The sequence below is a fragment of the Paenibacillus sp. YYML68 genome (assembly GCF_027923405.1).
In the GTDB taxonomy this organism is placed as follows: Bacteria; Bacillota; Bacilli; order Paenibacillales; family NBRC-103111; genus Paenibacillus_G.
In genome coordinates, this window is the sequence record NZ_BQYI01000001.1 from 3,360,149 (window position 1) to 3,417,819 (window position 57,671).

The 57,671-nt window shown below is 55.0% G+C and carries 47 protein-coding genes and 2 pseudogenes (2 of these 49 running past the window's edge); 7 read left to right on the forward strand and 42 right to left on the reverse strand.

What is annotated here, in order from left to right; all coding sequences use genetic code 11:
* From PAE68_RS15295 to PAE68_RS15315, 6 genes and pseudogenes are all read right to left on the reverse strand, one after another.
* Positions 1 to 492, reverse strand: the beginning of a protein-coding gene (locus PAE68_RS15295) for a glycoside hydrolase family 78 protein (protein WP_281888325.1). It extends 1,911 nt beyond the left edge of the window; 492 of the gene's 2,403 nt are visible here — the first part of the coding sequence; the start codon lies at positions 490 to 492; its stop codon lies off the left edge, out of view.
* Positions 493 to 3,429: 2,937 nt separating this feature from the next.
* Positions 3,430 to 4,728 (reverse strand): annotated as a pseudogene (locus PAE68_RS22840) (CARDB domain-containing protein); the annotation flags it as partial.
* Positions 4,729 to 4,749: 21 nt separating this feature from the next.
* Entirely contained in the window at positions 4,750 to 5,853 is a 1,104-nt protein-coding gene (locus PAE68_RS15300; RefSeq protein WP_281888327.1) for an S-layer homology domain-containing protein, read from the reverse strand.
* A 117-nt stretch (positions 5,854 to 5,970) separates the two neighbouring features.
* Positions 5,971 to 8,673, reverse strand: a complete 2,703-nt coding sequence (locus PAE68_RS15305) for a DNA internalization-related competence protein ComEC/Rec2 (RefSeq protein WP_281888329.1) — start codon at positions 8,671 to 8,673, stop codon at positions 5,971 to 5,973.
* A gap of 132 nt (positions 8,674 to 8,805) precedes the next feature.
* On the reverse strand, positions 8,806 to 9,318 hold the full coding sequence (locus tag PAE68_RS15310) for a deoxycytidylate deaminase (RefSeq protein WP_281888331.1): 513 nt from the start codon (positions 9,316 to 9,318) through the stop codon (positions 8,806 to 8,808).
* Between the two features lie 106 nt (positions 9,319 to 9,424).
* The gene (locus PAE68_RS15315; RefSeq protein ID WP_281888332.1) at positions 9,425 to 10,183 is read right to left on the reverse strand and encodes a ComEA family DNA-binding protein; all 759 of its coding nucleotides are present in this window, start codon (positions 10,181 to 10,183) and stop codon (positions 9,425 to 9,427) included.
* 102 nt (positions 10,184 to 10,285) lie between these two features.
* Between PAE68_RS15315 and comER the strand changes: the two genes are divergently transcribed.
* A complete protein-coding gene (gene comER, locus PAE68_RS15320) occupies positions 10,286 to 11,119 on the forward strand; it encodes a late competence protein ComER (protein ID WP_281888334.1) in 834 nt (277 codons plus the stop codon).
* A 74-nt stretch (positions 11,120 to 11,193) separates the two neighbouring features.
* Here comER and leuS read toward each other — a convergent pair whose 3' ends face one another.
* The 28 genes and pseudogenes from leuS to PAE68_RS15460 form a co-directional block, all read right to left on the reverse strand.
* Complete coding sequence (gene leuS, locus PAE68_RS15325; RefSeq protein WP_281888336.1) at positions 11,194 to 13,644, reverse strand: leucine--tRNA ligase; 2,451 nt, start codon at positions 13,642 to 13,644, stop codon at positions 11,194 to 11,196.
* A 779-nt stretch (positions 13,645 to 14,423) separates the two neighbouring features.
* Complete coding sequence (locus PAE68_RS15330) at positions 14,424 to 15,218, reverse strand: class I SAM-dependent DNA methyltransferase (protein ID WP_281888337.1); 795 nt, start codon at positions 15,216 to 15,218, stop codon at positions 14,424 to 14,426.
* Positions 15,219 to 15,273: 55 nt separating this feature from the next.
* Complete coding sequence (locus PAE68_RS15335) at positions 15,274 to 16,182, reverse strand: CvfB family protein (RefSeq protein ID WP_281888339.1); 909 nt, start codon at positions 16,180 to 16,182, stop codon at positions 15,274 to 15,276.
* Positions 16,179 to 16,526: a ribosome silencing factor gene (gene rsfS, locus PAE68_RS15340; protein ID WP_281888340.1), complete on the reverse strand. Its 348-nt coding sequence runs from the start codon at positions 16,524 to 16,526 to the stop codon at positions 16,179 to 16,181. Before rsfS ends, PAE68_RS15335 begins: the two co-directional genes overlap by 4 nt.
* An 84-nt stretch (positions 16,527 to 16,610) precedes the next feature.
* Positions 16,611 to 17,204, reverse strand: coding sequence for a bis(5'-nucleosyl)-tetraphosphatase (symmetrical) YqeK (gene yqeK, locus PAE68_RS15345; RefSeq protein ID WP_281888342.1), 594 nt, complete (start codon positions 17,202 to 17,204; stop codon positions 16,611 to 16,613).
* Positions 17,194 to 17,781 carry a nicotinate-nucleotide adenylyltransferase gene (locus PAE68_RS15350; RefSeq protein ID WP_281888344.1) on the reverse strand — a complete coding sequence of 196 codons (588 nt, stop codon included), beginning with the start codon at positions 17,779 to 17,781 and terminating at the stop codon, positions 17,194 to 17,196. Before PAE68_RS15350 ends, yqeK begins: the two co-directional genes overlap by 11 nt.
* 37 nt (positions 17,782 to 17,818) lie before the next feature.
* A complete protein-coding gene (gene yhbY / locus PAE68_RS15355; protein ID WP_281888346.1) occupies positions 17,819 to 18,109 on the reverse strand; it encodes a ribosome assembly RNA-binding protein YhbY in 291 nt (96 codons plus the stop codon).
* A gap of 632 nt (positions 18,110 to 18,741) precedes the next feature.
* Positions 18,742 to 19,623: a shikimate dehydrogenase gene (gene aroE, locus PAE68_RS15360; protein ID WP_281888348.1), complete on the reverse strand. Its 882-nt coding sequence runs from the start codon at positions 19,621 to 19,623 to the stop codon at positions 18,742 to 18,744.
* 74 nt (positions 19,624 to 19,697) lie between these two features.
* A complete protein-coding gene (gene yqeH / locus PAE68_RS15365; protein ID WP_281888351.1) occupies positions 19,698 to 20,831 on the reverse strand; it encodes a ribosome biogenesis GTPase YqeH in 1,134 nt (377 codons plus the stop codon).
* Between the two features lie 12 nt (positions 20,832 to 20,843).
* A complete protein-coding gene (locus PAE68_RS15370; RefSeq protein WP_281888353.1) occupies positions 20,844 to 21,338 on the reverse strand; it encodes a YqeG family HAD IIIA-type phosphatase in 495 nt (164 codons plus the stop codon).
* Positions 21,339 to 21,964: 626 nt separating this feature from the next.
* Positions 21,965 to 24,190, reverse strand: coding sequence for a transglutaminase TgpA family protein (locus tag PAE68_RS15375; protein ID WP_281888355.1), 2,226 nt, complete (start codon positions 24,188 to 24,190; stop codon positions 21,965 to 21,967).
* On the reverse strand, positions 24,187 to 25,434 hold the full coding sequence (locus tag PAE68_RS15380) for a DUF58 domain-containing protein (protein WP_281888356.1): 1,248 nt from the start codon (positions 25,432 to 25,434) through the stop codon (positions 24,187 to 24,189). Before PAE68_RS15380 ends, PAE68_RS15375 begins: the two co-directional genes overlap by 4 nt.
* Before the next feature lie 4 nt (positions 25,435 to 25,438).
* Positions 25,439 to 26,407 (reverse strand): annotated as a pseudogene (locus PAE68_RS15385) (AAA family ATPase); the annotation flags it as partial.
* 211 nt (positions 26,408 to 26,618) lie between these two features.
* On the reverse strand, positions 26,619 to 26,984 hold the full coding sequence (gene spoVAE / locus PAE68_RS15390) for a stage V sporulation protein AE (protein WP_281891095.1): 366 nt from the start codon (positions 26,982 to 26,984) through the stop codon (positions 26,619 to 26,621).
* A gap of 18 nt (positions 26,985 to 27,002) precedes the next feature.
* Positions 27,003 to 28,019, reverse strand: a complete 1,017-nt coding sequence (gene spoVAD / locus PAE68_RS15395) for a stage V sporulation protein AD (protein WP_281888357.1) — start codon at positions 28,017 to 28,019, stop codon at positions 27,003 to 27,005.
* 1 nt (position 28,020) lies between these two features.
* Positions 28,021 to 28,497, reverse strand: a complete 477-nt coding sequence (spoVAC, locus tag PAE68_RS15400; RefSeq protein WP_281888359.1) for a stage V sporulation protein AC — start codon at positions 28,495 to 28,497, stop codon at positions 28,021 to 28,023.
* 26 nt (positions 28,498 to 28,523) lie between these two features.
* Complete coding sequence (locus PAE68_RS15405; RefSeq protein WP_281888361.1) at positions 28,524 to 29,516, reverse strand: DUF421 domain-containing protein; 993 nt, start codon at positions 29,514 to 29,516, stop codon at positions 28,524 to 28,526.
* 348 nt (positions 29,517 to 29,864) lie between these two features.
* Positions 29,865 to 30,404: a L,D-transpeptidase gene (locus PAE68_RS15410; RefSeq protein WP_281888363.1), complete on the reverse strand. Its 540-nt coding sequence runs from the start codon at positions 30,402 to 30,404 to the stop codon at positions 29,865 to 29,867.
* A gap of 116 nt (positions 30,405 to 30,520) precedes the next feature.
* Positions 30,521 to 32,026: an aspartate ammonia-lyase gene (gene aspA / locus PAE68_RS15415; protein WP_281888365.1), complete on the reverse strand. Its 1,506-nt coding sequence runs from the start codon at positions 32,024 to 32,026 to the stop codon at positions 30,521 to 30,523.
* Between the two features lie 149 nt (positions 32,027 to 32,175).
* Positions 32,176 to 32,385: a hypothetical protein gene (locus PAE68_RS15420; RefSeq protein WP_281888366.1), complete on the reverse strand. Its 210-nt coding sequence runs from the start codon at positions 32,383 to 32,385 to the stop codon at positions 32,176 to 32,178.
* A gap of 35 nt (positions 32,386 to 32,420) precedes the next feature.
* Entirely contained in the window at positions 32,421 to 33,383 is a 963-nt protein-coding gene (locus PAE68_RS15425; protein WP_281891096.1) for an acetylxylan esterase, read from the reverse strand.
* Between the two features lie 123 nt (positions 33,384 to 33,506).
* Positions 33,507 to 34,637, reverse strand: coding sequence for a hybrid sensor histidine kinase/response regulator (locus PAE68_RS15430; protein WP_281888367.1), 1,131 nt, complete (start codon positions 34,635 to 34,637; stop codon positions 33,507 to 33,509).
* A 26-nt stretch (positions 34,638 to 34,663) separates the two neighbouring features.
* Entirely contained in the window at positions 34,664 to 35,242 is a 579-nt protein-coding gene (locus PAE68_RS15435; RefSeq protein ID WP_281888368.1) for a chemotaxis protein CheB, read from the reverse strand.
* 57 nt (positions 35,243 to 35,299) lie between these two features.
* A complete protein-coding gene (locus tag PAE68_RS15440) occupies positions 35,300 to 36,133 on the reverse strand; it encodes a CheR family methyltransferase (RefSeq protein WP_281888369.1) in 834 nt (277 codons plus the stop codon).
* Complete coding sequence (locus PAE68_RS15445; protein WP_281888371.1) at positions 36,130 to 40,392, reverse strand: response regulator; 4,263 nt, start codon at positions 40,390 to 40,392, stop codon at positions 36,130 to 36,132. The genes PAE68_RS15440 and PAE68_RS15445 overlap by 4 nt, the downstream gene beginning before the upstream one ends.
* A 192-nt stretch (positions 40,393 to 40,584) precedes the next feature.
* Positions 40,585 to 40,782: a response regulator gene (locus PAE68_RS15450; protein ID WP_281888372.1), complete on the reverse strand. Its 198-nt coding sequence runs from the start codon at positions 40,780 to 40,782 to the stop codon at positions 40,585 to 40,587.
* Positions 40,783 to 41,157: 375 nt separating this feature from the next.
* A complete protein-coding gene (locus PAE68_RS15455; RefSeq protein ID WP_281888374.1) occupies positions 41,158 to 42,486 on the reverse strand; it encodes a cohesin domain-containing protein in 1,329 nt (442 codons plus the stop codon).
* Between the two features lie 269 nt (positions 42,487 to 42,755).
* Positions 42,756 to 44,138 (reverse strand): MATE family efflux transporter, encoded by a 1,383-nt coding sequence (locus tag PAE68_RS15460; protein WP_281888375.1) that lies wholly within the window; start codon positions 44,136 to 44,138, stop codon positions 42,756 to 42,758.
* Positions 44,139 to 44,314: 176 nt separating this feature from the next.
* On the opposite strand from PAE68_RS15460, the gene PAE68_RS15465 reads away from it, so the two are divergent.
* Positions 44,315 to 45,181, forward strand: coding sequence for a helix-turn-helix domain-containing protein (locus tag PAE68_RS15465; RefSeq protein WP_281888377.1), 867 nt, complete (start codon positions 44,315 to 44,317; stop codon positions 45,179 to 45,181).
* A 228-nt stretch (positions 45,182 to 45,409) separates the two neighbouring features.
* On the opposite strand, the gene PAE68_RS15470 is transcribed toward PAE68_RS15465, so the two are convergent.
* The 8 genes from PAE68_RS15470 to PAE68_RS15505 form a co-directional block, all read right to left on the reverse strand.
* On the reverse strand, positions 45,410 to 46,696 hold the full coding sequence (locus tag PAE68_RS15470; RefSeq protein WP_281888379.1) for a sulfatase family protein: 1,287 nt from the start codon (positions 46,694 to 46,696) through the stop codon (positions 45,410 to 45,412).
* 501 nt (positions 46,697 to 47,197) lie between these two features.
* Positions 47,198 to 48,145 (reverse strand): aldo/keto reductase family protein, encoded by a 948-nt coding sequence (locus PAE68_RS15475; protein ID WP_281888382.1) that lies wholly within the window; start codon positions 48,143 to 48,145, stop codon positions 47,198 to 47,200.
* A 74-nt stretch (positions 48,146 to 48,219) separates the two neighbouring features.
* Entirely contained in the window at positions 48,220 to 48,810 is a 591-nt protein-coding gene (locus tag PAE68_RS15480) for a thioredoxin family protein (protein ID WP_397378869.1), read from the reverse strand.
* A gap of 33 nt (positions 48,811 to 48,843) precedes the next feature.
* Positions 48,844 to 49,266 carry a VOC family protein gene (locus PAE68_RS15485; RefSeq protein ID WP_281888386.1) on the reverse strand — a complete coding sequence of 141 codons (423 nt, stop codon included), beginning with the start codon at positions 49,264 to 49,266 and terminating at the stop codon, positions 48,844 to 48,846.
* 204 nt (positions 49,267 to 49,470) lie between these two features.
* Positions 49,471 to 50,316: an AraC family transcriptional regulator gene (locus PAE68_RS15490; RefSeq protein ID WP_281888388.1), complete on the reverse strand. Its 846-nt coding sequence runs from the start codon at positions 50,314 to 50,316 to the stop codon at positions 49,471 to 49,473.
* A gap of 64 nt (positions 50,317 to 50,380) precedes the next feature.
* Positions 50,381 to 51,229, reverse strand: a complete 849-nt coding sequence (locus PAE68_RS15495) for a sugar phosphate isomerase/epimerase family protein (RefSeq protein WP_281888390.1) — start codon at positions 51,227 to 51,229, stop codon at positions 50,381 to 50,383.
* Positions 51,230 to 51,246: 17 nt separating this feature from the next.
* A complete protein-coding gene (locus tag PAE68_RS15500) occupies positions 51,247 to 52,350 on the reverse strand; it encodes a Gfo/Idh/MocA family protein (protein WP_281888392.1) in 1,104 nt (367 codons plus the stop codon).
* A gap of 35 nt (positions 52,351 to 52,385) precedes the next feature.
* Positions 52,386 to 53,549 carry a Gfo/Idh/MocA family protein gene (locus PAE68_RS15505; RefSeq protein ID WP_281891098.1) on the reverse strand — a complete coding sequence of 388 codons (1,164 nt, stop codon included), beginning with the start codon at positions 53,547 to 53,549 and terminating at the stop codon, positions 52,386 to 52,388.
* Between the two features lie 294 nt (positions 53,550 to 53,843).
* Here PAE68_RS15505 and PAE68_RS15510 point away from each other — a divergent pair, with 294 nt between their 5' ends.
* The 5 genes from PAE68_RS15510 to PAE68_RS15530 form a co-directional block, all read left to right on the forward strand.
* Entirely contained in the window at positions 53,844 to 54,632 is a 789-nt protein-coding gene (locus PAE68_RS15510) for a hypothetical protein (RefSeq protein ID WP_281888394.1), read from the forward strand.
* 166 nt (positions 54,633 to 54,798) lie between these two features.
* Positions 54,799 to 55,296, forward strand: a complete 498-nt coding sequence (locus PAE68_RS15515; RefSeq protein WP_281888395.1) for a glutathione peroxidase — start codon at positions 54,799 to 54,801, stop codon at positions 55,294 to 55,296.
* Positions 55,297 to 55,496: 200 nt separating this feature from the next.
* Positions 55,497 to 56,471: an aldose 1-epimerase gene (locus tag PAE68_RS15520; RefSeq protein ID WP_281891100.1), complete on the forward strand. Its 975-nt coding sequence runs from the start codon at positions 55,497 to 55,499 to the stop codon at positions 56,469 to 56,471.
* 261 nt (positions 56,472 to 56,732) lie between these two features.
* On the forward strand, positions 56,733 to 57,524 hold the full coding sequence (motA, locus tag PAE68_RS15525) for a flagellar motor stator protein MotA (RefSeq protein ID WP_281888397.1): 792 nt from the start codon (positions 56,733 to 56,735) through the stop codon (positions 57,522 to 57,524).
* Positions 57,517 to 57,671: the 5' end (the start) of a flagellar motor protein MotB gene (locus tag PAE68_RS15530; RefSeq protein WP_281888399.1), read on the forward strand. 670 nt of this gene lie beyond the right edge of the window; the window shows 155 of its 825 coding nt (coding positions 1–155); the start codon lies at positions 57,517 to 57,519; the stop codon falls past the right edge of the window. Before motA ends, PAE68_RS15530 begins: the two co-directional genes overlap by 8 nt.

The following is a 57,671-nucleotide window of genomic DNA, read 5'->3' on the forward strand; positions in this document are numbered from 1 at the left end:
GAACTTATTCGGCTCAGTGTGCGAATACGTCCATTTCGTCAAGCTATCAATCGGCGGATCGTTCTCGAGATCGGTATATTGCTTCAAGTAACGAAGCGCCGTCCCAACGACGCCGATATTTTGCAGCTGGCTGCTCGTGCCTAAGTATGTACTGATCGTGAAACTCTTCAGAACCGAATAAGGAACCTCCGAGTAAATTCCGACTTGTCCGCTTGCAAATGCAGAGTCTGTCACATCAAGGAGCGGAACCCCTCCAACATAGCCGCGCAGTCGAGTACCGTTCATCTTCACCTTCACATCGTAATATACGCGGTACGAAAGGCTATTGGCTACCTCCTGCAACACGGTTCGCTCGCCATTGACAACCTTGACGATCCGAGCAACTTTCGGAGTAACCTCCATTCGATACATGTTACGGTGGTCTTGCCTGCGAAAAGTTAGGCCAGCTGATGCAACATCAGAGAAGTTGTTGTAGTTGAATTTTAATGACATGGATAGTTCACCATTATCAGCGCGCTCTGCATCGCTGTACAGGTCACCATACGTATACCCAATAGATCCCGAATCTGGGTTTGAAGAAACAATCTGCATATACGTACTAGAGCTTGTGTCATCAGAGCTCCCTCGATGGTCCGTTTGCTGGACTAAAAATTTACCATCACCGTGCGCAACTAATGTTGTCCCACTACTCCCATATGGAATAAATAACCTTTCACTAGGGGAAAATATCTTTTTAGCCTCGAAATCAAGCACGGTAAGATACCCCATAGAAATAGTAGTTATTTTCCGATCGGCGTTAAATATGACAGTAGGGCTTACCCTGAAATCACCCAAACTCAGATCAGAATCAGAAGTTAATGCTGTCGAAATAGGCTCCTCGGTTTTGTACCAAACATTCTTATCTATATTATATATTAATAGATAAGTTGAAAAAGATCTCTGATAACCAACATTAGGACCTTGTACAGTTTCAGATAATATAAGTAAGTTATCGAAAGCAGTAACATATACTAAACCAGACACAATTGGTACATCCCGCAAATATTTACCAGTGATATTGTCGATTATTTTACCATTAACTCCGGTAGACACACGATTTGAGTAAAAGTCTGTCGGAAAAAGCACAAGCCTCTTATTGTCGCGAGTCACATGCATTGTCTTAAATGCAAGTTTACCTGAACCATCAAATGCATCTTTGTATTCCCACAATAGACTTGATCTATCTGGGGTTTTCTTCTCTAGAACTTTTCTCCCAGAACGCCGATCCTCAACAAAACTGAACACATTGCCGGCGCTATCTGTTAACATACCACTTGCATTACTATAATGCGTTCTCCAAGAATAATCATCACTGTCCCAGTATGTTATCGTGTATGGAACTGCGCCAGTTTCTAAGCCATACCCTTTCTTCTTTTCAGGAGGATTAAACCAGTAAGGTTCTGGCGGCGGCCCAGGGTACTTATAGTTAGGGCTGTATATTGAGTTGTCTGGGTACTCGAAACGATGTTGTTTTCTGTAAATAGGGATTGCTTTAGCTGTAGCGTCCCAGGCAGACCTTCCCTCCAGCGCATCTCGCTCAAGGTCTGAGATTCGAAAGACTACATCGTCTATAACGATCGGAGTACTGGAACCATTACAAGTACAAAAATTATCCGCCCTAATCCAAATTAAATCATTCTCATTGTCTACACCTTCAATAAAGAATTGATTTTCATTGCCTCCACCACCACTAGCTCGATTCCAAATAGGACTTATACTTTCCCTCAAAATATTACTGAATGTTGAACGACTATGATTAAAAAGAACCGGATTAATCATTCTACGTATATCGGAGCAAGAGTCATAGTACCAGTTGTTACAATACCAATATTTTCCAACCTTCTTAAAATCATCTCCTGTGACTGCCCGATACTGGTTATATATAGGTGTTGGGGTTTCAATAGCATTTTCTGCCTCATTGTACACATATCCTTTTATTTCCGAAGCTTGGTAAAGTGCAGAGCTTTTCCAACTTGATCCCAGTAAATCTACAGCAGAAATTTGCTTCGTTTCAATCTTAGGCGGCTTGTAGTTATCACCTTCAATATAAAATGAAGCTTCAGGAGCGTCATTAACGATCTCAAAGGTGAAGTCTTTCTGTGCCCACTTCGCCATAGGCGTATCTTCCTCCATATAAATCCTGATCCGATACTTACCCACCTGTGTCGCCGTGTACTTGAAGTACCCTTGAGTGTCATGAGTCACACTACGCTGAATTTCATCCTCATAAGACCCATTGTTGTTCGAATCATAGGCCATCACTATAGTGTGTTTTTTGATTGGGTCCCCATCAGGACTCTTGGATGTGTCACGAAAGGAAAGTTCCTTGTTCCGAATACCAAAACTAGGGTATTCTAGTACGATATTTGGAGGTAGATCCTCTAAAACAGTCAAAACTGACTGCGCAGTTACTTTCGATCTCAACCCAGCACTGTCCGTCACATCCAGCTTGATTGTATAGTCCCCCGCTGTTGGGTACACAGATAATTTAGTTCCATGCCAATCACAACTTGTGATTGTACGACTTTTATACGGACTGTAGCTGCCAGAACAGCTAATGTCTGGGGTGAATGGCCGACCCTCAACTACCTTAGGTGGTAGTGTAATTACAGGGACAGGGTTAGCCTCTACTACAGTTAAAGTCACGTTCTTAGGGCCGTCAGTTCCGCCGCGCCCGTCAAAAGCAGTTACGGCAACAGTGTGTGTGCCTAAGGTGTCTGCTTTAATATTATTAAAGCTTTCGTCATAGGGATAAAACCCCCTGCCATCCCGATCATCGCCTAGCCAACGAATCCATTCACTAGAACTGTTATCAAAATCCCAGAAGTAAACTATAGAGTCGCCATCAGGATCATAAGGAGTTCCGTTATCACCCAGCATCTCGATCTTTGGTCGCTTTACTGGGCCTAAGCTAACTGTTTCCCCAACAGGAACAATAAATGCTTTATCACCATACCCCGAGTAATAATCTGCTTCAAACCAAGCAGGCTCGAATTCAGGATCACGGTTCCCAGGGTTTCCGATTACTTGAAAACTACCAGGTCCGATTGTCTTAGATGTTCCGCAAGTTGTAACAATATCGTACTTAACACTTATCGTACCCAAACCCATATTGTTGTACGGAGAGGCCACGAAACTAGTACCGAAAGTTCCTGTTTGATTATTTTCATAAGATCGAATATTAGAGCCCTGAGAAAAAACCATTGTGCCAGTCTTTAAAGTGCACCCATTGCCGCCGGAAATTGTGACGTCTTTAAGCCGAATATAATTGCTATCACCATAATTAACGACAGGTTTTTCGACCTCTAACGTGCCCGTAATTATTTCTGGCTGAGATGTTGGGGCACAACTAGTTTGCGCACTAAAGGCAGCTTGTCCAACATTGTTAATGCGACTTTCATCATCAACAGCGTTGCCTGAGTCAACCACCAAAGTGAAATTTTGAATGGCGGTGCTTGTGAATTTGAAGTCAAAACTTCCCGAGCCGGTTGCATCTTTAGCTAAGCCTCCAGCAACGTTTGTTGTATGAATAACAACGCCGTCAAGCCTCAATTGCACGCTAAAAGGTGTTGAAGTTGAAACGCCTATATTTTTGTAAACATAGTTCAGAGTTACCGTCTGCCCAACTTCGATACATGATTGATTATGGCTTAGTGAAATGTAAGCTAAATCGGCTTTAGCAGGCACAGCGTAAGTTATGTCGATTCGACCATTACTGTACTCGTAGGTTTTTGCTTGCCAAAGGGTGTAGACCTGCATTACATAGTTAGCAAGCAAACCATAAGGTGCGGGACTGGGGTTTGCTCCCTCGATTAAACAGTCATCCCCAGTGTTATTGCAAGTAGTGTTTAACATACGTCGCACAGCCACCTGGTTAGTGCCATTGATCTTACCCCAGGAGAAAGGTTGAATGTCGTCGCGTATTTTGTCCGCCCCTGTTATTTCTACGCTATTAGGAACAATTTGAACGATAGGGTCTGAGGGTTCTGGGTTAGAGTTTGTTGGCACAGAACTATAAAACTCACTGGGTGGTGTTGCGTCATATGATCTTGTAACCGCCGCGCCGATCATGTCATAGTTAGGCGCAATGTCGACCATATCAGTCGGCGCGTAGCCGTAGTTGTAACGTAAATCTAAACCATTGGTAGGTGACTTGGTGTTGTAACTTGTTTTTGTTGGGCTGGCGAGAGCGCTACTAGGCTGTCGAATGTAGCCTTCTTCAGGTATCTTACCTGGACGCTGCGTGATACCGCCAGCGTCGTCAGGCACGAACTGAAATATTGCTGAATTTGATCCTTTATGCTCCCAACGTTTACCATCAGGTAGTCGATAAATCTTATGCCCGGGATTTGTTTTAGCTCGTCCATAAACTGTAGTTTCTGCTCCGGACACGTTTAAGATTACGGAATTCCCGCTAAGTGATTTAGTAACAGACTGTCCGGATCCAACAGTAACTATAACATCCTGAACATTACCTGTAATGTAAGGCGAAAGATCAATTGTTCTGCCCCAGGTGGAATTAGGCGAGTAGAAGTTCTGAGTCACAGGTGAAGAAGAAAGCTGTCCAGTTGAAAAGTTAATATACATCGTTTTTGTTTGAGGAGCAGCCAGTGCAAACTCAGATAAAAAAGGAGCTACTAACTGAAATAGCAGCATCCATAACATCAACAGAGATAACCATTTTTTCATAGTCGAACCCCACTTAGTTATTTACTTTTTAAAAATACCAAAACGGGAGTTTCCTAAGTAGTTACTGATATAATACGCGCTTCTCTTAAGCCCATCATACTGAATAGCATGCTCTTCAGTGTCAACTGCTTTAGGTAATGCAAAAATCATGTAATCTCCAACACGCCCCCTATCCTCCGGACGCACAACTCCTTTAGCAATATTGGAATATGTGCCATGCCAGCCGAGCATATAGAAGTAATCTTCCACCCTCAATGTGTACTTGCGATCGCCGCTAACCTCGTAGTCTACCTTGTAGATGAAAATATAACTGTCTTTAAGAGACTTACCACTATGATTTCTCGCCCCCTCAAGTAGCTTCCACATCGGAGACTCACTATCAGCGCCATCCAAGAAGTAAATTTCGTTAATCTTTAAGATGATGTCGTCAGTCAAGTTGTGGACTGCTGGCAAATTTACTAAAGGCTTTAAGCCGTAAGTGGATTCGAAGTTTGTTCCATTTACAGCAATTTCAGCTTGTTGAATTGCGTAATTGTCGGTTGGTAATTTTTCACCCGCCAGTAACTGCAAAACTCGCTGAGCTATTGTCACGGACTGTGCCCGAGTTGTTACCCCATCCAATGCCAGTTCACCGCCACCAACGCCCTGCAGCAAACCAGTTTTGGTTGCAAGCAACATTGCATCTGCAGTGCTGATATCGACATTTTCATCTTGTAAGGATTTTTCAAGTGAGCGAGAGCCGATTTTAGCCATTTCAGCGCGTGTTATTACTTCAGTAGTGTCGCCCTTGAGATCGCCATCGCGCAAAATTCCGGCCACAGTCGCAGCGGAAATGTAACGATCATACCAATTGAAGCCTTCAGAACTCAGTGGTAATTTCAAAGCAGTCGATAAGAGCTTGACGAATTCAGCCCGAGTTACCGATGCATCCGGCCGGAACGTTCCATCCGGATAACCTTCAACAATCCCCGCAGAAACCGCACCTGAAATTTCGTTAACCGCCCAATGATCGGGAGCGACATCAATGAAGGAGTGATCCTTACCATCGACATGTGAAGATAATAGCCAGCTTGAACCGATTAGTGCTGTTGCAATTGAAGCAATTAGAAATTTTCTTTTCATCATCATACAGCTCCTTTTTCACTATTCTTCATAACGAACAACCATTTTCGTCCTCATTTTAGTAGATCGAACATTCAACTTCAATTGTTTTCTTCAATTTCCTGATAATCCCTCATACTCTTACTCAAGCTTATGTCTACTAAATATACGACCGTCTCTCACCTCGAACTGCACCTCACCTTGCCGATCCGTCCGATGAACGATCATGCCGCGCCGCACCAGCCGTTCGACGACCTGCGGGCTCGGATGACCATATACGTTATTGGCCCCAGCGGAAATAACTGCCTGCCTCGGGCGCCATGCCTCGAGCCACGCCTCCGCTGTAGACGACTTGCTGCCGTGATGCGCCACCTTGAGCACATCGATCGGCTGCTCCAGCAAGCCTCCACCGCTGCCGCCCGACGAACCAGCACCGATGCTTCGCCATCGATTCAGCAGCTCCAGCTCCTGTGCGACCCCCATATCCCCAGTGAACAACCAGCGTGTCCCCGCGAGGTCCATGAGGAAGACGACGGAGATCGGATTTTGATCCGAGACAAGCTCGACCGCTTCCCGGTCGCCCTCAGGCATCGGATACAGCACATGAAGCTCCAGCTCTGGCCCCAGCTTCAGCCTGTCTCCCGCCTGCACGGCCACCAGCTGCGTTCCCTTCTCCAGCGCTGTTCGGAACAGCTTCTCCACGTCCGCATTCGGCTTCAGCGTGCCATTGAACAAGAGTCGTGTGACTGGCACCTCCTCCAGCACCGCCTGCAAGCCGCCGAAGTGATCCGCATCCTGATGGGTCAAAATCAGCTCGTCGATCCGCTGCACGCCGCGCTTTTTCAACAATGGAACGAGCACCTTACGCCCAACCTCATACGGGTCCTTCCGTGCGCGCCACTCCTCTCCGGGCTTGCGGAACGACACGGTCCCGCCGCCATCCACCAGCAGCGTCCGATCGTCACCGCCGTACGCACGTATCAGAATGCTGTCGCCCTGCCCGACATCTAGCACCTGAACGGTGCCTTGCGTGGCCGAAGCCTCGGGCGGACTGTAGCCGTTCCAGAGCAAGCTGACGAACAACAACCATGCCGCTGGCAGCAGCAACGGGCCATTCCAGCGATGCAGCAGCTCCTTGCGCCTTAGCTCCTCCAGCGTCTCCAGCAGCGGACTCGGCGGCTCGTCCGATATTCGCTTCTGCTTCCATTGCAGCTCATGAAGCTGTACGACGCATACGAGCAGCGCGTAGTAGACAAGCATCCATACTGGCGAAGGCGTCGGCCATATGAGCTGGAACTCACCGAGTCGACTGCTCCAGCCGACCACAGCGAACAGTATGTCATTCACCCGCGCTACGATCCACGCCAGTCCTCCCCCAACCGATATAGACCCGAAGCCGACCAGCATCGCAATCGTCCCGATTGGCATGACGATCATGCTAAACACTGGCACAAGTGCCAGATTCGCCACGAAGGACAGCAGCGAGAACTGATTAAAGTAATAGACCGTCATCGGGAACGACACGAACTGCGCTACGAGCGTAATAGACACCGCCTCGCGCAGCTTCACCGAACGAATTGGCAGCAGCTTACTGACTCTGGACACGAGTAAAATAATGCCCATCGTCACCAGAAACGACAGCTGGAAGCTGACATCGACCAAATAGTACGGATTCCATACGAGCATCAGCACGCCCGTAATAAGCACAAGATGCATCCCGTCCTTCAGCCGATTGCGGTAAGCGGCATACAGAGCGATCATCGCCATAATGCCCGCCCTCATAATCGAAGGTGCTGCGCCGGTCATCGCAATATAGAGCGGAATGAGCAGAAATGCGACGCGCAGGTACGTCTCCCGAGACAGCCCCATACGCCGCAGCACCCACACGATGCATCCTACAAAGATAGCAACATTCAAGCCCGATATCGCGATAATGTGCGTCAAGCCAAGCTTCGAGAACGCGTCGAACTGCTGCGGGTCGATCTCGTCCGTCAGACCAATCAGCATCCCCTTCATGAAGCCGCCCTGCTCAGCCGGGAACAACTGATCCACCATGTCGCCAAGCGAATCCCGAAAAGCATCATTCCATCTGGCCGCTCTCCAGAAGCCCCATGCTTCGCTATGTGGTGGTGTCACCTCAACCTTCGCAAGACCTTTGACACTCAGCTGCCAATGCACGTGCTGGCGGTACAAGTAGCGGCGGTAGTCGAAGGCACCGAAGTTACGCGCCTCAGAAGGACGCAGCAGCGTCCCGACCAGCTCGATTCGATCCCCCCGACGCCACTCACGCGCCTGAGCCTGCTCCTCTTCGTGCTGCAGCCGAATAGATACCTGGAGTCTTTCGGCAAGCTCAGTCTGATGCTGCGGCGGAGCCGGAGCTGCTGTTGGAAGATCTCCAACTCCATTCACCTGCCCCTGACCCTGACCCTGCTCCCCCAGATGCTGCCCCTTCGCATGTATTGCAGTCCCCACTCCTCCTGCATCACCTTCCTCTGTGGGCTCCACAGCCTGAGCTACCGCCTGAAACGACACCCGATCGCCATCCACCGTTACAGGTGTGACGATCGAACCGCTCACGACGACAAGCCGCTCCTCGTAGAGCGACGCTTCCAGCTGTGTCACGTTCCGCGCATCATACATCCCGAACCATCCTGCGGCGACGGCGATAATGCCAAGAAAGCTGGCCCATCGCCTCCACGCTGCCTGCAACGTATAAGCCAGCGCCACAGCCGAAGTGCCTCCGAGCAAGAAGTACATCCCTGCGCTGCCCACACCGTATACGAGCGCATATACATAGCCGAGCGCCCAGCATAACGCGAACGTGACGACCGGTCTCTCCGTCACTGTACTCCCCCCTTTCACGACCATCTGCATAAGAAAAACCTCCCTAAGCACCTTAGCCCAATTGCTAAAGTGTTTAGGGAGGTGCTTCCTCCTGCCATATGAACAGCTATCCATATTTACAAGCTGCGTTAGTTAGTTGTGCACGATGCTGATCGTCCCCGCCGGAGGCTCGTAGCCTTCCATTCGGCGGAACCGTAAGCCCTTCTGCTCCATTAAGGCTGCAACCTTCTCGCTATCCTTCGGATATGCACGATGGTATACGATCTCAGCAATACCGCTGTTCGCCAGCATGTTGGCACACGTCCAGCACGGCTGGTCGGTAACGTACACGCTAGATCCTTCACGGTCCTCACGGTCGGTGAACAGCAGCAGGTTCTGCTCAGCGTGAATCGTACGAATGCATCGCTGCTTCTTGACGACCTGCTCGCCTTGCTCCGTCTGCACGAGCTCGTATTCCTCGACCAGCATGCAGCCGGCCTCCGAGCAATCCGCCACTCCGCTTGGTGCGCCGTTATAAGCGGTGCCTAGCAGCTTTTTGCCCTGCACGAGCACAGCACCGACGTGCCTTCGTCCGCACTGCGAGCGGGTAGAGGCCATATAGGCGATGTCCATGAAATAGGTATCCCAGTCTTTGCGGCTTGTCATCGTTGGTCCCTCGCTGTGTAACATTTTTTTCATTGTCGCACAAATCGCCACATCCGGCAACCGATCTCGTCAAAGATCGCGCATGCACGTTCGCCGCTACCCTATCCTATCCGCCCAGCGTGACGAGCGGCTTGATCTTCTTCAGCGTCTGCTCGCCGATTCCTTTCACCTCGCGCAGCTGATCAACCGAGCGGAACGTGCCGCCCAGCTTGCTTCGCAGCTCGATAATGGCTTGGGCCCGGCTCGGCCCAACACCTGGTAACGTATCCAGCTCCTCGGCAGTCGCTGTGTTCAGATTGAGCAGGCCACCGCTTCCCGCAGTCCCGCTCTGAGCTGCATTCGATGGCTGCTTCGTACCAGCTGCCGAGCCTACGCCGACAGGCGCACTCGCTGAGCCTGACGCACCCGTGACGCCATGACCGCCTGACACACTCGCTGCCCCCGAAGCTTCTTGTCCTCCTGGCGCACCTGCTGAGCCTATCGCCCCCGTCGTGCCTTCGCCACCTGACACACTCGCCGAGCCATGTACAGCAGCTTGCCCGCCTAGCTCAACTGCCCCAGTCGTACCCGTCCCTCCGTCACCCTGCCCCTGTCCGGCAGCAGCACCACCAACCGCAGCAGCATTCCCGCTCACCGTCCTCCCACTGTCATCCTTCCCGCCGCCCTCTCGAGCAGCATCCGCCACGCTCCCCTCACGCTGCTTCGCCTGCTCCGCGAGCACGCCGCGCATCGTCTCATCGACAGCGACGAAGCTCGTGTCCGGCGATGCGAACAGCAGGTGACGCAGCACGAGCACCAGCACCGCACCGCCGCCGAGCAGCAGCGCCCACATTCGTTTCCCCTCCACACCTAGCCACTGATTCATCTCAAGCTTCAAGCCTCCCTTCAATTTGAAAAAAAGATGCATATTCATTTCTCCCCCCCGATATAATGGAAAAAGGCTGCACTCAATTCAGGGGGGATGGTCATGCGAGTAGGATTTATTGGCACAGGCAGCATGGGAAGTATTCTCATCGAAGCGTTTATCCGATCGGGTGCGCTAAACCCGGAGCAAATTGTCGCAACGAACCGCACGATTGCCAAGGTCGAGCGGCTGGCTGAGCAATATCCGGGGCTGCAGACAGCCCATTCGAATAAAGAAGCGGCTGCAGGCGCTGACCTGCTGTTCCTGTGCGTCAAGCCGATGGAATTCAAGGCCGTCATCGACGACATCCAAGCTGTCGCCACCGCACAGCAGACGGTCATATCCATTACGAGCCCTGTGCTGATCCAGCATCTGGAGGAGCTGCTTCCTTGTAAAATCGTCAAAATCATTCCAAGCATCACCAACTATGTGCTCAGCGGCGCCACACTGTGCATCTTCGGCAACCGGATCGAGCCCGAGGATGAAGAGCCGCTCGAAAGCCTGCTATCCCACATCGGGACGCCGATCCGAATTTCCGAGCAATTCACTCGGATATCCTCCGACCTCAGCAGCTGCGGCCCGGCCTTCCTCTCCTTTTTCGTACAGAAGTACGTCGAGGCTGCCGTCAACACGACTGGCATCTCCGAGGAGCAAGCAACGATGCTCGCCAGCGAGATGGTGCTCGGCACAGGCAAGCTGCTCACGACCGGAGGCTTCACGCCTGCCGCGCTGCAGAAGCGCGTCGCTGTCCCAGGCGGCATCACAGCCGAAGGTCTCCGTATAATGGAAAAAGAGCTGCACGGGGTCTTCTACGACCTGATCCGCACAACTCATGCTAAATACGATGAAGATGTGGAAAAGGTGGAAGCCCGCTTCTTCGGGACCAAGGTCGACTAGTCGAAACGTGATGCTTTCACGCTTTTCCATATGAACCGTATGCTGCCGATCTAGCGACATACGGTTTTTTCTTATTAACCCACTACAATATTCACAAGCTTGCCCTTCACGACGATCACCTTGCGCACCGTCTTGCCTGCAGTCGCTTCCTTCACCTTATCAAGGCCGAACGCCAGCTCCTGCATCGACGCCTCGTCCGCATCAGCGGCAATCGTCACGCGGTCAGCGATCTTGCCGTTCACCTGCACGACGATCTCCACCTCATTGTCCACCGTCCAAGCCTCGTCATACGTCGGCCACGCTTCGTACGTCACCGTACCGCTGTGACCGAGCTTCTCCCACAGCTCCTCGGCGATGTGCGGCGCGAGCGGCGACAACAGCTGCACGAACTGCTCCATCGCCGCCTTCGGCAGACGATCGGTCTTATACGCCTCGTTGACGAAAATCATCAGCTGGCTGATCGCCGTATTGAAGCGCAGCGCCTCGAAGTCCTCCGTCACCTTCTTGATCGTCCGGTGCCACGTCCGCTTGAACGTCTCGCTGCCGAGCTCCTCGTCAGCTGCGATTCGCTCGCTCAGGGAGCCATCCTCGTTGACGAACAAGCGCCATACCCGGTTCAGGAACCGGTAGATGCCTTCCACGCCGTTCACGTTCCAAGGCTTTGTCGCCTCGAGCGGCCCCATGAACATCTCGTACACACGCAGCGTATCGGCGCCGAATTCCTTCACGATGACGTCCGGGTTGATAACGTTGCCGCGCGACTTGCTCATCTTCTCGTTGTTCTCACCGAGAATCATGCCCTGGTTCACGAGCTTGTGGAACGGCTCCTTCGTGTCGACAACGCCAAGGTCGTACAGCACCTTATGCCAGAAGCGCGCATACAGAAGGTGAAGCACCGCATGCTCCGCACCGCCGATGTACAGGTCAACCGGCAGCCACTTCTTCTGCAGCTCCTTCGAGCACAGCTCATGATCGTTCTTCGGATCGATGAAGCGCAGGTAGTACCAGCAGCTCCCCGCCCATTGCGGCATCGTGTTCGTCTCGCGGATCGCCTTCTGGCCGCTCACCGGATCGACCGTCTCGAGCCAGTCCTTCACGTTCGCGAGCGGCGACTCGCCAGTGCCCGACGGCTTGATCTCATCCACCTGCGGCAGCAGCAGCGGCAGCTGATCCTCCGGCACCGTCGTCATCGTGCCATCCTCCAGATGCAGGATCGGGATCGGCTCACCCCAATAGCGCTGACGGCTGAACAGCCAATCGCGCAGACGGTACGTCACTTTGCCTTGACCTTTGCCGTTCTGCTCGAGGAACTCGATCATGCGGCTGATCGCCTGCTCGTTGCTCAAGCCGTTCAGGAAGTCCGAGTTGACGTGCTCGCCGTCTCCAGCGTATGCTTCCTTCGTCACGTCGCCGCCTTGTACGACCTCCACGATCGGCAGGTCAAATTGCTTCGCAAACTCCCAGTCGCGCTGATCGTGCCCCGGTACCGCCATGATCGCGCCTGTCCCGTAGCCAGCGAGGACGTAATCGGCGATCCAGATCGGCGTGCGCGCCCCGTTCACCGGGTTGATCGCGTACGCACCTGTGAACACGCCCGTCTTATCCTTCGCGAGATCGGTACGCTCGAGGTCGCTCTTGCGTGCCGCCTTCTCCTGGTACTCGCGCACCGCATCTGCCTGCTCGGCCGTCGTAATCGCTGCCACGAGCGCATGCTCCGGCGCAAGCACGCAATACGTTGCTCCGAACAGCGTATCCGGACGCGTCGTGAACACCTTCAGCCCTTCACCGTCATGTCCTTCGATCGCGAACGTCACCTCGGCGCCCTTCGACTTGCCGATCCAGTTGCGCTGCATATCCTTGATGCTCTCGGACCAATCGAGCTCCTCGAGATCCTCCAGCAGACGCTCTGCGTACTCGGTAATCTTCAGAATCCACTGACGCATCGGCTTGCGGATAACCGGATGGTTACCGCGCTCGCTCTTGCCGTCGATGACCTCCTCGTTCGCCAGCACCGTGCCGAGCGCCGGACACCAGTTGACGGGAACCTCGTCGACGTAGGCGAGACCTTTTTTGTACAATTGGATAAAAATCCACTGCGTCCACTTGTAATAATCCGGGTCCGTCGTGCTGATCTCGCGATCCCAATCATACGAGAAGCCGAGCGACTTGATCTGACGGCGGAACGTATCGATGTTCTTGTACGTGAACTCCCGCGGGTCGTTGCCCGTATCGAGCGCATACTGCTCAGCCGGTAGGCCGAACGCGTCCCAGCCCATCGGGTGCAGCACGTTGTAGCCGCGCATCCGCTTGTAGCGGGAGACGATATCGGTCGCCGTATACCCCTCCGGGTGTCCAACGTGCAGACCTGCGCCCGACGGGTACGGGAACATGTCCAGCGCGTAGAACTTCGGCTTCGACTCATCCTCCAGCACCTTGAACGTCTTGTTCGCATCCCAATATTGCTGCCACTTCGGCTCGATCGCCTGCGGCGTGTAGCCCTGCTGTTCCTTCGCTTCGTGTGCCATGAATGTGCATCCTCCTTCTGCTTCTCCACCAACAATCGTTCTGAACACAACAAAAAGCCCCCGCCTCTAGCAAACGCTAGGGACGAGAGCTGCTGCTTCCGTGGTACCACCCTAGTTGACGCCGGCATGCTTTGCCGATCGTCCACTCGATCCTCTTAACGCGAGGCGCTCGATCCAGCTACTTGTCGTGTCGCACACGGCCGCTTACAGCTCCGCTACGACGTTCACCTTCTGGCTCCAAGACGAGTTCGCTTCCTGCCGCTGCCGGTTCGCACCCTCCACCGACTCTCTGCCAAGCGGGCCTGCAAGCTACTGCTTCTTATCGTTGCCTTCAATCTCCAATTACCCACCATTATAGGTGCAACAATTCCCTGATGTCAAGCTGACAGATAGCTCCGGCCTATCTCACCCTGTATGCATTCACCGCTCAGTCCATCTCGAGCCTATTCAAGCCTCGCTAGCTGCTCGGTATCCGGTATTTTCCGGGAAATAGGTCCCCACCACGGTTACTCCAGACCGCAACGGATCATACTGTGAATAAAAGGACGCTTGGAGGGATTCCTTATGCGCGGACTCGTCAATGGATTACTGCTATCGCTACCACTATGGGGCATTATCTTGTGCCTGCTGCAGCTCTTTCTGCATCTGCTCCAGCGCTAGAGCAGCGAGCTGCTTGTGCGGGTAGAATGACATGCTGCTATACTTGCTGTCAGCAACTGCCTTGCGAGCCTACAGGAACGCAGTCCCACTCCTCGCTTACTCACAAGCCCAGCTGATCGCTACGGCTTCACCGCCCAGAAGAACAGCCGCTGCGACTCCTCATCCGGCGCTTCCCACTTGAAATCCGCGTATATCTCTACGCCGACGAAGCCAGCTCGTTCCAATAGCTCCGTCACGAGCTCCTGCGCGTAAGCACGCTGCATATGCCGCTCGTCCACCCGCACGAACCGATCCTTCACCCCATCATCAGCCGACATGACCGCTCGTTCTTCTTTCACGAATATCGTAAGGTCATGCTCGATCTCGCAGCGCCCATAATCGAAGTCGCACGTCCAGATGTACGCAACGTCCTCCTCGTTCAGCATGAACGGCTGTGTCTCGAAGTACGACCGAAGCTGGTACGTCGAGTGCATATCGAACAGGAACAAGCCCCCGCTCTGCAGCGCGTCATACGTGTGCTGGAACGTAGCTGCAAGGTCCTCCGGCTCCAGTAAATAGTTCATGCAGTCGCAGAACGACACCACCGACTCCACCTGCCGACCGATCGACCATTCCCGCATATCCTGCTGCAGCAAGAGAAGACTTCCGCCCGTCTGCGCTCCCGCTCGCTTCTCCGCCTCGTCAGCCTTATTCCGCGCAATCGCCAGCATGTCCTCGGACAAGTCGATGCCGACCACCTCATACCCGAGCTGCGCCAGCTCGATCGCAAGACGTCCCGTACCGCAGCCAAGATCGACGACCGTCCGCGGCTTGCCATGCCGCTCCCACGCGCTGCTAGCGAAGCGCAGCCAGTCCTCATAAGGCATATCCTCCATCAGCCGATCGTACACCTGCGAGAATTGCTCATACGCCATTGTCACCGCCCCCTTCAGCTTATTTGTCATATAAAAAAAACCGGCAGCGAGCCGATTACGATTCGCTAGCCGGTTCGGCCTCCTGCTTCTCTTCCTTCAAATACGTCCAGCTGCCCTGCTGATACACGAGTCCGTCCTTCATCAGCTTGCCGAGCGCCCGCTTGAACGCGGACTTGCTCATCCCGAACCGCTGAGTGATCAGATCAGCCGGTGTCTCATCCGAATACGGCATCGCCCTGTTCGGGCGCTCCATCATGTACGCCAGCAGCTTGGCCGAGTCGTCCTCGCGGCCGACCTCCTTACGCTCGCGCATCGATCCGTTCACATTGCCGTCCTCGCGGACGAACGTAATGCGCATCTCTACCGTCTCGCCGAGCCGCAAGAGCCGTGTCCGTTCAGTAGCATGAATGAGCCCGATGATGCCGAAGCCGAGCACCCCTGCATCACAGACGACGAAGCTGCCCATCTGCAGCGGCTTGTACACACGCGCCTCCACCTTGCGGTTCAGCCAAGACTCAGGAGCGCGCACACATAGACTGCGAAGCTGGTCCTCTTGGGCGAGTCTGGCGAGCAGTCGTCCCTGCTTATCATGAGACAGGACGACAAATACCTTATCCCCGACCTGCGGATGAAGCTCCTTCAGCTCTGGTAGCTCGCGGAACGGCAGCAGCAGCTGACGCCCAAGCCCCATCTCGAGGAAGCAGCCGAACCGCGGATGAATGTCCGCGACCTCCAGCAGCGCCACCTCATCGAGCGTGATGAGCGGCTTACGCATGGTTGCCGAGAGACGGTCCTCCGAGTCGTGGAACAGGAATACGTCGAGCTCCTCACCTACCTTGACCTGACCGACCATTTCGCTGTAATGCATGAGCACCTCCTGACTGCCGTTCGTCAAGAAATACCCATAAGGCGACAGCTCACGCCCCACCTTAACCGTATGATACGTGCCTGTCACAAAGCTCATACGCGCTCAACTACTTTGGCATCCGACCAGAGCCGTTCAATGTTGTAATACTCCCGATCGTCGCGATGGAATACATGCACGACCACATCTCCCAGATCGATCAGCACCCAGCGCGCCGTATCCATCCCTTCCAGACCGCGAACATGTACGCCCTTTTCGTCCGCTCTTTTGCGAATTTCGGTAGCGATGGCCTGCACCTGCGTTTCCGAGTTTCCGTGGCATATGATGAAGTAGTCGGCGATCAAGGAAATTCCTCGCAAATTCAGTGCGATAACATTCATCGCTTTTTTGTCCTCCGCTGCGTCGATGGCAAGCGTCATCAGTTCGTCCGGTTGAATGGCCATTCGTGTTCCTCCCTTTAATGTTAGCATGTTGTATGGTCTATAAAAGTATAATGCAGCGCAGCTTCAGCTCAATGATGCTACATGCTACTGCTCGTTCGTCTCCATCAGCTCGTTCAGCTCAACGACCAGCCCATTACGTGCCAGCACCGTTAACGGGTAGATGCGCTTCCCTCGATCCAGCAGCAGACGAATCGTTCCGTCGAACCCTGCGAGCAGCGCCCTCTCGAGATTATGTTCAGCGATTTCCCGAATCATATGCACGCCCGGATAATCTCGTCCCGGCTCCATATAATCAGCCAGGCAGACGACCTTATCGAGCAGTGTCATTCGCTCGCGTCCTGACGTATGGTACCGGATCGCGTCCAGCACTTCCTCGTCGTCAACGCCATATTCCGTCCTCGCGACCCAAGCTCCGGCATGCGCGTGCCACAGCTCCTTGTCGTAGTCGAGCAGATCCTGCGGCAGGCTGTTCTCACGGATGATGCGCGCCTGCTCATCGACCCGCCAATACTTGCATACGTCGTGCAGGATAGCGGCAAGCTCTGCCTTGACCGGATCGGAGCCGAACCGCTCGGCGAGCTGGATCGACGTCTCCATCACACCGAGCGTGTGGAGCCATCTTTTCTCAGGCATCTGCTCCTTCACGGAGGCTATGAGCTGTTCACGATTAAGCTTCATACAGACGATTCACCTCCATATATTCCAGCACGGGATCAGGCACCATATAGCGCACGGTGCGACCTGCGGCAACCCGCTCGCGGATCGCCGTCGAGGACAACTCGATTTGCGGCATGTGCACGAGCGTGACAGCTTTCTGAATCTCAGGCGGTAAGGTGTTGAGCTCGGTCTGGTAACCCGGCCGCTGAAGACCGATGAATGTCACCATCGACACAAGCTCATCGATCTTGAGCCACTTCGGCAAGTACTGCACCATATCCGCACCGATAATATAGGAAAACATGTAGTCCGGATGCAGCTCTCTCAGCAAGTGGACCGTCTCGATGCTGTACGAGATGCCGCCCTTATCCAGCTCGATTCGGCATTCCCGCAGTTGAGGCTGATCGTGCACGGCCAGACGTACCATCTCAAGCCGCTGCTCGCCCGAAGCGCCCTGCGACTGCGGCTTGTGCGGCGGAATGTTCGTCGGCATGAACCATACCTCGTCCAGCTCGGCCTGCTCGAGCGCATGCTGCGCCGCAAGCAGATGGCCGATATGGATCGGATCAAAGGTTCCCCCCATGATGCCAACCTTCATCGGCTTCTCCTCGACTTCCATCTTTTTCTTTATATCATTACGGCAGCTCGATCGTTTTATGGTCCTTCGATTCCTTGTACAGAACGATTGTGCTTCCGATGACCTGTACGAGCTCCGAGCCGGAGCCTTCGGCCAGCTCGCGTGCGATCTCGTGACGGTCCTCGTCGTTGTTGTTGAGCACGGACAGCTTGATCAGCTCGCGTGTTTCGATCGCTTCCTCGATATGGCGAAAAATATGCTCGTTCACGCCGCCCTTGCCGACCTGGAAGATCGGGGTCAAGTGGTGCGCGAGGGAGCGCAGATGTCTTTTTTGTTTGCCTGTTAGCATAGTGGCGGGTCTCCTTCTCCCATCCCCCTCTTTCCCCCTTCTGTGAAGGGGGAGGACCAGGGCGCTACGCCCCTGGACCCCGTAATGCTGCGAATGAGGGGACGGGGCCTCGTTGATGGTCATGTATGTGGTGGTGATCGCTTGTCGCCCCGACCCGCTTCAGCATGGGCTGAAGTGGGTCGGGGCACGCTTACGTCGGCGCTCTTACGGGACTTGGTGCCTTCGCATGTGCAAGGTGGGTCCTGTGGGAGCATGGTGTGCTATGGGTGGTGCAAGGACTCGCTTATGACTGGCGTCATAAAGCTTACTCCGAATGGTGGGAAAGCGCCACGGTCCGGCCTTACAGGCCTTCGTGGGCTTTCCGCTGTTTTTTCTCGGGTGCTCAGCTTTGGTGCAAGTGCTGGTGCAAAGCGCCACGGTCCGGCCTTGCAGGCCTTCGTGGGCTTTCCGCAGTTTTTCCCGGGGGTTAGCTTTGGTGCAAGTGCTGGTGGAAAGCGCCACGGTTCGGCCCTGCGGGCCTTCGTGGGCTTTCCGCTGTTTTTTCTCGGGTGCTCAGCTTTGGTGCAAGTGCTGTGGGAAAGTGCCACGGTTCGGCCTTACAGGCCTTCGTGGGCTTTCCGCGGCTTCAAGCGCTAAGCCTTGGCTGCGGCGGCCTCGAAGGAGGCGAGCACGGCTTCGCGCATGACGGTGACGGGTGCGGGCTGGCCGGTCCAGTATTCGAAGGCGTAAGCGCCTTGATAGATGAACATGCCGAGGCCGCTGTGTACGGTTGCGCCTCGCTGGTCACGGGCTTCGCGGAGGAAGCGCGTGACCAGCGGGTTGTAGACCAGGTCGCTCGCGACCGTGTCCGGTCGTATACAGGAGACATCCATCGGGATGTCGTCGACGTTCGGGTGCATGCCGACCGAAGTATTGTTGACGATGAGTGCAGCTTCAGCGGCGAGAGCTGGGATGTCGTCGAGGCTGTGGCCGCTGACGCTGGCGAAGGAGCTCATGGAAGCGGCGAGCTCGACGGCTTTTTCCGTTGTACGGTTGGCGATGTAGATGTGCTCGGTGCCTTCCTTGGCCAGTGCGTAGCCGACGCCGCGAGCAGCGCCGCCTGCCCCGATCATGAGCACCTTGCGGCCGCGGAGCTCGATGCCAGTCTCTTCCTTCAAGGAGCGGATGTAGCCGATGCCGTCGGTGTTGAAGCCGGTCAGCTTGCCGTCGTCGTTGACGATCGTGTTGACCGCGCCGATCGTGCGGGCGGCCTCGTCGATATGATCGAGGTAATCCATGACCTCGACCTTGTGCGGCACCGTGACGTTCACGCCGCGGAACTGCAGGGCACGAATGCCTGCGATGGCGTCCTTGAGCGTGCCCGGCTTGATGTGGAACGCTCCGTACGCGGCGTTCATTCCGACTGCTTCGAACGCGCGGTTCAGCATAATCGGCGATTTGGACTGGCGAATCGGGTCTCCAAACACACCGAAGAACAGCGTATGACTGTCAAGCCTAGACATTGTATTCCCCATTACTCTCGCTCTCCTCTTCTACACTATGCCGGTTCCGACCTCCCATAAGCCGTACTAGGCACTTTTCTCAACAGCTAAATTAACGATTCACGAATGGACACCTTCACGCCCTTCGGGACGTGCACGACAAGGTCGGCGCCTGACTGACTGTTCGCCTTCACCCAGCCTAGACCGGAGATGGAGATGTCAATCGACTTCCCCTTCGGGATGCGCACGGCGTGCTTCGTCCAAGGCGGCAGCAGCTCGAGCTCCGCAAGCGTCGGCGGTGCGAGCATGACGCCCTTGTGTTCTTCGTACAGCTCGTCGGCACGCTCCAGCTTCGTCCGGTGCGGGTTCAGCGCGTTGGATACGTAGAACGTGAACGACTGGCGCTCCCCTTGCACGAAGTCGAATCTCGCATACCCGCCGAAGAAGATCGTCTGCTGCTCATTCAGCTGAAAAACGAGCGGCTTCAGCACCTTATCCGGCATCAGCTTGACCAGATCGCTCTTGCTGACAAGCTCGGTGAGACGGTGCTTGTACACAATGCCCGGCGTGTCGATGATCGACGAGCCGTCATCCAGCGGGATGCGCACGAGATCGAGCGTCGTCCCTGGATACTGCGACGTCGTCAGCTCGCTGTCGAGATCGCTATAATCGCGAATAAGCCGGTTGATGAGCGTCGACTTGCCGACGTTCGTCGCTCCGACTACATAAATGTCACGACCCTTGCGGTGATGGTCCAGCGCTTCGATGACGCGCTCGAAGCCCATGTTCTTTTTAGCAGAGCAGAGCACGATCTCAACGACCTTGAGCCCGGCTTCCTTCGCCTGTCGCTGCACCCAGTTCAGGATGCGGTTGTAGTTCGTTACTTTCGGCAGCAGGTCGATCTTGTTGACGACGAGCACGATCGGATTCGTTCCGACGAAGCGGGCAAGACTTGAGATCATGCTTCCTTCGAAGTCGAACAGATCCACGATGTTCACCACGAGCGAATTCGTCGAGCCGACATGGCCGAGCAATCGCAGGAAGTCATCCTGGTTCAGCGTAATGCTGGACGATTCGTTATAGTTCTTAATGCGGAAGCAGCGCTGGCATATGATGGGCGTCCGGGCCAAAGCCGATTCCGGCACATAGCCGAGCTTCTGCGGATCCTCGGTCTGCAGCGCTACGCCGCACCCTGTACAGCCACTGCTGTCTGATGTTAGTAATTTGCGGTCAGCCGTCATACATTCCCTACCTTATCTCTTCATAATCTTAAGCGCTGCCTTCTCCAGCCTCCGGTTCACCTTGGTGAAGAAGCCTTCGTCGGCAAGCTCTATCGGCCTCACAAGAATCGTGTACAGCCCGAGTCTGTTGCCCCCGAGCACGTCCGTCAGCATCTGATCGCCGATCATGATCGTCTGCTCCGGCTTCAGGCTCATCATGCGCATCGCCCGGTTGAATGACACGAGCGTTGGCTTCTTCGCCCGATAAATAAAAGGCAGGGACAAAGGCTCCGCGAATCTGGACACTCTCGCCCGCTGGTTGTTCGACACGACGACAACCTGAAAGCCGATCTGCCCGACTACCTTCAGCCAATCCAGCAGCTCCGGGGTCGCAAGAGGCGCTTTGGCCCCTACAAGCGTATTGTCCAAGTCCGTTATGATGCCTCGATATCCCTGCTTCCATAACGTATCCAGTTCGATTTCGTAAATGCTGTTCACTTGCTCGCGTGGAATCAGCTTCGTCAGCAACACGGTCACCTCGAGAAACATGGCTATATACGCAAACTATACCATACTTGTCCTTTTTGTTGCAAAGAGGGGGCGGAAGGTCGCGTCAGACCCCTTACACACTCAACCCGGTTAGCGCACGTTTCGTGCTTTATCCCGCTCGCACCCGCGTCTCGTTGCTCCTCCTGACGCCCGATAGCGCACGTTTCGTGCTTTATCCCGCTCGCACCCGCGTCTCGCTACTCCTCCTGACGCCCGATAGCACACGTTTCGTGCTTTATCCCGCTCGCACCCGCGTCTCGCTACTCCTCCTGACACCCGATAGCGCACGTTTCGTGACTTATTCCGCTCGCACTCGCGTCTCGTTGCTCCTCCTGACGCCCGATAGCGCACGTTTCGTGCTTTATCCCGCTCGCACCCGCGTCTCGCTACTCCTCCTGACGCCCGATAGCGCACGTTTCGTGCTTTATCCCGCTCGCACTCGCGTCTCGTTGCCCCCGGGTAGCTAACTCGACTCGACTCACTACCACGCCAAGCACCTCCCCCACAACGATAAAAGCCGGACGACCCTCCGATCGTCCGGCTCCATCCGATCTTTCGATGCATGACCGGACGATCTCCGATGCATAGCCCGTGCAGCAGCTCCGCTACTTCAGCTGCTCACGCAGCTTATCTACAATCTGCACCGTCTCATGCCAATCGGCCTCGGTGATATCCGCACGGCCGTACTTCGCCTTCTCGAACAAGGCGAGCAGCGTCTCGAGCTCCGGCTTCATCCAGCGGCTCTGCTTCGTCCATCGGCGTGCCGATTCACGAAGCGTCTCGTGCTCCTCACGCTCGTAGCCGCTGCGGCGCAGAATGCGCAGCAATCGCTCGCACTCGAGGATGAGCCTCTGCTTCATCTGCGAGGCGCGGCGGCGGCGCATACGCTCGCCAATCAGCTCGACGAGCTGCAAGCGCCACATCGCGTACATAACCGCAAGGGCAGCTGTCACCAGTCCTGCCACAATCGCATACACATTGCTTGACGATGCCGCCGTTGTCCCCGCCTCTACAGCAGCCGGGTCCGTCTCAAGCTCGCTCACATCGAGCTCCAGCTCCTCAACAGGCTCAGCAGTCGGCATCACGAAGCCGGAGGTCGGCTCGAAGGGCACCCAGCCGTAGCCGCTGAAGTATACCTCAACCCACGAATGAGCATCAGAATTACGCACCGTGTACTGTCCGCCCTCATTCGCATCAAGGAACTCCTCCGGCACGAAGCCGAACATCTGCTCATCGAGCTGGGAGGCACCGGCCGTATAGCCCTTCACCCAACGCGTCGGCAAGCCGACGGAGCGGGCCATCACAGCCATCGCGCTCGAATAGTAGTCGCAATACCCTTCCTTGATCTCGAAGAGGAAGCGGTCCACGAAGTCACGACTTCGCCCCTTCGTCAAGTCCGGTTTATTCGTATAAGGGAAGGTCTGCGTCAAATATTGCTCGATCAGCTTCGCCTTATCGTATTCGTTTGTTGCATTCTTCGTAATATCAGCTGCTAGCGTGCGCACGCGCTGAGGCAGCTGGTCCGGCAGCTGCAGATATGGCGTCAGCTCTGGCCTCGTCTGCAGCTTCGGCGCCTTCCGCAGCGCCTCCTCGTCGATGATCGGTATTTGCGACACGACCGTATACGTCTTCGGGTACGCCACTCGTTCGTTATACCGAAGCTCGCTGTGCAGCGTCGACCATTGCACCGCCTCGAAGCCGTTCCGTCCGCCGTTCACCGCGGTCAGCTTCTGGATGGAATAAGCACCGAATAACACCGGATAGGTCGTCTCGGTCAGCAGCTCAACCGTCTGCGTCACCTCAAGCGTCTTCGTCTGATCCCCTGGAAAACGAAGATCGAACGGCAGCGCCGTATCTGGCCGTACGGAGCTCCAGCCCGAACGGTCCAGCTCGTTCTCCTGCCAGCCACGCCCTGTATATTGCGCGAGCGCCTCACCGCGCCAGTAGCTGCGATGCGTCGTGTCGACCGTCATGACCGGGGTATAGTCAAATTGAAAGCCAGACCCAAGATTTCGGTCATTACGACTGTAACCGGAGGACGAGTCCAGTGCATCCGGTGAAGCGTTCACTTGCACGCCCTTGCCGGTGGTGAAGCTCGTCGACTCGCCCTTGTACGTCCGCCAAGCCGTATACGGATCGGTCACCATTGGACCAATCTCCGGCATGCTGACCCCGACGAGAATCGTTCCGCCGACCATCGCGGCAACAGGCAGCACAATCGAGAACGGATAGTCGGCGAGCTGGCGCCATGCGTCGGGGTCCTTACGCTTCAAGCGGCGGAAATGAGCAAGAATGAGCAGCACGAGCCCACAGCCCACAACGACCGCGACTTCACGCCACAAGTATACGTTCGAGAACGAATCCCGGATACTTAAGCCGAGCACGGAGAGGACGAGCAGCATGTAGATGCGCCACTTCGACTCGACCCACCAGATCAGCGTCAAGTAGACGACCCAGGCCCCTAGACTGAACCATAAATACGGCGTTAGCTCATACAGGTTCAAGAACAGCTTGGAGGAGACGAAGCTGCGCAGCGGCATCGCCTCGATCAAACCGTAGCTCCTCAGCACGACCACCTGGATGACGACGATCGATACGAGCTCAAGTGCCCCGCGCACGAGCCAGTGCAGCCACGGAATGTGCTCGATGATGCAGATCGCGAGCAGCGTAAGCTGAACGACCATGACCGTCTCGGGCAGCCACCAATGCTCCTCCTTCTCGAACCATAGGACGAATTGAAGCACATACAGGCCGCACAGCAGCACAGTCAATCGATGCGGCCATTCATGAAACAGCAGCTGCTGCCGGAAGGCGGCAAGTCTAGCACTCATAGCTGCCTCCCCCCTAACTGGACGGGCAGCTCCGCGAGGTCGCCCACGCAGTAGCATACAATGCCGCGCGTGCGCAGCTGCATCGCCCACGCCTCTCTGCGATTATCGGCGGGAGGCGAAATCCACAGATGACAAGGATGCATCTGCTGCTTTTTGAGCCACTGCAGCAGCATCAGCATCCCGTCCCCGTAGAGCGGACTGACGATGGTCAAGAAGCTGCCGGGCGCGAGCCGCCCGAGCTTCTCGCGCAGCATATCCCGCAGCACCTGCGGACTGTCCGGCTCTACGTCGATCAGATGCTGCAGCACGAGCTGATGCTGGTTCAAGCTTGGCCGCGGCTCAAACAGGCCGCTCTCCTCGCCGCTGGACACGAGCCCGAGCGCAAGTCCGCGCCTCGAGCCGTATTGGAACAGTGAAGCTGTTACCGATACGGCCAGCTCGAAGGAATCCTCATGTGCATAGGCGTGCGGGCTGCGATCCAGCACGACATACGTTTTGGGCAGCGACTCCCTCTCGAACTCCTTCGATTTCCACGTGCCGCTCTTCGCCGTTGCATTCCAATGAATGCGGGAAATCCGATCGCCATACATATATTCGCGCACACCGTTAATCTGGGTCGTCTCTCTGAAGGCGCGGGTCGTCGAGGACTGATGACTCATCCCCTTGATCATCTGATGATACTGCGGCCAATCTCGAATGTCGATCGTCTGCGGCAGCACGGACAGCGTCTGCGGCAGCTTCACGACACCGCGATGCTCGAACAGCCCGAAGACGTCCTCGGTGACGCATTCCGTATCACCGAAGCTGTAGTGGCCGCGGCGCATAGCCGGAGTCCGATATTCCCAGTCTGTCCTTCTGCGCCAGTCCGGGACGATCGTCGACTCGAACGTTAGCTCACGGCCGCTCTTATGATAGAGACGGTCCTTGACGAAGACGTAAGGAATCGGCCAGATGCCGGGAATGGTCAGCTGCAGACGAACGCCGAGCGAGCCGCCTGCCTCGAACGTCGTGCTGCCGTCCTTGGCGAGCAAGGAGCGGGCTCCTTGCGTCTGCTTAATGCCGCTCCACTTGCCGAGCAGCAAGTAGGTGCTGAGCAGCACCATGATGACGAACAGCATCAGGGCGAGCTTGCCGCCTTGGAACAGCAAGTAGCCGAGGCTTCCGAGCAGCGCAGCGGCCACCGCCCACAATTTACGATTAAGCTTCACGCGCAAGGACCACCTCGGAACGAATGTCGCTCTCATGGCCTCACTTCTCCCAACGTATCGGCACCTTCACCTGCTGAAGCACCGATTGCAGGACGGCTTGCACCGAAGCTCCTTCCATCCGCGCCTCCGCCTGAAGGATAAGCCGATGCCCCAATACATAAGGGGCAAGAAATTTAATATCGTCCGGTATGACATACTCCCGCGACTGGAGCAGCGCATAGGCCTTGGACGCCTGGACGAGCGCCAGCGTTGCGCGGGGGCTAGCTCCCAGATACACCGACGGATGCTCTCGGGTCGCACGTGTAATGGCTACGAGATACGCCGCGACAGCCTCATCCAGATGAACCTGCTTCACCTGCTGCTGCAGCGATAGAATCTGCTCCACATCGGATACCGGCTCCAGCGATTCCAGCGGATGAGCAAGAGACTGCGAGACGATCATGCGGGTCTCGGTCTCCGCATCGGGGTAGCCGAGGCTGAACTTCATCATGAAGCGGTCCAGCTGCGCCTCCGGCAGCGTATAGGTCCCTTCGAAGTCGATCGGATTCTGCGTCGCAAGGAGCAGGAACGGCTTCGGCAGCTCATACGTATGACCGTCAGCCGTGACGTGCCGCTCCTCCATCGCCTCGAGCAGCGCCGACTGCGTCTTCGTCGTGGCGCGGTTAATTTCATCAGCAAGCAATATATTAGCCATAATCGGACCAGCACGGAATATGAACGCCTCTTCCTTCGGATGGTAGATCGATACGCCGGTAATATCGGTAGGAAGAAGATCGGGGTTGCATTGAATGCGGCGGAATTGACCGCGGATCGACTGGGCCAGCGCCTTGATGAGCACCGTCTTGCCTGTGCCCGGTACATCCTCCAGCAGGACATGTCCGCCTGCCAGCATGGCGGTCATGAGCAGAGACAGCTCTTCACTTTTGCCGAGTATACACATTTCCAAATTCGCTTGAATGCGCTTTAGCGCAGCTACATCTTCTTGAATCAACGTTACCATCGACTGTGCCTCCTCATTGTCGCTGCTTCCTCGTACGCGTCTGTTTTTCGTTCAAGCCTATATGAAAGAGAGCTGATAAGTGCGTATACATGATGTAATCCTCATTGTACTTCATTCAAAAAACGGCGTATACGTGCAAATTTGATGAAATTGTTTGTAGAAATGCAAAAAAGCTCCGAAATCGGAGCTCTTTCTTCTGCCTGATCAGTGTTTCACGCCGTTAGCCCTGTGGACGGAATACGAGCGCAGCGAGGAAGGAGAAAATAATCGCCGCAGAGATACCTGCGCTGGTCATATGAAAGATACCGGTCAGTATGCCGATGGCGCCGTTCGTCTTCAGCTCGGCGAGCGCCCCGTGCACGAGCGCGTTGCCGAAGCTCGTAATCGGAACCGTCGCCCCTGCTCCGGCGAATTCGATAAATTGATCATACAGCCCCTTCTCACCGTACGGAATCGCCTCGACGAGCGCACCAGTTACGACAAGGGTGCTCATCGTATGCGCCGGCGTCATTTTGAACACATCCATCATCATTTGACCAACGACACAGATGGCACCGCCTATGAGAAATGCCCACACAAATTGCATCAGCTCCATATTACGCACTCACTCCCCGCTCTCGATTGCTACGGCATGCGCTATGCCGGGTATAGATTCGCCCTGCTGGAACGACAGCGGCGACAGCAACGCTCCAGTCGCAACGACGAGAATTCGCTTCAGCTCGCCCTTCGCGAGCCGCTTCAGCAGATGGCCGTAGGTGACCGTCGCCGAGCAGCCGCAGCCGCTGCCACCGGATTGTACTGCTTGATTCTCCAGATCGTAAATCATGAGGCCGCAATCCTTATATACGGTCTTATCGATCGGTATACCATGCCTATGCAGCAGCTCCTTTGCCATCGCATAGCCAACCTTCGCCAGATCGCCAGTAACAATGAGGTCATAATAGCCTGGCTCGCGGTTAAAGTCCCGGAAGTGGGATTGAAGCGTATCGACCGCCGCTGGAGCCATGGCCGCCCCCATATTGAACGGGTCCTTAATCCCCATGTCGATGACGCGGCCGATTGTAGCGCCTGTGACGACCGGACCGCTGCCGCTCCCTTGCTTGCCGATAACCGCTGCGCCCGCTCCGGTGACCGTATACTGCGCAGAAGGAGGCTTCTGCGAGCCGTATTCGGTCGGATACCGGAACTGCTTCTCCGCCGTACAGTTATGGCTGCACGTCGCCGCCATCGCGTGCTGGGCATAGCCGCCATCGACCATCATCGAGGCGACGGCCAGGCTCTCCATCGACGTCGAGCAGGCGCCGAACACGCCGACGTACGGAATTTGCAAGCTGCGCACCGCAAAGCTGTTGCTGATGATCTGGTTCATCAGATCGCCGCCGACGTAGAAGTTAATGTCCGTCTTCGCCACGCCGGAATGCTGAATCGCCAGCTTAGCCGCCTCCTCAAGCATCCGCTTCTCCGCCTTCTCCCAGCTGTCCTCGCCAAGCTTGGTGTCTTGATGTACGACGTCGAATTGATCGCCGAGAGGACCTTGCCCTTCATCCGGACCGACAACCGTCGCTGTGCCGAGAATGACAGGCTTGTTCTGAAACTCCCAGCTTTGCTCGCCAATCAGCATCTTACTGACCTCCTATTCCGAGCACGAGATGTATGATGCCGACGAAGAAGGCAGCTACTGTACCGAACACAATAACCGAGCCGGCCAGCTTGAACATGTTGCCCCCTACGCCGAGCACAAGACCTTCACTGCGATGCTCGAGCGCAGCCGAGCATACTGAATTCGCAAAGCCAGTGACCGGCACAGCCGTTCCCGCGCCAGCCCACTGGGCAATCTTGTCGTACACCCCGAAGCTCGTCAGAAGCACAGAGGTAAGAATTAATACGGCTACGGTTGGGTTGCCTGCCGTCTTCTCGGTGAAGCCGAACCAATGAATGAACATCTCCATCAGCAGCTGTCCGATAATGCAAATACCACCGCCTACGAAGAAGGCACGCAAGCTGTTACGAAATACGGGTCTTGGCGGCTCGCTTTGCTTGGCGAATTGCTGATACTCCTTTTGCGACCACGTAATTTTTTTCTTCGATTTTGTCGTCATGGTTCCTCGTGCCTTTCGTCTTAGATTCATGAATGATGCAAGTGCTCGTCCGCCCGGCTTCCACCCACTAGCGACTCCAGCTCGCGGGTTAGACCCTCGAGCTGACGACTGCATGTCTCGTACACGAGACGCTGCTCCTGACTGACAGCTGAGTCGCCATGCTCCAGCTGCTGAGCGCATCGCTCGAGCCGTCCGAGCACGAGCTGCAGCGGCTGCAGCTGCAACTGTTGCTGCGATTGAACGTGCTTCGGCTTGGACATCTGCGGTTGACCGACATCAGCAGACTGGTCGCCTTCAGAGGTCGCAGCCGCCTTGCCTGACTGCCTCTGCAACGGAACGGCATCCTCGTACGTGTCGATGTACAGCCCCCCGCCGCTATCGACCTCCGCCAGAAACACATCCTTCATCTGCAAGCCTAGCTTCTCCAGCTCGCCTGACAGCCATTCGGAGCTGCGCGGTGATTCCTTCAAGCCATCCTCCTGCAGCACGCCGTCCATAATGACGGTGTAGCTTTCCCGTTCAGGCTCGGTCTCAAGACCGAGCTGACTTGGCGTCACCGGCTGCACCTCCTTGCGCTGAAGGACGCTCAGCTCGCCGCTCGCCTCCAGCACGGCGAACTCGACATCCGCAACACGGAACACATTTTTGGTACGCAGCTGCTCGAGCAGCTCATCCGCTGTATACCGCTCCTTACGAAGATTACGCTCCAGAATACGGCCATTCCGAATGAATACCGTACCCGTCCCTTCGAAAAAATCTCTCAGCCGCTTGCTCCTAAGCGTAAGCAGCTCCATCACAAATGGTAATGTAAACCAGATGGAAAGCGCCGTAATGCCGTGTAAGAAGTGAGCCTCGATATCAGTCGAAATAAATCCGGCCAGCTCACCGATCGCAATACCTGTAATGTACTCGAAGAACGTTAGCTGGGATATTTGCTTTTTGCCAAGAAACCGGGTGATCGCAAACAAGATGACGACGGCGGCCAAGGACCGCCACGCAATATGTAACCAGTCCTCCATTCGCTAGCAAGCCTCCTGCATCATCATGGTCGTACGTTACCGCAGCTGCCTTATTACCTTCAATAGTTTGACCCTTCATCCGTAATTTATGAAAACAAAAAACCGAGCACTCTCCATAGAGAGATGCACTCGGTATCAGCATCCTACTTACACTTAAAACAGCATCAGCAGCACGATGATCAGCAAAATGAACAGTACCAATACGATAATCGTCGATTCATAATCGTTAAGCATTCTCATCCTTCCTTCCATTTGGCAGCAGCCGAGCCAACAAGTCCCCTATTACCGTATTCAAGCATGAACACGAGAGTCACGGGCAGCAGCCTAATGGTGGAAAAAAGGATGGAATCATTCCTTGATGAATACGACGGTGCCAAGCGGAATGTGACGGTACAGCCACTCCACATCACGATTGAGCATTCGAATGCAGCCCGACGAGGCGCTCGTACCGATCGAATAAGGCCGATTCGTTCCATGAATGCCGTACGTATAGCCGCCAGTGCCCGGGACGCTTAAGCCAAGCCAGCGGCTGCCAAGCGGATTCGCGGGATCGCCGCCTCGTATTTTTTTACGAACGTACCAGGGCTTGACGATCTTCGTCACGATCCGGAACGTACCGGTCGGAGTCAGCTCCACCCTCCTGCCCGTAGCGACCGGGAAGGTGCGGACGACCCGCCCGTTGTGGAAGACGGTGAGTCGGTTCTTCTTCTTCTCCACGGTCATGTAGACGCCCTCCTCCTGCAGTGACAGGAGCAGCTCTGCTTCGGACACGACAGGCTTCATGACAGCTTGTGCAGAGGCACGGCTGACCGGGACAGTGAGGGTGTGTAGCGTGAGCAGCATGAGAGCAACAATGAACACTCGAACAACGCAATATGATCGATTCACAGGCGCAATTCCTTTATGTGCAAAATATGAATAGCAGCTACAGTATGTGCCACAGCACGGCTCGACTATGCGCAATTGTGCGTGAAGCGACTAGCCAAACAGCTCGCGCATATCCATTATGAGCGGTCAGCTTCCCCACCCTCGTCTCCCGGCTCCTCACGCCGTCCACCTCGGGAGTCATCGCCGCGAAGCTCGGGTGCACCTGCATCCTGAAGCAGCGATATGCCTGCGATGCCAGGGTTCGTCATCTCATACGGATCGAGGATGAGATTCAGCTCTTCCTCACGAAGCACATCGTACAGCAGACACAGCTCGCGGACCGACTTGCCGGTCAAGATCGCTTCCCGTGCGATGCGGGCGACGACCTCATAGCCCAGATGCGGATTCAAGGCGGTAATGATGCCGACGCTGCGCTCGACGTACTCCTTGCAGATGTGCACATTAGGCTCAATGCCGTCGAGACAGTGCGTCTTGAACACCTTGAACACCTGTGCCATCATTCCGAGCGACTGGAGCAGGTTGAATACGAGCACCGGCTCCATCACGTTCAGCTCCAGCTGCCCCGCCTCGGATGCCAAGGAGATCGTATGGTCGTTGCCGATCACCTGGAAGGCGACCTGATTGACGACCTCGCACATGACCGGGTTCACCTTACCCGGCATGATCGAGGAGCCGGGCTGCCGCGGCGGCAGATTGATCTCGTTCAAGCCGGCACGCGGGCCGGATGCCATCAGCCGCAGATCGTTCGCCACCTTGGACATGTTGATCATACATACCTTTAACGCAGACGACACCTCGGTATAAGCGTCCGTATTTTGCGTAGCGTCGATGAGGTTCTCCGCATTCACCAGCGGATAGCCCGTCTGCTCGGCGAGCAGCTCGGCCACCCGCTTAATATATCTCGGGTCCGCATTCAACCCCGTGCCGACGGCCGTCGCCCCCATGTTGATCTCGTACAGATGCTGGCGCGTCTGGCTGATCCGCTTCATATCGCGGGCGAACACGCGGCGGTACGCCTCGAACTCCTGCCCGAGCCGGATCGGCACGCCATCCTGCAGATGCGTCCGCCCCATCTTAATAATGCCGTCGAACGCCTCGGCCTTCGCCTTGAAGCTATCGTGCAGCTCCTCCATGACGGCGAGCAGCTGCTCGAGCATGCGCAGCACCGCGATATGAATTGCTGTCGGGAAGGCGTCATTCGTCGACTGCGCCATGTTGACATGCGTGTTCGGGCTGAGTATGAAGTAGTTGCCCTTCTCACCGCCCATGAGCTCAATGGCCCGATTGGCAATCACTTCGTTCGCATTCATATTGATCGACGTGCCGGCTCCGCCTTGAATCGGATCGACGATGAACTGGTCGTGCCAACGGCCTGCGATGATCTCATCGGCAGCCTGTACGATAACGCGGCCCAGATGGGGCTTGAGCTGCCCCGTTTCCATGTTGGCGAGAGCGGCTGCCTTCTTGACGTGAGCCATCGCCACAATCAGCTCCTGATGAATCCGGTAGCCCGTAATCGGGAAGTTCTCCACGGCGCGCAGCGTCTGAACACCGTAGTAGGCATCTGCCGGAACATCCTTGCTGCCGAGAAAATCTTTCTCCACTCGAACTCGATTCGTCATCCTGTTCATCCTCCCGATCCATTGCGCCGTCACGACTGAGCGTTCCCGGCCCCTGGTTCTCTTATGCATACTCGAGCCCAAGCTTAGCGGATAAGATAACAAAGAGGCCGAGCCTTCCTGCAATCAATGGAGGAAAACCCGGCCCATACCTATTTCAACGTATTACGCGCCTTGCGTATGAGCTCATTCGCATGATCAATGCTGAGAAACGCCTTCTCAATCTGCTCCTTGTGCCTCTTGACTTGCTGATCCGTCCGCTCGGCATGAGCGCTCGCCTTATCCGCAACGTCCCGGCTCGTATTGATCAGATCCTCTGTTCGGTTCATGATTCCACCAAGCTCTTCCATATGCTCGGACATCGGCCACCTCCAGACCCAGATTATAACCGGTTACATTACAGCTTGCTCATGAACTGTATGATCTTGTCATGGAGACCCGGCAAGCCCTCGTGGGCAAAGTCGGGATAGAGCTCTAGCTTGTACGGAGCACGAAGCTTATTAATCGCAGCGAACTGGGTCGATGGCGGACATACCGTATCCATCAGCCCGACACCGATCAGCAGCTCAGCTTCGATTCGCGGGGACAGATGCTGAATATCGATATAGCCGAGTCTTGTGAAGAACGCATCCTCCCGCACATGCTGCGGGTCGAAGCGGCGGAAATAGGTGCGAAGCTCCTCATACGCATCCTTGCATAGATCCATCTCCCAGACGCGTCTGTAATCGCTCAAGAACGGATACACCGGAGCGGCCAGCTTAATGCGTGGCTCCAGCGCCGCACACGCCATCGTCAACGCACCGCCCTGCGACCAGCCCGTCGCGCCGACACGCGCAGCATCGACCTCAGAGAAGCTCATCACGATCGAGGCAAGCTGAGCCGTATCGAGGAAGATGTGGCGGAACAGCAGGTCGTGCGGATCGTCGCTGTCGACACCGCGAATAATATGACCATGGTGCGTATTGCCCTTCACTCCGCCCGTGTCCTCGCTGCGGCCGCCTTGTCCGCGAACGTCGAGCGACGAGACGGACATGCCGAGCGCCGCATAGACGAGCTTGTCCTGCCAATCTCCGGCATGCATCGTATAGCCATGGAATTGCAGCAACGCTGGATGCGGACCGACAGCCTGCTTCGGTCGCACATACTTCGCATGAAGTCTGGCTCCCCGCACTCCTGTGAAGTACATGTGATAGCATTCGGCAAATGGCACCTGAAAGTCAGCCGGTACAAGCTCAAGCTGGGGATCTACCGCCCGCAGCTCCTCCAGCGCCTGCGACCAATACGTGTCGAAATCGGCGGGCTTCGGACTGCGTCCGGTATACGTTTTCAATTGCTCAAGCGGCATATCGATACAAGGCATAGTCATCATCCTTTTTCACCTGCACGAACAGGGTCCGATCACACTCGGGTATTACTGCTACGGCAAGTGTTGAATTATATCTTCACTATACGCTCTGTAACGCGCCGTGACAATATGTCCATCTTACATCGATTGCCGTATCGGCAGCGCAAGCTTGAAGACAGTGCCTTCGCCGAGCGAGCTCGTAACTTGAATGAAGCCTTGATGCCGCTTGATGATGTTGTGAACGGTCGCAAGACCAAGTCCGGTGCCTTCATAGCCTCTTGCATTGCTCAGACGCGTGAACGGGGTGAAGATCGATTCGAGCTCGCTCTCTGCCATGCCGATTCCGTTGTCCTCGATCGTGAAGCAGCAAATATCAGGACTCGGCACCTCGATCTGCCTCACGACAATACGCGGCGGACGATCCTGGGCATGATATTTAATACCATTTGCAAGCAGGTTTTGAAACAGCTGATACATCTGGGTCGGGTCCGCCTCGATGCTTGGTAGCTGTCCGACGACCGTCACCTCACCTCGCTCGGCCTCAAGACGAGCGCGTAGGTCGGAGATGACATCACAGATGACCTGACTTAGATCTACCATCTGACAAGCCGACGAATCTGCGTTCACTTGAGCGAACGCTAACAGATCGGTAATAAGCCGATTCATCCGCTCAGCGGAGCTCGCGATGAGCCGAAGCGATTCCTGGCCCCGCTCGTCCAGCTGCCCTGCATTTTTCGTTAGCATCAGCTCGGTTAAGCCGGAGATGGCGTGAAGCGGATTTTTCAGATCGTGGGAGACGACCTGTGCGAACTCGGTCAAGCTCTGGTTGCTTCGCTCAAGCTCACTCTGGATCGCGACAAGCTCCTGCTTCTTCTTGTTCAGCTCCAGGAATACTTTGACCTTGCTGAGCAGAATGTCGACGTCGACGGGCTTGAACAAGTAATCGACCGCTCCCGTCTCGTACCCCTTGAACACGCTCTTGTCCTCTTTATTAATCGCCGTAACGAATATAATCGGTATTTGCTTCGTATCCTCATGACTGCGCAATATTTCGGCAAGCTCGAAGCCATCCATCTCCGGCATGTTCACATCGAGCAAGATCAACGCGAAATCATGCCGAAGCGTATAGGAGAGCGCCTCGTTACCGGAATGCGCCATATGAATGTCGCAGCCGAGCGAGCTCAATATTTTTTCCATTGCGTACAAATTTTCTTTGCGATCGTCAACTACTAATATTTTCGTAGCCGGATAGCTCTGAGCGCCGCTCATGTTGAACCCCTTTCTGCTTCGTGCGTTCATGAGCACGAGGCGGCTATTTCGTTCAGCAGGAGGCCGATCGCCTCCAGCTCGACAACGTAGTCTGCTTCCACGAGACGCAGCGCTGCAGCCGGCATCGTCGAATATTCAGCAGTTGCCGGATTCTGGACGATGGCCAGCCCTCCAGCACGCTTGATCGCCAGCAAGCCGCGGCTTCCATCGGCGTTCGCTCCCGTCAGCACGACGCCTATGCATCGTCCGCCGAGCGCATACACCGCGCTCTCGAACAGCACATCGACAGACGGACGGGAATACTGCACAGGTGGATCGACAGACAGGGCGAGCGTACGGTCATCCTCGACGAGCAGATGGTAGCCGGCCGGTGCGATGTAGGCGACTCCCGCCTTCAGCTTCTCCTTGTCGTCCGCCTCCTTCACTTGAATGGCGGCGACACCGTTCAAGTAATCGGCCAAGTAGCTGTCACTGCCTTCCTTCAAGTGTTGAACGATAACGATCGGAAGCGGGAACGAGGGTGCTATCGCTGTCAGCAGTGTGCGAAGCGCCTGCAGCCCTCCAGCCGATACGCCGATGAAGGCGGCCTCATAGTTGTCAGTCATTGCGCTTGGCGCCTCCTTCCGTGCGATGGGCGCAGCAGTCCCGGCTGCGCGGAGATGCTACAGCTTCAGCTGCTTGCGGAATATGCGCCAGCGCGGGGAGATGTCCTCGTAATCGGCCCGCTGCGGCGCAAGCTCTAGCGACTCCTTGCTCCCGAGGCAGAGGAAGCCGCGATGGACGAGGCTCTGGTCGAAGAGGCCGAACACTTGGTTCTGCAGCTGCCGATCGAAATAGATCAATACGTTGCGGCAGATGATCAAGTTCATCTCGCCGAACGTCTGATCGGTAACCAGATTGTGCGGTGAGAAGACGATGTTCGCCTTCAAATCCTCGTTCATCTTGGCCATCTGATATTTCGCGTAATAATAATCCGAGAAGGATGCCTTCCCGCCGCTGCTGTTGTAATTGGCAGTAAACTTCCGCATCGCTTCGATCGGATAGATGCCCTCGGAGGCCGTCTTCAGCGACTCGTGGTTAATATCCGTCGCATAGATCTGCACCCGGTCGTAGAAGCCTTCCTCCTGCAGCAATATCGCCATGGAGTATACCTCCTCGCCTGTCGCGCAGCCGGCGTGCCATATTTTGACGAACGGATACGTCTTCAGCACCGGGATCACCTTCGTTCGCAGCTCGAGGAAGAACGCCGGGTCCCGGAACATCTCGGTCACCGTTACCGAGATGTTGACGAGCATGTCTCGCACGAACGCTTCGTCGTGAAGCACGCGAGGGATCAGATCGGACAATCGCTCAAGACCTGCCTTGGAGCGAATATAATGGAGCCGGCGCAGCATCGACGATCGTGCATATTGACGAAAGTCGAAGCCATGCCCTCTGTACAGCGCCTCCAGCACGAGCTCGGCCTCCAGCTTCTCCTTATCGTGCTCGCTCCTCATGATTCAAACAGCCATACGCGGATCAAGGATAGCAGCTTGTCGGTGTCGACGGGCTTCGTCATATAGTCGTTGGCCCCTCCTTCGATGCATTTCTCGCGATCGCCGCTCATTGCCTTAGCCGTCAGTGCGATGATCGGCAGTCGGCTATATTGCGGCTTGCTCCGAATGAGGCGCATCGCCTCATAGCCGTCCATCACCGGCATCATAATGTCCATAATGACGAGCTCGATGCCGCTCTCGCTCTCCAGCTTCTCGACGGCCAGCTTGCCATTGTCTGCCATCAGCACCTCAAGGCCATGCTGACGCAGCACCTTGGACAGCGCGAACGTGTTGCGCATATCGTCATCGACCAGCAGCACCTTGCGCCCCTTCAGCGACTCGTCGGAATCAAGTGCCATCCGTAGCATCGCCCGCTGCTCCTCCGGCAGCTGCTTCTGTACGCTGTGCAGAAATAGCGATACCTCATCAAGCAGCCGCTCCGGCGAGTTCGCCCCCTTGATCACGATGCTGTCGGTGAATCGGTTCAGCTCCTTGTACTCCGCCTGCGTCAGCTCCTTGCCTGTATTAATGATCATCGGCGGCGGCGAATCCGTAGCCTGGACGAGTCGCTCGAGCAGCTCCTGCCCGGTCATATCCGGCAGCTTCAGATCCAGGATGACGCAGTCATACACCTGCTCCTTCATCCGCTCCAGCCCTTCCATTCCGGTGAAGGCGCTATGAATATCAATCTTCTTATGCTTCAGAAGCTCGTGAATCGCCTTCTGGTTGCTCGCATCGTCCTCGATGACGAGCACCTGCTTGATGCGCTCGTTGAGCACATGCTCAATTTTGTCAAACACGTTGTCCATATCATCCGCCGATATCGGCTTCGACATGAAGCCGACCGCTCCCCGCTTCAATGATGCAGGCCCTGCGTCTTTACCCGAAATAATATGGACCGGAATATGGCGCGTCTGGCTGTCTCGCTTCAGATGATCGAGCACCTTCAGTCCATCCATGTCCGGCAAGCCGAGGTCGAGGAGCACTGCAGTCGGAGTGTAGCGCTTCACAAGCTGAAGCCCACTGAAGCCGTCGCCAGCTGCCACGCACTTGAAGCCCTTGCTGCGCGACAGCTTGACCAGCACCTTCGCGAACGCTGGATCGTCCTCGATGATGAGCAGCGTCTTCTCTTTGCCGGAGAAAGCGTGAAGCTCCTCGCGGTCATCCGGGATGAACGAGCGGATCGCTGCCGCAGGGGCGGCTAGCACTCCCGCCATGCTGCGATCTACAGCAGCGGCCGCCTCAGCCGCACCTGCCTGTGCCTGTGCTTGTGCCGCCGACGAGGAGGTCGTGCTACTGTTCGGCTCCATGAGATGCGCGACTACATCGTTCGCAGCGACTGCGTCCGATGTGCTAAGCTTCTCGCCTTGCACACTCGGCTCGTCAAGCGCAGCCGTCTGCTGCTGCGATGACCGCAGCGGCAAGTACAGCGTGAACGTGCTGCCTTCTCCCTCTCGGCTATGCAGCTGCAGCTCGCCATGGAGCAGCTTCGCCAGCTCCCGCGAGATCGTCAGCCCAAGGCCGGTGCCGCCGTACTTGCGGCTCGTCGATCCATCCGCCTGTTGGAACGCCTCGAATATCGCCTGCTGCTTGTGTGAAGGAATGCCGATACCGGTATCCGTTACTGAGAACGCAGCAGTCTCGCGAGCCGACAGCCCGCTGCACGCAAGCACCGTCCCTGCAGGTGGCCGGCCGATGGAGACCGTAATTTTACCTTGGTGGGTAAACTTGAACGCATTCGACAGCAGATTCTTCAAGATCTGCACCGCCCGCTGCTCGTCGGTGACGATTGAGGCAGGCAGCCCCTCCTCCAGCTTCAGCTCCAGCTCCAGCCCCTTCTCTCTGGCTAGCGGCTGGAACTGGACGTGCAGGCTGCGCAGCATCGCGTCCAGACGAACCTCATCCGGATGAATGTCCAGCTTGCCCGCCTCCACCTTCGACAGATCAAGAATATCGTTGATCAACGTCAGCAGATCAAGTCCTCCGCTATGAATAATGCCCGCCGACTCCACCTGATCCTCAGTCAAATTCCCTTCTGTATTCGCAGCGAGCGACTTCGCGAGTATAAGCAGACTGTTCAGCGGTGTACGGAGCTCATGCGACATGTTCGCGAGAAACTCGGACTTGTACTGGCTTGCAAGCTCCAGCTCCTCCGCCTTCACCTCGAGCTCCCGCTTGGACTGCTGAATGAAATGATTTTGCCGCTCAATATCGGCCTTCTGCAGCTCGAGGTAATTCGTCTTCTCCTCCAGCTCCTCGTTGATCGTCTGCAGCTCCTCGCTCTGGATGCGCATCTTCTCCTCGGACTGCCTCAGCATCTGAGTCTGCTCCTCCAGCTCCTCATTCGCCGTACGCAGCTCCTCCTGCTGCGTCTGCAGCTCCTCGGCGAGCAGCTGCGACTCACGGAGCAGCTCCTCGGTGCGCTGCCTACTGATGATGCTCTGGATGACCGCCCCGAGCGTGCCGGACAGCTGCTCCAGTAGATCGTGCTCCACGTCGGTGAAGGTGCGGAACGAAGCGAGCTCCAGCACAGCAATGGTCCGTTCCTCGAACACGATCGGCAGCACGAGCACCTGCTGCGGCTTGCCTGCGCCGAGTCCCGAGCCGATCTGAATATAGTCATCTGGCACGTGTGTCAGCAGGATCGGCTTGTTCTCGACCGCGCACTGTCCGACCAAGCCTTCTCCGAGCGGAATGCGACCTGACATATGCTTCCGCTCGCGGAACGCGTAGCTCGCCAGCAGCACGAAGCTCACGCTTCGACCCGACGAGCGAAGCGCCGAGGCGCTCTCCTCGCGAATGTAGAAGACGCCTTGACCCGCCTCGACCAGACTGCAAATTTCTTGAATCAGCATACTGCCGAGCTTGCTGAGGTCCTCCATCCCTTGCGTCATGCCCATCAGTCTCGCCAGCTGCGTCTTCAGCCAATATTGGCGGGCGTTCTCAGCCTTCGTCTCCTTGAGCGAGCGCAGCATCTCATTAAGCGCTGCACTTAACCGGTCGCGATCGGAGCGCAGCACGATCGATTGCTCATAATCTCCCTTAGAGATTCGGTCAGCCTGACGAATGACATCGCGGAAGCTTTCCACCATCTGCTGGAATCCCATCGTCAGATCCCCGATTTCATCGCGGGAGCTGACTTGCAGCTCGACCTCTGTCTCGCCTTGCAGCACGAGCCCGGTCGACTTTTGCAGCGCCCGAATCGGAGTAAGCAGCATTCGGGATATGAAGTAGATCAACAGCAACGACGACAGCAGCACGAACAGGTTGAAGCCGAGCACAAGCAGCAGCGACTGTCTGGCGTTCTGCTCAATCTGTTGCATGAGCACGGACAGCCTCGCCGAGAGCGTATCCTCCGTCCGCTTCATCGCCTCGATGCGCTCCGTCGCCGCAGCGAACCACGCTTGAGGATCGACCGTTAGCTGCTCTCCGGGCATAGTTCCGAGCACTTCACCGCGCAGACGATCCACCTCGACAGCTAGCAAGCCTCCCGCCTCGCTGCGATGCAAGGCGATCATTTCCGGCTCTGCATACGAGGTGAACACTGTATAATACGTCTCCTGCTGATTTTTCAGCGCGCCGAGCCGTTCGAAATCAGCCGTCTTATGCGTCCCTGCCAGCAGCAGGTCGTATACATACGTCCGCTCCTGACTGACGGCGATTTTGCTTCTGGAATAGTGCATGAGTGCCGACATCATGTCGGACACCTGCTCATCGTCTCCTCGCTGACTGACACCCTCGAGAGCCTCGAAGAACGAATCGATCGTCTCGAGATACGTCTGCATAACCTCCGGCTTCCCGATCGAGCGGCTGTCAATCTGTCGGCGGTATTCATCCAGCCGCTCGAGCGCCCCCACAGACTTCTCATACACAGCGACAAGCTGACCGTCTAGCTGCTTATTATTCATCGCCTCAAATTGCTTGCGAAACAGCTCAGCGCTTCGAGCCGCTTCCTGACGCTGCTCCCTCATCACCGACAGCTGTGCCGCTGTGCGCTCTCCGTACATGCTCGGGATGAGCCCGCGCTCAATTTGCAGCTCATGGATGACGGCATTCGTGCTGACCGCAAGCTGTGCCAGCTGCTGAAGTCGGCCCATCTCGTTCATGTGGCCTAGCTTTTCGGATACGGCGGAGAAGGAGAAGTAGAATACCCCCAGCATTGGCACCGCAATCATGAGGAGCAGCTTGTAGTTCAGCTTTAGGTTTCGAATCCAATTCATGCTCGCGCCCCTCGCTTCTATAGAATAATGTGGTACGTATGAATAGCGACTTAAGGATGATGCATGTATTTAGAAATTCTCCGATCTTGTCGATTCTCCTGCTTAACGACACCTATCGACAAACTTTACCGCCGAGCATACGCAAAAAAAGCCCGCCTGCACGACAGACGGGCCTCGATCGGAATGATCGAATTATGCGAGCACCTTCTCCACAGCGGCAATCACCCGATCGGGCTGGAGCGGCTTCACGATAAAATCCTTCGCTCCGGCCTTGATCGCCTCGAAGCCGTTAGCCGCCTCACCGATCACCTCGTGACCAGCTTTCGTTAAAATATCTTTAAGCATCATTCTCATGAAGGCCGCATCATCGACAACTAATATTTTGCCCATCGTATTCTCCCCCTGGCCCAATCAATGTTAACTGAAGCTCATAATGTGCTGATATACCTGAGGCAAGAGCGCCTAGCGGTAAACTAACGTTGTCCGTGTGACTTTCGGCAGACGACCGAGACAGGATGTTCGTTCATAATATGCTCCAAAGCTTGAATGCCATCCATCAGAACCAACTCGTTTCCATCGGCTAACATCTGACTTGAAACGCCCAGTTCGCTTCCTCCAAGCACGAAGATCGTACCGCATCGTTGTTAGGAAAGTTTGAGGTGAATCCTGGAAATAAAAGCAAACAGCCTATAATCCCACTAGCATGAGTCTAGTCGAGAAAAGGCTGTTTACGATTTTTTCTATTAGATTCGTTATAAAGGAGGACTACATATTTAATGGATAATTATTATTTTCCAACAATTGTGTAACTATAAATTGAAGGTCTTCTTCCAAAATCCGCTCATCACCAGATTGGTTTGTATTATAACTTGTTGGCGTACTAGATGCTAACTGGCCATAGTAGTATGCGTCAATTGCCAAATCTAATAGTGTGTACTCACCTGATCTATTTACGTCGAAAAATCCTTCAATTAATAACGAATCTTCTCCGCAATCATCCGCAGGCAAATCAAATTCTTTTTGGGTATCTGCGATACGACACTTCTGCGCATCAACCTTCGCCATGCCTTCTGCTTTCGCTTTGAGCTTCAGCTTTAATAATGTCGTTTCTCCTGTAATACCATATTCTTGTCCTTGGCTAGCAACGATAAAGCGAAGCTGTCCGTTTTGATCAACAGGCGTGTTATAGACCTTGTATCCAAGCACCTCTTCGAAGCCTATAAATTCAAACTTGCTATTATCATAGTTAACTGTAAAATCCTCTGCATAAATATTTACAACGTTTCTTAACATTACATTTGCACTTATTTCTTGACCGACCTTCACTTCATCCTCAGCAATAACAATATCAAGTGTTGGATTCCTGGTAAAAGACACAGCAATCTCATTGGAATTTGCACTTTGTCCACCAGCATTTACAGCAGTAATAACATAGTAATAGGTACTCCCTGAAGTAATGTTGTCCACATAAGCATTTGAAGTCACATTGGTTGCTATCGTTGTATATGGACCGCCTTCAGCAACTGAGCGTCTAACATGATAACTTGTAGCATTATTTACTGCTCCCCAAGATAATGAAACCTGCTCACCCATAAGGGTTGCTTTCAAATCAGCAGGTGGAGTAGGCTTTGTAACGGCTACCTCTTCTCCAAATACATCGAAATTATATAGGGTAATTCCAGCACCATAAATGTTATTTAGCATTATTTTCTTAACGTTACTCACTGCAGGGATTGATACTTTACCTGTATCTCCCCCACTGTGAGATGGAGTTGTTGATGACCATAAAATCTGATCCATTGAATCATAGAATACTATTTCGATCTGAGAAGGGGAACGATTGAGTTGATAACTATTAATCGTCGCTACTCCATTGAATTCGTACCAGACCGAATCGGTTTTCGAGTTAGCATTACTTCCTTGTAGTACAAAATTAGAAGATGTGTCCCAAGTACGTAAGTTTCCCGGGGTACTAGATTCACTTGTCATTACCTTACCTTGCATGAGCCCACCAAAATGCGCATTTGCATAAAACGGAAATGCAAGAACGAGACAAAAAAATAATGAAGTGAATAATACTGACAGTCGACTCAAAGAAAATACCACCTTTTCTTTATTTTGTATGTACGTATTGATATTACATAATTCCCCCTTGGACTCAAAGACATATGTTTCCTTTTTAGTTATTTGTATCTATTATATTAATGAAAACATGACAACAGACGACACAAACTTTCTTCATAACTCACAGTAACGACAAATAGGACCTACATGCAGTAGTAGCACCTAGGTCCTGAATAATAGCAATCCCCAATATGGTATATACGTTTTCCACTTCAGAATGTTAATGAAGACTAATAGATTCACTCTCCCACCTGCAGCGCCGCCTTCCCCCGCTCCAGCTCAGGCTCGCGCACCGCTCCGCGGGTCAGCATCTTCCTGCCCGACCAACGAATGACGACAAGCACGCCACGTAAGTATTCATCGGCGATCATCGCCACATAGATGCCCGTCAGTCCCCAGCCCCACTGAATGCCGAGCACATAGGACAGCCCTGTCGCAATGAAGCCCATCGACAGTACGCTGATGATCATGGTGAAGCGGGTGTCGCCAACAGCAACAAGGGAGTTGCCGAACGCCATATTGACCATTTTGCCCGGCTGCAAAATCAGATTGAGCATTAGCAAGGACAAGCACATCGTCACTATGTCAGAGTCTGTTGTGAAGATGGACAAGATCGGCTCGCCGAGCGCATACAGGAGCAGTGCATTCAGCCCGACGATGACCAGCCCGATGCCTGATGCGCGGAACGTGCTACGGTATGCTTCCTCGGTACGTCCTGCTCCGAATAAGTAGGCAATCTGGATCTGAACGGCAAGGGCGATGGAGAAGCCCAGCATGAAGCAGAACGATTCGAGCGTGTTCATGTACGTTCGTGCTGCGAGCTCCTTCGCCCCAAGCATGGCGACGAACGTGTAGATCATCAGCTGTGACAGGAACCAGCTGGACATATTCAGTCCGAGCGGCCAACCGAGACGCAGCACCTCCTTCATTAAGGAGCGATCTGACGAGAGCCAGTCTCGCAGCTCCAGTCTTCGTTCGAATGCCCGGCTCCAGACGAAGTACAGCACGACGACTGCAAGCAATCTACTCGCTACCGTCGATACGGCTGCTCCGGCCAGTCCCATCTCCGGGAAGCCGAGCTCCCCCCCGATCAACGCATAGTTCAAGGCGATATGCACAACGTTCATACTGATCGCGACATACATCGGAGTCTGCGTGTCGCCCGTACTGCGGATCACCGTGCTGAGCGTTGACATAAGAGCGGTCAGCACCATGCCGCCGCCTACGATGGAGATGTAGATTTCCGCGAGCGGCAGCAGACCGCCCTCCAGCTGCAGCAGCTGTGCCAGCTCTGATGCTCCGAAATAGAGAGCAAGGCTAAGAGCAATGCCGATGACGAGCGATGCCTTCACCGTCATGATACCGATGAGCCGCGCATCCTCACCTTGCCTCGCTCCAATCCGCTGCGAGATCAGCACCCCGGCTCCCGCCGCAACAGCTGCGAACAGAATGTTCGCTGCATTGAACATCTGGGTCGCGATACCGACTACCGCCACCGCATCGTCGGATATACGACTTACCATCAGCGTATCCGCCGTTCCAAGCAGCAGATGTAGAAACATCTCAATAAATATGGGCCAAGCTAAAGCCCATAGCGTCATTTTTCTAGCTGTGTCTGACATGCTGCCTCCTCCTCTTACCACTCCGCGACGCTAGCCTGACCGCAGCGTCTATTTACGCCGCGCCGCTTATTTGATATTCCCCATTATAGGAGGAATGACGCCCGGCACATAGCACTTTGACAACTAGAACTATCATAATTTAAACTTGGATCATCTGTGTTTAAGGAGTGAATCCCATGCCGATCCTGCAATTGTCAGTGCCTCAGATGCCCCACTACATTGCAAGCGGTTACTTATTAAGCGAAGTCGGCAGTAAGCACCCGAATCGACGTAACTTCGGCGTATTCGATCTGCTCGCTGTTCGCTCGGGATGCTTATATATAGCTGAAGAAGACCGCAGCTACGAGGTTAGCAGCGGCACGGTCCTCATCCTGAGGCCGGACTGTCACCACTATCCAACAGCAGTCTGCTCAGAGCCAACAGGCTATTACTGGCTGCACTTCCATGCCGGAGGAATATGGAGGGTGAAGGAGGAGAGCAGCTTCGACGAGCACGAGGAGGAGCTTGTAGAGCCGTTCAATGCTACCACTCCACAAACCATACAACTGAACATTCCTCAATTCATGCATCCAGCCAAGCCTGCGAAGCTATACGAGCTGCTGGAGGGAATCCTCACACTAGATGCCCAGTCTCAGCGAACGTCCCGCTTCAAGCAGCAGCTGCTGTTCCTCGCGCTATTGGAGCAGCTGCAGCTTGGCGGTCAGACAGAGGAGGACGCATCTACCACACGCTGCGCGGACCTCGCCGCCTCGTATTTACGCAGTCGCTACCGCGAGGCAATCACGGCTCAGGCGCTTGGGGAGGCGCTCAGCTTCCACCCCGTCTACATCGCCAGATGCATGCAGAAGCGGTTCGGCTGCTCGCCATTCGAATATCTCAACCATTACCGGCTGGAGCAGGCGAAGCTGCTGCTCGTGCAGAGCGACCTGCCCATCACGCGCATCGCAGGCGAGGTCGGCTTCAATCAGCCGTCGTATTTCACCGCCTGCTTCGTGAAGCATACCGGCGTCACCCCTCGCGATTACCGCAGACAGTTCCAATAGCCCAGCGCCCCATACAATCGAATAGGCCCATGCGCATTGGCATGGGCCTATCACAGATCCGGACATGCGGGTCATCGCATCCGGCTCCTCCAAGATGATCCCCTCTGGGGATGTAGTTCATTGTTAATGTCAGAAAGGCTAATGTCAGAAAGGCAGTACCCACCATCATTTTTTGGCTCCGCTTTGCGAATCGTTTCACATTCCATACGTTCCAACATCGACTTGATGTTAACCGCCCAGCTCCGTCGTTTCATAATCGAAGAAGGGATCGCCCTCTCGCTGCATCCATTCGAGCAGCATCGATTTCAAGTTCGCCTTCACCTCATCGTACCGTCCGTCACGAGCCAAATTCGTCACTTCCCTGTCCTCCTGCCCAGCGGCGTACAGCTCCTCCTCGCCGCTCAAGTACAGATTGTACTTGAACTCCTTGTTGACGATCGTACGAATCGGATTGACCCATTTCTGCTTGGAGTGATATTGGATTACGACATATGCTCTGTCTTCTCGGGAAGCATCGAGCAGGCACGGCTTGATCGATCGACCGTCCAGCCCTACGGGGATAGTAACGCCTAACAAATCGCATACGGTCGGGAATATATCGATATTGACGGTAAGCTGGTCCCTCGTTTCCCCTTCCGGCAGCAGGCCGGGACAGCTGATCAGCAGCGGAACCTTGATTAGTTCGTCATACATCATCGGACCCTTGAAGGGACACCGATGCGCCCCCATCAAATCGCCATGGTCGGATGAAAAAATAATGATGGTGCGCTCTGTCTGGCCGGAGCTTTCAAGCGCAGCAAGCAGCTTGCCAAGCTCCTCATCCAGCTCGCGGACTAACCGATAATAGAAAGCGAGGTAATATTTCCACTTATCCTCATCGAACGATGTCAGCAGTTCGCCCTGGTCGTGGTCCAAGTAAATCCGCTGTGCCCGGGGCTTGTCGGCTAGATCGTCGTGGAAGTTAGACGGCAGCACAATAGAATCCGTATCCAGCTCCAGCCCCTCGTTCATCGCATGGATCACATCGTAAATATTATGCGGATTTTCATACGACACGAGGGCGAGCCAAGGCTGCCCCGGCACCCCCTGCTCGATAAAGCCGACCGCATGGCGGGTCGTCCGCTCGTCCTTCTCTTCATTCGGAACATGGCCGGACCATACATCAAAGCCGAATCGGTCGACTGGCGTGCCTAGATGCCATTTACCGAAATATCCGGTTCTGAAGCCTTGGCGCTGCATATGGACACCGACACCGATCAGCTCCTCGCTTAGCGGCACCGTATCCGGACTCCCGATATTGCCGACGACGCCCGTCTTGTGCGGGTGCAGTCCCGTTAGCAGGGAAGAACGAGACGGCGAACACTGCGGAGTGCTGCAATAGCTGTTCGTGAACCTGACTCCCTGCCGGGCCAGCCTATCCATATTGGGGGTGGCGACGGCATTCTGATTGCCGTATATATTCAAAGCGTACATGCTCAACTGATCCGCAAACACATAAAGCAAATTGTATGACATCGGAAACCTCCAGATTCTGTTCCAAAAATTTATCGCAACCAGCAAATCCTCATCTCATCCCTCCAATTCTAGTGTCTTGTCGACTAAGCTGAGTCTAACCTTAGCATCTCGATGCGAAGGACGTAAATATCCGTCTCACCTGCGTATTCGAATTACAGCTCAGCAACCCTTAACCCCCGTTAACACACCATATCCGTATGATTCAAAATATCCCAATTAAGATAGGCGCTGTCGAGCGATTGCCGCAGCTTCCGAAGCCAATGGTGGTATTGGACATTCCCTGTTCATGCAGCGTTGCCTACACATCCGCCCCCCATCCTCACGGACTAAGCACGATGTGTCAGCTATGTACTGCTGCCACCTGCGGCGTACGGGAGTCTTTCACTCCTTAGTCGCTTGCCTTGCCAAGCACACAAGAGGGCTGTCCGAGCGAAGCGCAAGCTTCGACCCGAACAGCCCTCTGAAGTGCATCATCAGATGCCATAAAGTGACGTTCAATCTCTATTGCAGAATGCTTTCAATCTTCGCCAGCGCATCCTGCGGAATAACAACGCCGGACGCCGTGACGTTCTGCTCCAGCTGCGACACCTTCGTCGCACCGATCAGCGCACTCGCGATGCTCTCATGACGCAGCACCCAAGCGATCGCCAGCTGCGAGAGCGACAGGTCAAGCTCTTCTGCCACAGCGATCAGCTGCTCGACCTTCTGCAGATGCGCCTCGTCAAGGTAGTTCACGATCCACTTGTTCGCCTTCGGATCGACCGCGCGGCTGCCCTCCGGCAGCTCCATACCGAGGCGGTATTTACCCGTGAGCACGCCCTGCGCCAGCGGCGAGAAGACGACCTGCGAGATGCCATTGGCTGCGCTAACGGGCACAATCTCCTTCTCAATGTTACGCTGGAACATGCTGTACTGCGGCTGATTGACAACGATGCGGTCCAAGAGGTAATGATTCGCCACGCCGAGTCCTTCCTGAATTTGCGCAGCCGTCCACTCACTTACTCCGACATACAGCACCTTACCCTGACGCACCATGTCGTCGATCGTCCGCAGCGTCTCATCCACTGGCGTCTCGGGATCATAGCGATGGCAGTAAAAAATATCGACGTAATCCGTCTGCAGACGCTTCAAGCTCGCATGCAGCTGCTCGAACACGTGCTTGCGCGACAAGCCGCGGTCGTTCGGACCGTCGCCCATCGGCCAGAACGCCTTCGTCGCGAGCACGTACGAATCACGGCGGTATTCCTTCATGATATCACCCAGCATTACCTCAGCCGCACCGCGCTCATACACATTCGCCGTATCGAAGAAATTAATGCCGAGCTCGAACGCCCGCTTCACCAGCTGCGCGCCCGTATTCTCACCTACGCTGTTCGCATACGTGAGCCAGCTTCCGAGGCTGATTTCACTTACCTTTAACCCTGTACGTCCAAGCCTCCGATATTTCATCGTTCATGCCTCCCCAGCTTCATGCTGTCGCCCGCAGGCGCAGCCGTTCCTATATGCCACATACCCAACAATAATTACACCAAGTCGCAAGCCTCCGCAGGCATCCAGTGCGCGTCACGGCCTTCCCACTTCACGTTGCAGCCGATCGGGTTCGTCAGCGGCACCGAGATCGGCTGTCCGTTCACCAGCTCCGTCAAGGCGTTATCCAGATCATTCACCGTCATCTTGCTCGAGTCACGCGGCGTATCAATACCCCGTCCGGTATATACAAGCTTACGACTCTCATCGAATATGTAAAAATGCGGCGTCCGCAGCGCACCATACGCAAATGCCACGTCCTGTGATTCATCATGCAGGTACACCCAAGGGTAGTTATGCTCTTGCATGTGCGTAACCATATGCTCGAACGAATCCTCCGGCTTCGTGTTGACGCTGTTCGAGTTGATGCCTACGAACTGCACGCCGTGCGCCTTGAACTTGTCCGCCGTCTTGCGCGTCTCTTCATTCGAGCCGATCACATACGGGCAATGATTGCACGTGAAGAAGATGACGAGCGCCTTTGCATCGCTGAAGTCGTTCAAGGAATACGTCTTACCGTCTATCGCCGGCAAGGAGAAGGCTGGAGGCGTATCCCCCAGTGTTAGTGTACGGAATGTATCTGCCATGCTCATCATCGCTCCTTTTTGATATCGATATAATTAGAGTTGGTTATCTCCTGTGCTCTGGAAAAACTCGATCGTCTCGCCGTTCAGCCCCTTGACGAACGCAATGCGTACCGGTGTCGGCGGCGCGTCGCCAAGCACGACATCCTTCGGCTCTACCGTCACGACAGCACCGGCTGCAACAGCCGCCTGCACCGCTCCGTCGACATCCGTCGTCCGGAACGCAACGTGGAAGTACGAGCCGTCAGGCAGTTGCTCACCCTTGCCACCCGCGAACACCTCCATGTAGTTGCCGTCCCCGGTATCGAGCAGGACGATGCGCTTCTCCCCTTCGCCCCAGCCGTGTCTCACCTTGAAGCCGAGCCCTTCTGTATAGAACTGAACGGTCGCCTCAAAGTCATTCGCCCGAAGCGCAACATGGTGAAAGCCACAGCCAGCTATTTTCGAATTGGTACTCATGCAGCCGCCTCCTTTTCCATCATTTGAATCGTTTTCATTACCCGAGGACTAGTATACCCTATATTCGAGCTTCCGAAAATAAGTTACATGAACGTAACTAAGTATAGCTGGAGTAACAGAAGACCGATGGGAGTGAGCTGACCTCCACGAAGACGAGGTCCAAATCACGCAAATAGACGCCCTCTTAATAAGAGGGCGTCTATCCTATTCGGTCCTGAGTCGGGACCGCTTATATTGCTCAGGCGTCATCCCGACCTGCTTCTTGAACACACGGCTGAAGTGGGCCAGATGCTTGAAGCCGACCTTGAAGCACACGTCGGTGACCGACACCTTGGGCTCCAGCACGAATTCAATCCGCGCCTGATTAATGCGACGCTGATACACGTAGTCGAAGATCGTTACGCCCGTGACCTCCTTGAACAGTCTGGAGGCGTAGTACTTGCTCATATGCAGCTCCTGCTGCAGCTGATCGAGGTGCAGGTCTTCGGTGTAGTGCCCTTCGATGTACGTAATAAGCTGCTGCACCGTTCGCTCCTTCTCCGAGGACTGCTCGCCCCTGTGCTCGAGCGGCTGCCTGCACCGCTCGTAGATGAAGCAGAGCAGCTCCGCAAACACAAGCTGGCAGCGATACGCTCCAAGCACGTCGCCGCTGCGCCGCAGGTCGTCCATCCGCTGGAGCAGAGCCTCCGCTTCTGCACGCTGCTCGCCGCCGAGGCGTAGACGATAGTTGCCCAGCTCTGTGAACGGCTGCAGCAGCGGCACCGAGGGCTGAATCGACAGCAGCGGCTGGAGCCCCCCAGGCTCAAAATGAATGATCGAACGAATATATTCGACGGCCGGATCGATCTTGGCACAATGCAGCGTCATGCCGTTCATGAGCAGCAGATCACCCGGCGCAAGCACGTAGATCCGGTCGCCGATCAAGTACGTACAGCTCCCGCTATGGAAGTAATACACCTCATAGTTGACATGAGTATGGAAATTCGTCTTCAAGGGTGCGCTATACCGATATTGGAAATCAAATATGGGATGAGTGTACAATGCGCACATGGCAGCCTCCCGATACGTTGGTAGCTCGATCCCAGCATACCATGTACATCGTCAGTTCGGCAATTTAGAGCAGGCCACCGATATAAGAAGCCCACTGCTTCAGCATGTCGCGCGTGCCTCGCTCCTTACTGAAATCCTCAATACCGAGCCAACCGTCGTAGCCGACCGCCTTCAAGTCCTCGAGCAGCTGCGGCCAAGATACCATTCCTTGCTTCATCGGCACCCAAGCCGCATTCCAGATCGCCGCGCCTTTCTCATCGGTCCCGGACTGTGTCCAGCTTCCGTTCTTCATGTGTACATGCGCTAGATACGGCCCAAGCAGCTCCAGCCCCATCTTGTAATTCTCATAGCCCTCGCGCACCATATTGCCCGGATCGCACAAGACGCCGATCCAGTCCGGGTTACAGCTGTCGACAAGTCTGCGCGCAGCGCTGGCACTCGGAGCAATCGTCATATGATGCGTCTCTACGAGCCCCTTCACACCATATTGTCTGCACAGCACCTCCGCCTCGGCCAAATACCGGCGTTGCTCCTCATACAGCTCGCCGAACGGACGACTGCGATCGTACCCAGCGACGCCAAGACGAATCATACCCGCTCCAATCTGTCTTGCGGTGGCCAATACCCGCTCCGTTCCTTCCAGATCACCGCACTTCAAGTAGGGTGTCACGGATACTGAGATGAGCCCGTGACCGTCCGCGGCCCGCTTGAAGCGCTCACATACGTCCGGTCCGCCCTGCTCAGGGATGGAGCATCGGTTGTTGCGCCAGAACGATGGCTCCTCCTCGAGCGCATCCGCTGGTACATCCTTGTAGCGCCACTCGATGCCCTCGACACCAGCCTCCCTAGCCGCTGCACCCAGCTCCTCCGGTGTCAAGTCAGGTGTTACTACAGTAAATACGGACAATCTCATAATCGTCATCCCTCCTCTTACAGCTTCAGAATGCTTGCAGCAGCTTCCTGCGGAATCCAGATCGCCTGCTCCTGAGCAAGCAGACAGAGCTCCGCTGCCTTGAACGCGTGCTGATGCGTCATTGCCGTCTCCGTGCCGTTCAAACAATCGAGAATGAGCTTGCCGAAGAACGGATAGCCCACCTTGCCGCTCACCTCGAGGTGATGCTCCTTCTCACCGTCGACCAGATACAGATGATCGCCGGACGACGAACGGCCGACATCAATATATTTGCGCAGCTCGATATAGCCCTTCGTCCCGAGAATGATCGTCCGTCCATCTCCCCATGTGCCTAGACCGTCAGGCGTGAGCCAGTCGACGCGGAAGTATCCAGCCGCACCGTTCTCACCTAGAAGCGACGCATCACCGAAGTCCTCCAGCTCTGGATACTCGGCATTGTTGAAGTTACCGACCTTGCTATGCAGCACACTGGCATTCGCATTACCTGAGTAATACAGGAACTGCTCAATTTGATGGCTACCGATGTCGCACAGTATCCCCCCATATTGCTCCTTCCGGAAAAACCAGTCCGGTCGGCTCGGCGCGTTCAGCCGATGCGGTCCGAGCCCAAGCACCTGCACGACGCGGCCAATTGCCCCCTGCTCAATAAGCTGGCCCGCGTATACCGCACTCTCAACGTGAAGCCGCTCGCTGTAATACACCATATATTTGCAGCCCGTCTCCTGCACCGCCGCCTTCGCGTCTGCAAGCTGTGCTAACGTCGTGAACGGCGCTTTGTCGGTGAAATAATGTTTCCCGTGCTTCATCACCTTCACGCCGAGCGGCCCACGCTCACTCGTAATCGCGGCCGCTGCGACCAGCTTCACCTCGGCATCCTGCAGTACCTCCTGCTCGGAGGATGCCGCCTGCACCTGCGGATACGTCTTGCGGAACTGCTCCACCTTCGCTGGATCGGGATCGTACACCCACTTCAGCGTTGCTCCCGCTTCAAGCAGACCGTTGCACATGCCATATATATGTCCATGCTCGAGCGCCATCGCGGCGAATACGAATTCACCAGCCGCGACAACCGGACTCGGCTTGCCCTGCGGCGCATAGTTCATACCATCATGCTTCCCCACTGGATCCCCTCCTCAGCTTCTTCATGATCGCTACGTTAATGCGTGCCTTGTGCATCAAGTGTCTTGCTATCGTCCTTGTTCTTAACGGATGACGATGACTTGATCTTCTCCTGCAGCTTGGCGTAGAACAGCTCCTCATCGATTGGAAGATCGACCCAGCTGTCCGTCCATGTTGACAACAGCATCGCATTGGACAGCATCAAGCCATTAATGCCTTCTTCCCCAGGTGCGATCAGCTTCTCGCCTGTCAAGATCGCGTTCACCCAATTCCGAATAATGCCGACATGCCTCGGGTTGTCGCCCTGAACAGGAATATCGATCTTCCAGCATTCCGGCTGTCCGAAGCCGCCCGTATACGTCCGATTGAATTCGCCCTCAGACTCGCGCAGACGCCAGAACGTCAGCTTGCCATCCTCGATGACGACCTTGCCGCGGTCACCGGCGACCTCGAAGCGATTCGTGCCCGGCGTCTCACACGCAGACGTCACGAATACGCCCGTTGCGCCGTTCTCATACTCAACGTAGGCAGTTACTTCATTCTCAACCTCGATGCTTCTGCGCTTGCCGAACTGACAGAACGCCCGCACGCGAGTAGGCATCATGCCGACCGTCCACTGCCACAGATCGAGCTGATGCGGGTCCTGATTAATGAGCACACCGCCGCCCTCTCCGGCCCATGTAGCACGCCAGCCGCCCGAATCGTAGTAGCTCTGTGAACGATACCAGTCCGTAATAATCCAGTTCGTGCGCTGCACCTCGCCAAGCTCCCCAGAATCCACCAGCTCCTTGAGCTTGGCATAGATCGGATTCGTGCGCTGATTATACATAATAGCGAATACGTTGTTCGAGGCCGCCGCCGCTTCATTCATCAGACGCACCTGCTTCGTGTATACACCAGCCGGCTTCTCCACCAGTACATGAAGCCCATGACGGAAGGCAGCAATCGCTTGCTCCGGATGCGCGTAGTGAGGCGTCGTGATGAGTACGCCATCAACCGTCCCGGACTGCAGCAGCTCCTCATACGAGCTGAAGCGCGCTACGTCTTCCCCAAGCTCCTGCTGCGCCCAAGCCAGACGCTCCTCCCGCATATCGCACACCGCAGCCAGAACGCCGCCTGGCACGCTGCCGCCTGCCAAGCTTTTTACATGCAATGTTCCCATATTTCCAAGTCCGATGACCCCAATACGCACCTTATCCAGCGGAATCCTCTCCTCATCCTGAAGTTGACAGTCCTTACTAGCAAGCCTTGTAAGCGATTTATTCCTATTCATCGTAGCACGAATAGAGGCAGAAGCACTTCACTACCGTTGTTCAATTGTGCCTGCTGATTTAACTCTGGTTGCTGTATGACGTACAATACGAACCACTTTCACAACTATTCATTCCCCATCATTCATAAAAAAAACAATCGCTGAGAATGCTATAGAAGGCTTTCGGAGGGATCTCGGATTCTTCTTGAAGACTATACTCAATATACAAAGGAGCGATTGAACATGTATAACCAACAATTCCAGAACAACCTGAACACGTCCTCCTACAACAACACGCTGCCGTACCAGCGCACTCAAGTGCAAGCACAAAGCGCATTCCAGCCGACAGGCTATGTGCAATCGTTCTACAACACGAGCCAGCAGCAGCAATTCGGCGCATACCCGTCCAGCCAGAGCTACCACATGCCGAACTACCGCGGCAACGAGCTCGGCCACGACTCCTCGCTTCGCGAGAACTATTTCACGCCGACACAGCAGCAGGGCGCAATGGCTAGCCAGCCGGACTTCACAAGCGCACGCTACGGCATCCGCGGTAACGAGCAGGCGTTCCAGAACGTCAACAACACAGCTTCTCAATACGGCTTCAACAACCCGCTGAGCAGCACGACGTCCTACAACACGAACACATCGTACGGTCAAGGTCTGTCTTCCTATAATGCGAACACGGCATACAACCAGAACATCAACCAGAGCTACAACCAAGGCATCTCCAGCTACACGCCGAGCACTGCATACGGCCAAAGCTCCTACAGCCAGCCGGTATCCGCAGATTCCTACCATATGGCGAACTACCGCGGCAACCAGCTTGGTCATGACGCTTCCATCCGTGAGAACTACTTCACGCCAGCACAGCAAGGTGCTATGACCAGCCAGCCGGACTACACGAGCCCGCGCTACGGCATCCGCGGTAACGAGCAAGCGTACCAAAGCATCAATAACACAGCGCCGCAATTCGGCTTTGGCCCAAGCCCATACAACAGCATCTCCTCCAGCCAAAACCTGTACCGTTAATCAAGCGTCTCCTGCACCCGCCCGAGGCTTAGGCCTTCGGCGGGTTGTTTGTTTGTGCTCGATTTGCACTTTATTTTGAAGGACTGCTACAATTGAATAGAACGAGAGCCGGACCGATGAAGCAGCTGCGATCACACGCGTCCGATCCGAAGGAGGATATATAAGAATGAGTACGGTATATGAATACATAGTCAAGGACATTCACGGAAATGACCTCAGCCTCCGTGCATACGAAGGCCGCGTGCTGCTCTTCGTCAATGTGGCCAGCAAGTGCGGCTTCACCGCGCAATACGCGGGACTCGAGAAGCTGTATCAGGATTACAAGGAACAGGGGCTAGTCATCATCGGCGTTCCATGCAACCAGTTCGGCGGTCAGGAGCCGGGCACGGAGGAGGAGATCTCGTCGTTCTGCAGCACGAATTACGGTGTGACCTTCCCTCTGCTCAGTAAAATGGATGTACGCGGCGAGGAGAAGCATCCACTCTACGTCTATTTGACCGAAAATGCGCCGCTGCCTCCATCGGATGACGCGAAGGGAATCGAGGTCAGATGGAACTTCACGAAGTTTCTCGTCGACCGCAGCGGCCGCGTCTTGAAGCGGTTCGAATCCGGGGTCGAGCCGCGGGAGCTTGCATCCGATATTGAAGCGTTGCTTACGACGTAGTCATGGATCATTCGTTGACGGATCATTCCGTGCAAGAGACGCACATTCGTTTAGTTCGAATATTAATAGTTTAAGTTGCATTCATGATAGTCTGTAGAAGCTTACTCCGAGTATGATGAAGGTTGGAATATTCATATGATCTGGTCCGCTGACCGACGGAGGGGAACCTGTTGACTTCAACGATCCAAGCTTATACAGACATGTATCAAGGCGAGCAGGCAGTATGGCTGAAGGCTGGCCGCTATGAGGCGGTCGTGCTGCCGGACATCGGCGCTAACCTCATCGCCTTCCGCGACTGCGAGAGCGGCTATCGCTTCTTGCGGGAGCCTCGTGAGCACGAGATGGATAGCTTCAAGGCGATGCCTTACGTGCACGGCATTCCGGTGTTATTCCCACCGAACCGGTTTGAGGACGGCAAGTTCCGCTGGAACGGAGCTTGCTACCAGTTCCCGGTGAACGAGCCCGAGCGCGGCAACCATCTGCACGGCTTCGTACATAACATTCCTTGGAAGGTAGAGGAATATGGCACGACCGATACGACAAGCTATGTATCTCTGTTGCTAGAGGTGGATGACACCCACCCGCTGTACCACTATTTCCCCCATACGTTCACGTTCCGACTTCGCTACACCTTGAGCAGCGATGGCCTGCAGCAGCATACGTTCATTCGCAATACCGGCTCGCAATCGATGCCTTGTCTGCTTGCCTACCATACGACGGTGAACACGCCGTTCGTCCCTGGTAGCACGGCTAGCGACTATAAGCTGAAGATGACGATCGGCAGCCGCCGTGAGATGAACGAGCGCATGCTGCCGACTGGCGCCTTCCAGCCGCTCAAGCCGGAGGAGGAAGCGATGAAGACGGTGGGCGTTAACCCGTTCTTCGAGGCGATGGACAACCATTATACAGCGGCTCCGCAGAACGGCCGCAACCGGATGGAGTTGACTGACACACGCACCGGCGACAAGCTCGTCTACGATGTCGGCACCAGCTACAAGCATTGGATGATCTGGAACAACGATGCAACCGAGGGCTTCTTCTGCCCGGAGCCGCAGATGAATCTCGTGAATGCTCCTAATATGGACATTCCCGCGGAGGAGAGCGGCCTGATCGCTCTGGAGTCGGGAGAGATTTGGGAAGTTTCGGCCCGTCTGTACTGCCTACATGCGAAGTAGTATGCTCCCTCGGAGCAACGCCCTGCTGGAAGCGGCTTTATGCGGCTAACGGCAGGGCTTTTTCAGCGTGAATGCGTAGATTGCTCCGACCGGACAGCTGCTGATCACTTACAGGAACAGGAACATAAGTCACTTGCTGAAAAAAAATTTAAACATTTTAGGGAAGTCAGCAGGAGAAGTGTCACTTTTTGTCGAACTAATCCATACATACGATGTGGCTATATAGCCCCAAATAAAATGAATTATGGAAGGTGTATAATCGTGGAAAAGTCAACTGTACTCGGACTTTGTCTCGGGCTCATCGCCGTTATTGTCGGGATGTTCCTGAAGGGAGCCAGTCCCATCGCCCTGCTGAACTCGGCAGCACTCATGATCATCTTCGTCGGAACGGCGGCATCGCTGTTCATCGGCTTCTCAATGGAGGAGATGAAGCTGTTCCCGAAGCTGATGAAGATCGTCTTCACGGAGCAGAAGATGATTCCGAAGATGGAGCTTATCAACATGTTCACGGAGTGGGTGTCCATTACACGCCGCGAAGGCTTGCTCGCGATGGAGAGCAAGGTCGAGGAGATCTCCGACCCGTTCCTGCGCAACGGCATGCGGATGATTATTGACGGCAACGATCAGGATTTCGTCCATGATGTGCTCATGGAGGACATTCATGCGATGCAGGAGCGCCACCGCTCCGGCGCACAGATTTTCACCCAAGCTGGTACATACGCTCCGACACTCGGGGTGCTCGGGGCCGTGATCGGTCTGATCGCGGCACTCAGTAACTTGAACAACGTGGAAGAGCTCGGACACTTGATCTCCGCGGCGTTCGTCGCGACGCTTCTCGGTATTTTTTGCGGCTACGTGCTCTGGCACCCGATTGCGAACAAGCTGAAGCAGAAGTCGAAGAAGGAGGTCGAGATTCGGCTTATGATGGTCGAAGGTCTGCTCTCAATTCAGTCCGGCATCTCGTCCACAGCAGTCCAGCAGAAGCTGATGGTCTTCATCCCAACCTCCCAGCGCGACAAGACGGACGCGAAGGCGGGGAAGGCCGATGAGTAAGAAGAAGCACAGCGAGCATCATGAGGAGCACGTCGATGAGACGTGGCTCATCCCTTACGCCGACCTGCTGACGTTGCTGCTGGCGCTGTTCATCATCTTGTTCGCCGCCAGCCAGACCGATCAGAAGAAGTATGAGACGATTATGAA

Coding starts and splice junctions, on each gene's coding strand:
- PAE68_RS15330 (WP_281888337.1), bottom strand. CDS start 15,218: ATGGCGTATGAGCAATTCTCGCAGGTGTACGATCGGCTGATGGAGGAT.
- PAE68_RS15405 (WP_281888361.1), bottom strand. CDS start 29,516: ATGGAGGACTGGTTACATATTGCGTGGCGGTCCTTGGCCGCCGTCGTC.
- aspA (WP_281888365.1), bottom strand. CDS start 32,026: ATGACGAATCGAGTTCGAGTGGAGAAAGATTTTCTCGGCAGCAAGGAT.
- spoVAE (WP_281891095.1), bottom strand. CDS start 26,984: ATGCAATTTGTGTGGGCATTTCTCATAGGCGGTGCCATCTGTGTCGTT.
- yqeK (WP_281888342.1), bottom strand. CDS start 17,204: ATGAAGCTTAATCGTGAACAGCTCATAGCCTCCGTGAAGGAGCAGATG.
- yhbY (WP_281888346.1), bottom strand. CDS start 18,109: ATGCTAACAGGCAAACAAAAAAGACATCTGCGCTCCCTCGCGCACCAC.
- PAE68_RS15475 (WP_281888382.1), bottom strand. CDS start 48,145: ATGAAATATCGGAGGCTTGGACGTACAGGGTTAAAGGTAAGTGAAATC.
- PAE68_RS15445 (WP_281888371.1), bottom strand. CDS start 40,392: ATGAATTGGATTCGAAACCTAAAGCTGAACTACAAGCTGCTCCTCATG.
- PAE68_RS15380 (WP_281888356.1), bottom strand. CDS start 25,434: ATGAGAGCGACATTCGTTCCGAGGTGGTCCTTGCGCGTGAAGCTTAAT.
- PAE68_RS15510 (WP_281888394.1), top strand. CDS start 53,844: ATGTATAACCAACAATTCCAGAACAACCTGAACACGTCCTCCTACAAC.
- PAE68_RS15480 (WP_397378869.1), bottom strand. CDS start 48,810: ATGGCAGATACATTCCGTACACTAACACTGGGGGATACGCCTCCAGCC.
- PAE68_RS15495 (WP_281888390.1), bottom strand. CDS start 51,229: ATGAGATTGTCCGTATTTACTGTAGTAACACCTGACTTGACACCGGAG.
- PAE68_RS15375 (WP_281888355.1), bottom strand. CDS start 24,190: ATGAGTGCTAGACTTGCCGCCTTCCGGCAGCAGCTGCTGTTTCATGAA.
- PAE68_RS15485 (WP_281888386.1), bottom strand. CDS start 49,266: ATGAGTACCAATTCGAAAATAGCTGGCTGTGGCTTTCACCATGTTGCG.
- PAE68_RS15435 (WP_281888368.1), bottom strand. CDS start 35,242: ATGACTGACAACTATGAGGCCGCCTTCATCGGCGTATCGGCTGGAGGG.
- PAE68_RS15315 (WP_281888332.1), bottom strand. CDS start 10,183: ATGAATCAGTGGCTAGGTGTGGAGGGGAAACGAATGTGGGCGCTGCTG.
- PAE68_RS15460 (WP_281888375.1), bottom strand. CDS start 44,138: ATGTCAGACACAGCTAGAAAAATGACGCTATGGGCTTTAGCTTGGCCC.
- PAE68_RS15490 (WP_281888388.1), bottom strand. CDS start 50,316: ATGTGCGCATTGTACACTCATCCCATATTTGATTTCCAATATCGGTAT.
- PAE68_RS15425 (WP_281891096.1), bottom strand. CDS start 33,383: ATGCCTTGTATCGATATGCCGCTTGAGCAATTGAAAACGTATACCGGA.
- comER (WP_281888334.1), top strand. CDS start 10,286: ATGCGAGTAGGATTTATTGGCACAGGCAGCATGGGAAGTATTCTCATC.
- PAE68_RS15350 (WP_281888344.1), bottom strand. CDS start 17,781: ATGAAGGTTGGCATCATGGGGGGAACCTTTGATCCGATCCATATCGGC.
- PAE68_RS15335 (WP_281888339.1), bottom strand. CDS start 16,182: ATGAGCTTTGTGACAGGCACGTATCATACGGTTAAGGTGGGGCGTGAG.
- aroE (WP_281888348.1), bottom strand. CDS start 19,623: ATGGGGAATACAATGTCTAGGCTTGACAGTCATACGCTGTTCTTCGGT.
- PAE68_RS15515 (WP_281888395.1), top strand. CDS start 54,799: ATGAGTACGGTATATGAATACATAGTCAAGGACATTCACGGAAATGAC.
- spoVAD (WP_281888357.1), bottom strand. CDS start 28,019: ATGCTGATTGGCGAGCAAAGCTGGGAGTTTCAGAACAAGCCTGTCATT.
- PAE68_RS15450 (WP_281888372.1), bottom strand. CDS start 40,782: ATGGGCAAAATATTAGTTGTCGATGATGCGGCCTTCATGAGAATGATG.
- rsfS (WP_281888340.1), bottom strand. CDS start 16,526: ATGGCCATTCAACCGGACGAACTGATGACGCTTGCCATCGACGCAGCG.
- PAE68_RS15470 (WP_281888379.1), bottom strand. CDS start 46,696: ATGTCATACAATTTGCTTTATGTGTTTGCGGATCAGTTGAGCATGTAC.
- PAE68_RS15300 (WP_281888327.1), bottom strand. CDS start 5,853: ATGATGAAAAGAAAATTTCTAATTGCTTCAATTGCAACAGCACTAATC.
- PAE68_RS15310 (WP_281888331.1), bottom strand. CDS start 9,318: ATGACAAGCCGCAAAGACTGGGATACCTATTTCATGGACATCGCCTAT.
- PAE68_RS15420 (WP_281888366.1), bottom strand. CDS start 32,385: ATGTCCGAGCATATGGAAGAGCTTGGTGGAATCATGAACCGAACAGAG.
- PAE68_RS15440 (WP_281888369.1), bottom strand. CDS start 36,133: ATGAGGAGCGAGCACGATAAGGAGAAGCTGGAGGCCGAGCTCGTGCTG.
- spoVAC (WP_281888359.1), bottom strand. CDS start 28,497: ATGACGACAAAATCGAAGAAAAAAATTACGTGGTCGCAAAAGGAGTAT.
- PAE68_RS15465 (WP_281888377.1), top strand. CDS start 44,315: ATGCCGATCCTGCAATTGTCAGTGCCTCAGATGCCCCACTACATTGCA.
- yqeH (WP_281888351.1), bottom strand. CDS start 20,831: ATGACGGCTGACCGCAAATTACTAACATCAGACAGCAGTGGCTGTACA.
- PAE68_RS15430 (WP_281888367.1), bottom strand. CDS start 34,637: ATGAGCGGCGCTCAGAGCTATCCGGCTACGAAAATATTAGTAGTTGAC.
- leuS (WP_281888336.1), bottom strand. CDS start 13,644: ATGGCACACGAAGCGAAGGAACAGCAGGGCTACACGCCGCAGGCGATC.
- PAE68_RS15520 (WP_281891100.1), top strand. CDS start 55,497: ATGTATCAAGGCGAGCAGGCAGTATGGCTGAAGGCTGGCCGCTATGAG.